50 protein-coding genes and 2 pseudogenes (1 of these 52 running past the window's edge) are annotated in these 57671 nt (G+C 41.4%); 27 read left to right on the top strand and 25 right to left on the bottom strand.

Translation table 11 applies throughout. The features are described from left to right. Positions 1-935, top strand: the 3' portion of a protein-coding gene (gene dacB, locus HWQ43_RS30250) for a D-alanyl-D-alanine carboxypeptidase/D-alanyl-D-alanine-endopeptidase (protein WP_292740525.1). Its footprint begins 535 nt before the window's first position; only the last 935 of its 1470 coding nucleotides appear in the window; its start codon lies off the left edge, out of view; it ends in the stop codon at positions 933-935. Between the two features lie 29 nt (positions 936-964). Further along, complete coding sequence (locus HWQ43_RS30245; RefSeq protein ID WP_292740523.1) at positions 965-1873, top strand: LD-carboxypeptidase; 909 nt, start codon at positions 965-967, stop codon at positions 1871-1873. A 26-nt stretch (positions 1874-1899) separates the two neighbouring features. Here the strand turns inward: HWQ43_RS30245 and HWQ43_RS30240 are convergent, their stop codons facing one another. Next, positions 1900-2400 carry a class I SAM-dependent methyltransferase gene (locus HWQ43_RS30240; RefSeq protein WP_292740521.1) on the bottom strand — a complete coding sequence of 167 codons (501 nt, stop codon included), beginning with the start codon at positions 2398-2400 and terminating at the stop codon, positions 1900-1902. Positions 2401-2484: 84 nt separating this feature from the next. Between HWQ43_RS30240 and HWQ43_RS30235 the strand changes: the two genes are divergently transcribed. The 4 genes from HWQ43_RS30235 to HWQ43_RS30220 all read left to right on the top strand — a co-directional run bounded on the left by HWQ43_RS30235 (position 2485) and on the right by HWQ43_RS30220 (position 5997). Then, entirely contained in the window at positions 2485-3591 is a 1107-nt protein-coding gene (locus tag HWQ43_RS30235; protein ID WP_292740519.1) for a methyltransferase domain-containing protein, read from the top strand. A 32-nt stretch (positions 3592-3623) separates the two neighbouring features. Beyond that, positions 3624-3803 carry a hypothetical protein gene (locus HWQ43_RS30230; protein ID WP_292740517.1) on the top strand — a complete coding sequence of 60 codons (180 nt, stop codon included), beginning with the start codon at positions 3624-3626 and terminating at the stop codon, positions 3801-3803. Positions 3804-4005: 202 nt separating this feature from the next. Then, positions 4006-4659 carry a glycosyltransferase family A protein gene (locus tag HWQ43_RS30225; RefSeq protein ID WP_292740515.1) on the top strand — a complete coding sequence of 218 codons (654 nt, stop codon included), beginning with the start codon at positions 4006-4008 and terminating at the stop codon, positions 4657-4659. 18 nt (positions 4660-4677) lie between these two features. After that, a complete protein-coding gene (locus HWQ43_RS30220; protein WP_292740513.1) occupies positions 4678-5997 on the top strand; it encodes an ABC transporter substrate-binding protein in 1320 nt (439 codons plus the stop codon). 149 nt (positions 5998-6146) lie between these two features. Here the strand turns inward: HWQ43_RS30220 and HWQ43_RS30215 are convergent, their stop codons facing one another. Next, positions 6147-6884, bottom strand: a complete 738-nt coding sequence (locus HWQ43_RS30215) for a hypothetical protein (RefSeq protein WP_292740511.1) — start codon at positions 6882-6884, stop codon at positions 6147-6149. Between the two features lie 663 nt (positions 6885-7547). Between HWQ43_RS30215 and HWQ43_RS30210 the strand changes: the two genes are divergently transcribed. The 4 genes from HWQ43_RS30210 (at position 7548) to HWQ43_RS30195 (ending at position 12643) form a co-directional block, all read left to right on the top strand. Beyond that, positions 7548-8234 (top strand): PEP-CTERM sorting domain-containing protein, encoded by a 687-nt coding sequence (locus HWQ43_RS30210; RefSeq protein WP_292740509.1) that lies wholly within the window; start codon positions 7548-7550, stop codon positions 8232-8234. Between the two features lie 359 nt (positions 8235-8593). Beyond that, positions 8594-9655, top strand: coding sequence for a uroporphyrinogen decarboxylase (gene hemE / locus HWQ43_RS30205; protein WP_292740507.1), 1062 nt, complete (start codon positions 8594-8596; stop codon positions 9653-9655). Between the two features lie 181 nt (positions 9656-9836). Next, a complete protein-coding gene (locus HWQ43_RS30200; RefSeq protein WP_292740505.1) occupies positions 9837-10796 on the top strand; it encodes an NAD(P)-dependent oxidoreductase in 960 nt (319 codons plus the stop codon). A gap of 248 nt (positions 10797-11044) precedes the next feature. After that, complete coding sequence (locus HWQ43_RS30195) at positions 11045-12643, top strand: B12-binding domain-containing radical SAM protein (RefSeq protein ID WP_292740503.1); 1599 nt, start codon at positions 11045-11047, stop codon at positions 12641-12643. Positions 12644-12825: 182 nt separating this feature from the next. On the opposite strand, the gene HWQ43_RS30190 is transcribed toward HWQ43_RS30195, so the two are convergent. From HWQ43_RS30190 to HWQ43_RS30165, 6 genes are all read right to left on the bottom strand, one after another. Then, a complete protein-coding gene (locus HWQ43_RS30190; protein ID WP_292740501.1) occupies positions 12826-13668 on the bottom strand; it encodes a 2-isopropylmalate synthase in 843 nt (280 codons plus the stop codon). 105 nt (positions 13669-13773) lie between these two features. Beyond that, complete coding sequence (locus tag HWQ43_RS30185; RefSeq protein ID WP_292740499.1) at positions 13774-13887, bottom strand: type II toxin-antitoxin system RelE/ParE family toxin; 114 nt, start codon at positions 13885-13887, stop codon at positions 13774-13776. A 51-nt stretch (positions 13888-13938) separates the two neighbouring features. After that, positions 13939-15999 carry a ribonuclease catalytic domain-containing protein gene (locus HWQ43_RS30180; protein WP_292740497.1) on the bottom strand — a complete coding sequence of 687 codons (2061 nt, stop codon included), beginning with the start codon at positions 15997-15999 and terminating at the stop codon, positions 13939-13941. Positions 16000-16104: 105 nt separating this feature from the next. Next, positions 16105-16320: a 30S ribosomal protein S18 gene (gene rpsR / locus HWQ43_RS30175; RefSeq protein WP_012411240.1), complete on the bottom strand. Its 216-nt coding sequence runs from the start codon at positions 16318-16320 to the stop codon at positions 16105-16107. A 5-nt stretch (positions 16321-16325) separates the two neighbouring features. Beyond that, positions 16326-16520, bottom strand: a complete 195-nt coding sequence (gene rpmG, locus HWQ43_RS30170; RefSeq protein ID WP_012411241.1) for a 50S ribosomal protein L33 — start codon at positions 16518-16520, stop codon at positions 16326-16328. A gap of 44 nt (positions 16521-16564) precedes the next feature. Then, a complete protein-coding gene (locus tag HWQ43_RS30165; RefSeq protein ID WP_292740495.1) occupies positions 16565-17122 on the bottom strand; it encodes an RDD family protein in 558 nt (185 codons plus the stop codon). A 310-nt stretch (positions 17123-17432) separates the two neighbouring features. On the opposite strand from HWQ43_RS30165, the gene HWQ43_RS30160 reads away from it, so the two are divergent. Further along, a complete protein-coding gene (locus tag HWQ43_RS30160) occupies positions 17433-18059 on the top strand; it encodes a PEP-CTERM sorting domain-containing protein (RefSeq protein WP_292740493.1) in 627 nt (208 codons plus the stop codon). 23 nt (positions 18060-18082) lie between these two features. Then, positions 18083-19324 carry a gephyrin-like molybdotransferase Glp gene (glp, locus tag HWQ43_RS30155; RefSeq protein WP_292740491.1) on the top strand — a complete coding sequence of 414 codons (1242 nt, stop codon included), beginning with the start codon at positions 18083-18085 and terminating at the stop codon, positions 19322-19324. Positions 19325-19618: 294 nt separating this feature from the next. On the opposite strand, the gene HWQ43_RS30150 is transcribed toward glp, so the two are convergent. After that, a complete protein-coding gene (locus HWQ43_RS30150) occupies positions 19619-20851 on the bottom strand; it encodes a cysteine desulfurase-like protein (protein ID WP_292740489.1) in 1233 nt (410 codons plus the stop codon). 632 nt (positions 20852-21483) lie between these two features. Between HWQ43_RS30150 and HWQ43_RS30145 the strand changes: the two genes are divergently transcribed. Continuing rightward, the gene (locus tag HWQ43_RS30145; RefSeq protein WP_292740488.1) at positions 21484-21705 is read left to right on the top strand and encodes a DUF4327 family protein; all 222 of its coding nucleotides are present in this window, start codon (positions 21484-21486) and stop codon (positions 21703-21705) included. 539 nt (positions 21706-22244) lie between these two features. Here HWQ43_RS30145 and HWQ43_RS30140 read toward each other — a convergent pair. Next, positions 22245-22496, bottom strand: a complete 252-nt coding sequence (locus HWQ43_RS30140) for a hypothetical protein (RefSeq protein WP_292740486.1) — start codon at positions 22494-22496, stop codon at positions 22245-22247. Between the two features lie 475 nt (positions 22497-22971). On the opposite strand from HWQ43_RS30140, the pseudogene HWQ43_RS30135 reads away from it, so the two are divergent. The 10 genes and pseudogenes from HWQ43_RS30135 to HWQ43_RS30090 all read left to right on the top strand — a co-directional run. Then, positions 22972-24624 (top strand): annotated as a pseudogene (locus HWQ43_RS30135) (PAS domain S-box protein); the annotation flags it as partial. Then, on the top strand, positions 24604-25818 hold the full coding sequence (locus HWQ43_RS30130; RefSeq protein ID WP_292740581.1) for an ATP-binding protein: 1215 nt from the start codon (positions 24604-24606) through the stop codon (positions 25816-25818). The pseudogene HWQ43_RS30135 and the gene HWQ43_RS30130, both read left to right, overlap by 21 nt. A gap of 146 nt (positions 25819-25964) precedes the next feature. Continuing rightward, positions 25965-26348: a sulfur transferase domain-containing protein gene (locus HWQ43_RS30125; protein ID WP_292740484.1), complete on the top strand. Its 384-nt coding sequence runs from the start codon at positions 25965-25967 to the stop codon at positions 26346-26348. Positions 26349-26693: 345 nt separating this feature from the next. After that, a complete protein-coding gene (locus HWQ43_RS30120) occupies positions 26694-29105 on the top strand; it encodes a sucrose synthase (protein ID WP_292740482.1) in 2412 nt (803 codons plus the stop codon). A 315-nt stretch (positions 29106-29420) separates the two neighbouring features. Next, positions 29421-32390 (top strand): beta-phosphoglucomutase, encoded by a 2970-nt coding sequence (pgmB, locus tag HWQ43_RS30115; protein WP_292740579.1) that lies wholly within the window; start codon positions 29421-29423, stop codon positions 32388-32390. A 243-nt stretch (positions 32391-32633) separates the two neighbouring features. Next, positions 32634-33983, top strand: coding sequence for an ATP-binding protein (locus HWQ43_RS30110; protein WP_292740480.1), 1350 nt, complete (start codon positions 32634-32636; stop codon positions 33981-33983). A gap of 183 nt (positions 33984-34166) precedes the next feature. After that, entirely contained in the window at positions 34167-34604 is a 438-nt protein-coding gene (locus HWQ43_RS30105; RefSeq protein WP_292740478.1) for an Rrf2 family transcriptional regulator, read from the top strand. Positions 34605-34691: 87 nt separating this feature from the next. Continuing rightward, the gene (locus HWQ43_RS30100) at positions 34692-35084 is read left to right on the top strand and encodes a pentapeptide repeat-containing protein (protein ID WP_292740476.1); all 393 of its coding nucleotides are present in this window, start codon (positions 34692-34694) and stop codon (positions 35082-35084) included. A gap of 96 nt (positions 35085-35180) precedes the next feature. Then, entirely contained in the window at positions 35181-35669 is a 489-nt protein-coding gene (locus HWQ43_RS30095; RefSeq protein ID WP_292740474.1) for a DUF2243 domain-containing protein, read from the top strand. A gap of 105 nt (positions 35670-35774) precedes the next feature. After that, on the top strand, positions 35775-36380 hold the full coding sequence (locus HWQ43_RS30090; RefSeq protein ID WP_292740472.1) for a DUF4129 domain-containing protein: 606 nt from the start codon (positions 35775-35777) through the stop codon (positions 36378-36380). A 46-nt stretch (positions 36381-36426) separates the two neighbouring features. Here HWQ43_RS30090 and HWQ43_RS30085 read toward each other — a convergent pair whose 3' ends face one another. Together HWQ43_RS30085 and HWQ43_RS30080 are read right to left on the bottom strand one after the other, a co-directional pair. Then, the gene (locus tag HWQ43_RS30085; RefSeq protein WP_292740470.1) at positions 36427-37734 is read right to left on the bottom strand and encodes an aspartate aminotransferase family protein; all 1308 of its coding nucleotides are present in this window, start codon (positions 37732-37734) and stop codon (positions 36427-36429) included. Between the two features lie 373 nt (positions 37735-38107). After that, positions 38108-38731, bottom strand: coding sequence for a Uma2 family endonuclease (locus tag HWQ43_RS30080; RefSeq protein ID WP_292740468.1), 624 nt, complete (start codon positions 38729-38731; stop codon positions 38108-38110). A 327-nt stretch (positions 38732-39058) separates the two neighbouring features. On the opposite strand from HWQ43_RS30080, the gene HWQ43_RS30075 reads away from it, so the two are divergent. Continuing rightward, positions 39059-40075, top strand: a complete 1017-nt coding sequence (locus tag HWQ43_RS30075) for a TrkA family potassium uptake protein (RefSeq protein WP_292740466.1) — start codon at positions 39059-39061, stop codon at positions 40073-40075. 70 nt (positions 40076-40145) lie between these two features. Here the strand turns inward: HWQ43_RS30075 and HWQ43_RS30070 are convergent, their stop codons facing one another. The 3 genes from HWQ43_RS30070 to lysA form a co-directional block, all read right to left on the bottom strand. Beyond that, entirely contained in the window at positions 40146-40895 is a 750-nt protein-coding gene (locus HWQ43_RS30070) for an isoprenyl transferase (protein WP_292740464.1), read from the bottom strand. Continuing rightward, a complete protein-coding gene (gene cdaA / locus HWQ43_RS30065; protein WP_292740462.1) occupies positions 40892-41815 on the bottom strand; it encodes a diadenylate cyclase CdaA in 924 nt (307 codons plus the stop codon). Before cdaA ends, HWQ43_RS30070 begins: the two co-directional genes overlap by 4 nt. Positions 41816-41938: 123 nt before the next feature. Beyond that, complete coding sequence (gene lysA / locus HWQ43_RS30060; protein ID WP_292740460.1) at positions 41939-43336, bottom strand: diaminopimelate decarboxylase; 1398 nt, start codon at positions 43334-43336, stop codon at positions 41939-41941. Positions 43337-43428: 92 nt separating this feature from the next. On the opposite strand from lysA, the gene rimI reads away from it, so the two are divergent. Further along, on the top strand, positions 43429-43980 hold the full coding sequence (gene rimI, locus HWQ43_RS30055) for a ribosomal protein S18-alanine N-acetyltransferase (protein WP_292740458.1): 552 nt from the start codon (positions 43429-43431) through the stop codon (positions 43978-43980). A 419-nt stretch (positions 43981-44399) separates the two neighbouring features. After that, on the top strand, positions 44400-46868 hold the full coding sequence (locus HWQ43_RS30050) for an ATP-dependent Clp protease ATP-binding subunit (RefSeq protein ID WP_292740456.1): 2469 nt from the start codon (positions 44400-44402) through the stop codon (positions 46866-46868). A 93-nt stretch (positions 46869-46961) separates the two neighbouring features. Here HWQ43_RS30050 and HWQ43_RS30045 read toward each other — a convergent pair whose 3' ends face one another. The 4 genes from HWQ43_RS30045 to HWQ43_RS30030 form a co-directional block, all read right to left on the bottom strand. Next, entirely contained in the window at positions 46962-48350 is a 1389-nt protein-coding gene (locus HWQ43_RS30045) for an ATP-binding protein (RefSeq protein WP_292740455.1), read from the bottom strand. A gap of 175 nt (positions 48351-48525) precedes the next feature. Beyond that, entirely contained in the window at positions 48526-49503 is a 978-nt protein-coding gene (locus tag HWQ43_RS30040) for a Bpu10I family restriction endonuclease (RefSeq protein WP_292740453.1), read from the bottom strand. Then, positions 49476-50717 (bottom strand): DNA cytosine methyltransferase, encoded by a 1242-nt coding sequence (locus HWQ43_RS30035; protein WP_292740451.1) that lies wholly within the window; start codon positions 50715-50717, stop codon positions 49476-49478. Before HWQ43_RS30035 ends, HWQ43_RS30040 begins: the two co-directional genes overlap by 28 nt. Positions 50718-51084: 367 nt before the next feature. Next, positions 51085-51651 carry a hypothetical protein gene (locus HWQ43_RS30030; RefSeq protein ID WP_292740449.1) on the bottom strand — a complete coding sequence of 189 codons (567 nt, stop codon included), beginning with the start codon at positions 51649-51651 and terminating at the stop codon, positions 51085-51087. A gap of 171 nt (positions 51652-51822) precedes the next feature. Here HWQ43_RS30030 and HWQ43_RS30025 point away from each other — a divergent pair. Next, a pseudogene (locus HWQ43_RS30025) lies at positions 51823-51960 on the top strand (Uma2 family endonuclease); the annotation flags it as partial. 70 nt (positions 51961-52030) lie between these two features. Here the strand turns inward: HWQ43_RS30025 and HWQ43_RS30020 are convergent. The 6 genes from HWQ43_RS30020 to HWQ43_RS29995 all read right to left on the bottom strand — a co-directional run bounded on the left by HWQ43_RS30020 (position 52031) and on the right by HWQ43_RS29995 (position 56951). After that, positions 52031-52777, bottom strand: coding sequence for a creatininase family protein (locus HWQ43_RS30020; protein WP_292740447.1), 747 nt, complete (start codon positions 52775-52777; stop codon positions 52031-52033). Positions 52778-53154: 377 nt separating this feature from the next. Continuing rightward, positions 53155-53415, bottom strand: coding sequence for a cupin domain-containing protein (locus tag HWQ43_RS30015; RefSeq protein ID WP_292740445.1), 261 nt, complete (start codon positions 53413-53415; stop codon positions 53155-53157). Between the two features lie 35 nt (positions 53416-53450). After that, a complete protein-coding gene (locus HWQ43_RS30010) occupies positions 53451-53810 on the bottom strand; it encodes a Mo-dependent nitrogenase C-terminal domain-containing protein (RefSeq protein ID WP_292740443.1) in 360 nt (119 codons plus the stop codon). Positions 53811-54498: 688 nt separating this feature from the next. Next, entirely contained in the window at positions 54499-55959 is a 1461-nt protein-coding gene (locus tag HWQ43_RS30005; RefSeq protein WP_292740442.1) for a YARHG domain-containing protein, read from the bottom strand. A gap of 48 nt (positions 55960-56007) precedes the next feature. Next, the gene (locus HWQ43_RS30000) at positions 56008-56556 is read right to left on the bottom strand and encodes a GIY-YIG nuclease family protein (RefSeq protein ID WP_292740441.1); all 549 of its coding nucleotides are present in this window, start codon (positions 56554-56556) and stop codon (positions 56008-56010) included. Between the two features lie 65 nt (positions 56557-56621). Continuing rightward, positions 56622-56951 (bottom strand): hypothetical protein, encoded by a 330-nt coding sequence (locus HWQ43_RS29995; RefSeq protein ID WP_292740440.1) that lies wholly within the window; start codon positions 56949-56951, stop codon positions 56622-56624. Positions 56952-57671: the final 720 nt, after the last annotated feature.

The raw sequence follows: 57671 nt of genomic DNA, 5'->3' as shown, positions 1-57671 counted from the left end.
CAAGTGATGGCGTACCAGTCAGCAGCTTTATTCTGAATAAAAATATTTTTAGCTTCAAACTTGTACCACAGGCTGTAGGTAAATCTTTGCAAGTGCTGTGGATTGATGCTGGCGAAGCAAAACAGTGGCGGATAATTAATCAGTCAATAACCGTCCCTCAAAATCAACCGAGCTATGTCAATGTTACCCGCGAATTATCAGGAACAGTATTACGAATTCAAGGACAACTGGCAACGAATTCTGAAGAATCTTTAATAGATTTGCCTGTAGTTGACCCTAATTATTACTTCTTACGACGTTTCCGTACTGCTTTAGCAACAGAAAAAATTACATTGGGACAGACATTAGTAGTAAATGGTGGTGTGAATCAACAGGAAATAGCATTTGTAGAGTCGCCACCTTTAGCTGAATTATTAACAGAAACTAATTTAAATAGTAATAATCTTTATGCTGAAGCACTACTGAGAGCATTAGCTGTGAAAAAAACCAGACTGAAAAATCAGACTAGTGCTGATGTCGGTTTAGAAGTTGTCAAAGCAAGTTTAACTAAATTGGGAGTCGATCCAGCTAATTACATATTAGTGGATGGTTCAGGTTTATCACGTCGTGACTTAGTGACACCAGAAGCTTTTGTCCAAACTCTGCGGGGAATGGCAAAAACCCCAACTGCATATATATATCGTGCATCTTTACCCGTGGCTGGTAAAAGTGGAACTCTGAAAGGCCGCTTTCAAAATACACCTGCTGAGGGCATTGTGCAAGCAAAAACAGGTACGTTAACGGGTGTAATTTCTCTATCTGGATATATGAATGCGCCGAAATATGAGCCGCTAGTTTTTAGTATTATCGTGAATCAGTCGGATCAGTCTGCAACAGTTATACGGCAGGCAATTGATGAGGTTGTTGTATTGTTGACACAGTTGCAGCATTGTTAATATTATACTTTTGACTCATAACTTTTTTCATGCCAGCCAAAATCTTACCACCGCCCCTAAAACCTGGAGACTTACTACGAGTAATTGCCCCGAGTGGTGCTTTGCGAGAATTCGAGGAATTTAAACAGAGTCTAGAAATTTGGCGATCGCGTGGTTATCAATTAAAAGTCAGTCCCCAGATAGATGACAAATGGGGTTATCTAGCCGGAACAGACGAAAATCGTCGTCAACAGCTAGCAGCAGCATGGCAAGATCCTGATTGTCGTGGTATTCTCTGTGCAAGAGGTGGTTTTGGCAGCACCCGCATCTTAGAAAATTGGAATTGGCCAAACTCAGGGTCGCCCAAGTGGCTCATAGGCTTTTCTGATATCACAGCTTTATTATGGAGCCTTTATACAGCAGGAATTTCCGGCGTTCACGGTCCTGTAATGACAACTTTGGCAGATGAGCAAGATTGGTCAATTAAGCGATTATTCGATTGGGTAGAAGGTATTTCGTTTACCCCTCTCAAAGGTCGCGGTTGGGGTGGTGGTGTGGTTCATGGTACTTTATTACCAGGTAATCTCACGGTGGCTACTCACCTTTTGGGTACACCAATCCTGCCACATCTGGATGGTGTAATTCTGGCGCTGGAAGATGTTACGGAAGCACCTTATCGCATCGATAGGATGCTAACACAGTGGCGTTTGAGTGGTGCTTTGTCACAAGTCTGCGGTATTGCTTTGGGGGGTTTTACTCGCTGTGAAGCGCCGCCAACTATATCTAGTTTTAGTGTAGAAGAAGTATTGCGCGATCGCTTGGGCGATTTGGGGATTCCCATTGTCTCCGATTTGCCTTTTGGCCATGATAATCCCAATGCAGCCTTACCAGTGGGTGTAGAGGTAACTTTAGATGGAGATGCGGGAATATTAGCGATCGCGCATCCCCATCTAAGTTAAAATCAGATCCGCTTCTGGTCAAACAGTCATAATCCACCCACAGAATAATGTTCTAAATACTTTGGTAAATTCCAATTAATTTTCGGATCTGGCTGATGTTTTACTGGTTCAACATTTCCTCGCCAAGCAGCGCCCATAATTTGCATAGTTTGGCAAATGATTGTATTCCAACCTTTTTCCTTTAAGTAGTCTAAACCTTGTGCTACATCAGGGGAAGTTAAATCATGGAACAAAATTAAAGCATCCTCCTCTGCCAATGGTTCACAAACAATCGTATCATTGAGCAAAGCAGGTCCTTCATGATCGCCATCAATGAAAATCAATGACCACTTGTGTTGTAATTCTTTAGCTAACTCTTCTACCCTTTGTGGGCTATAACCAGCTACTAAATTAACTGATTCAAGAACATTAGCAAGTCGTAGGGAATTACTTACACTTTCATAAACATCTTCTCTGGCTAAAAAAGGATCAATTACATCTAATTCCACGCCACCTAATGCCAGATAACACGCAGACCAACCCCGCAAGCGATGTAATTATAAATAAAATCAAAAATAGCTTATAATAGCCAAGTCATCCTCCTGATTATAAAACTTTAAGTTATTAATTACATGCCAAAAAAATATATACCCAATGCTTTTTTAAAAGTAGAAGATTCACAACTATATGCAATTTTTGCGTGGAGTCAGCGAACCGCAGAAATTATTCCATCAAAATCATGGTTGACGATACTGGAAATATTTATTCACGAACATTCATTAGAGACGGCTTACCAAATATTTCAAAAAAATAAATTAGAACCCATAGCAGAGAAAGTTATTCAGGAGATAAAAAAATATGAGCAGCTTCTTCAAAACGCCTTAGTTTTTTTAGCAGATGGTAGCCTGACAATTTTTGGTAAAGGCTTTCGGAGTTTTATCGAAAAAGAAATGCAATATGAACTTGGTTTATTAAGTAGAGAAACTTACCAAATATTGCCACAATTATTTTCCCAATATCAATTAGAAGATGACTTAGAATCTATTAAAAATATAGAAGACTTTCGTAAATTAGTAGAACATATAGAAAGTCTTGGTTTACTATCCCCTGCTACAGGTTCGATAGATTGGGGTGATTTGAAAAAAACAGTTCCAATTTGTCAAGCATTTGGATTGACAAGAGGTACACCCGTCGATAGATACTACCTCAGCAAATTTCTGAAAGAAATTCAAACCCAAATTGGTGGCAATATCTTAGAAATAGGAGGAACACCAAAAGACAAAGATTTTTATCAAATTAATCCAGGTGCATCATATCAGATTCTCAACTTAGAAGCAGGCCCAGGAGTAGATATAGTTGGGGATGCTCATGATGTATCCATTATTAAACCAGAATCTTTTGATTCAGCGATCATTTTTAACGTCTTAGAACATTGTTATGCCCCCTGGATAGTGGTGGAAAATATTCACACTTGGCTAAAACCTGGTGGGAAATGTTTTGCAATGGTACCAACTGCGATTAGAATTCATGCTACTCCCGTTGACTATTGGCGTCCTTTACCTGATGCTTTCGCCTGGATGTTTAGAAACTTCTTACAGCAGAAGTTGTATGTCTATGGGAACCCTACCACTGTCATAGCTAGTTATCATGGAATAGCCGTAGAAGAACTAACATCTGAAGAACTAGACGCTTACCATCCAGATTATCCCGTCGCAACTTGTATTTTGGCTGAAAAGTAAATCTAAAAGTATGAGGAGAAATTAAATTATTTATGAAAATTAAATTATTTATGAAAATTGCTCTTGTCGCTTGGGGGTATATTCCTGAACCTCCCTTGCCACATTCTGTTTTAACTGTGATACAAGAATACAAACATTTTACCGCTACAATTAGCGAGATGATTGATAAAAACCAATATTCTCGTCCACAAATTTTAGAATATGTTCGATAAAACTTTGATTATAGCCGGATAATTTATCATTATAATGATATCATGCACTATTTTATAAACTTACACAACTAAGGAGTAATTTTTCAGACTGTTAATAATTTAATTCTGTTCAACACAGCTTAAGAATTTACTCCTCAATAATTAAAAATTCCTCTTTTGTTAGTGGGATTATTATGCGAACAATTACGATGATGATTTAAAGATGGAAACTGTAGTTTTTGATTTCAATCATGAAGTGTCAATTATCCTCTGTACCTATAATCGGGCAAAATATCTAAACAATTGCATTGATAGTGTTATTGGTCAAAGTTTTAAAGATTGGGAACTGATTATAGTTGATGATGGCAGCCAAGATAATACTTTTGAAATTGTCAATTCTTATATTCAAAAATTTCAAAACATCCGGTATTTGAAACATCAAAATAGGAAGCTATGGTATGCTAAAAATGTTGGAATACAGGCATCTTTTGGCAAATACATAACATTCTTAGATAGCGATGATGCGTACAAAATAAATCATCTGGATGCGCGAATCGAATATATGAGAGCTAATCCAGAAATTGATTTGATTGAAGGTGGATTCGCAGCCGAAGAAGAGATTTTGGTTGCAGATTATTTTCAACCAGGTAAAAAAATTAATCTCCGAGAATGTGTTTTAGGCCCAACATTTTTTGGGAAGAGACAGGTATTTTTTGAGGTGAAAGGGTTTAATCATATTGCTTATGGAGAGGATACAGACTTTTGGTATCGGGCAGTAAAAATCTTCAGAACCGAAAAAATAACCGAACCTCAAACTTATATTTACACAAGAGCAGAAACTAGTATTACTAAAAGTGTTTTGGAGAATATTTCTTAATCTGATTAACTATCTGGTATGAAGATGATTCTTTTTCTATCCCAAATAAGCCATTATTCTCGCCGAGTCACCGCTTCTGTTTGGCAGATTTTACTTCTAGGGATTGTACTAAGTTCGTTCCTAATATTTTTATCTGGTTGTCAGGGGCTAGCACAGAAGAATGATGGAGTAATTCATTTAACCCTATGGCAAGCAATCAATCCCCCTGCTAATCGGGATGTGTTTGAAAAACTGGTAGACAAATTTAATCAGACTCATACTGAGGTGCAGGTAGAATCTGTCTTTTTAGCTCAACCCCACTTGCCAAAAATATTAACAGCTGTTGTGGGTAATGTGCCTCCAGATATCCTGGCATTCTATCCGCAAATTACAGGTCAGTTAGCAGATTTAAGGGCAATTATACCTTTAGAAGATTGGTTGGACAAATTGCCCATAAAGTCAGAAATCACCCCTAACCTACTTGAAGAATTGCAATTAGACGGTCATCTTTGGTCAGCTCCATTATATACAAGCAACATAGGTATTTTTTATAGACCTAAGCTTTTTGAAGCTGCGGGAATTACGCAAACGCCTAAGACTTGGGAAGAATTGAGAGAAGTTGCCAAAAAACTAACCATAGACCGTAATGGCGACAACCGACCAGAACAGTACGGAATTCTACTGCCTTTAGGGAAGGGAGAATGGACTGTTTTTAGCTGGTTTCCTTTTTTATTAAGCGCTGGCGGAGAAGTACTGACAAATAACCGACCGAATTTAACGAATCCTGGAGCGCTGAAAGCTTTACAATTCTGGCAGCAGCTATTAGAAGATGGTTCAGCAATGCTTTCTTCTCCAGAACGGGGTTATGAAGAGGATGCCTTTATAGCGGGTCGCGTTGCTATGCAAATTACTGGCCCTTGGACTTATATCACGAAATCTAATGTTGATTACAGCGCATTTCCTATACCTACAAATGTTTCTCAAGCTACGGTTACAGGTGGTGGAAATCTTTATGTGATGAAAACTACACTAGCTAGAGAGCAAGCTGCACTCAAGTTTTTAGAATATGTTTTGAGTGAGGAATTCCAAAAAGAATGGAGTATCGGCACCGGTTTTTTACCAGTTAATCTTAAAGCTGCACAAAGTGAAGCTTATCAGCAATTCCTCAACCAAAAATCTTGGTTAAAAGTGTTTATGGAACAAATTCCTCTAGCTGGCGCTCGACCGATTCTTGCTGGATATAGCCGTCTTTCTGACAGTCTTGGTCGAGCTATCGAGGCTATATTGTTGGGTGAATCTCCCGACAAAGCTCTCAAAATAGCACAAGAGCGTTTAGAAACTATTTGGGATAGCAATTAAATGGGACTGAGTAACTCGTTGTATCCTTTAAAGTGTAGTGGCTTGAGTACATAATTAATTATTAGCATTGGGTAATTCAAAATACTCACTAAATGGAGAATACGCTGGCAAGTCATAAACATTAAGGCGATGTAATATATCGATAAAAGTTAGGAATAAACTCCAGCTTTGCGATGTAAATTCCTTTTTAATGTACACAAACCAATTGCTGGTATTGCTCCTAAAATCGCTGCTGTCAGCCCTTGTCCGCTCCAATATAGTATGGGAGTACGGTAGGTTTCTGGAATCAAATTTTGCACAAGAAAAAGCAACCAAACCAAAATAGTAATCCAGAAAAAAGAGATTGAGGGTACAAAATTCCACCACCAAATGCCTGCTGTATATCGCCTCAACACCAGCCATTGGCAAATCCCTAGCCAAATTCCAGAAATTATATATGCGATCGCAGACAAAAATCCGAAAATCAAAGTATCTTCAGAAGATGATGAGGCAATGGTTGAAATGTAGTTAATCCAGGCTGTAGAAACACCGTTGGCAATCAGCCAACCTACACTAGTAGCAAATAGCCACTGCCAACTCGGTAAATATCGGTAAAGGACAAGAGCTTGGTCAGCAGCGAAAATCACGGCAAATACAACGTTACTAAGACTTCTAACCAAAATGCTCCATGTTTGTGGTTGATTAGCAATGTTAGGTGAGAGACTTTGGAGAATAATTTTCTCTAAAGCGATACTAGCAACGCCACCCACAACCCATCCGATGATGGTCATTAAGGTAAACTGAATAAAGAACCTCTGTCGCTGCGATCGCGGAATCAAAAACTTTCCTGGGTTAGGCTCGTTATTAGCAGATGTAAGATGATCGGGACTGTTAGAGTCAGTTTGCATAAGAAGTTAGGAGAGTGAGGGAATAGGAGATCACGGAGATCACGGAGATAGGGGAGCAGGGGGAGAATTAACTAATGCCCTGTTTGGCCAATCCTCAATTAAATATTGATTCTTGTTTTACTCTATTTCTTAATTACCAGTCCCTATTTTCCATTCCCCACTCGCCACTCGCGACTTCCCCAAGGCGAGAATATTATGTCAATAATAACAGTCTATTCTCAATAGAATCTCATTAACCTATTCTTATTGCTAAAGATTTAGGGGTAGCCTATCATAGACATCGCCTTGAGTCTGGGAAACTAAACCAAACGATAAATAGTGATTTTTTGTTAGTTCTTAACCTTGGTTGCGAGCAAGAGTAATTTAGATGCGTTTGCCCTGCCCATTACAATTGCACAAGAACCTTCACTTAATCTTTAAAGAAAAATTAGTATATACACCGTATCTTTTGCGAGTTATAAAAATCAAAATAGGATTACAAAGCATCAAGATAAACTTACATCTTCAATCTGGTTTTACCCAACAAGACTCATACATAAAGACCTAATAATCTTTGTGATTTTCTTCTAATTTGTTGGAGTAAGGAAACCAGCTTTTCAGAGCTAGGTTTAAAGAAAAGTTCAGTCTTAATTCTCTTTGTGTCCTTCAAGGTTTATTACTAGAATGCTGCAAAAAATCTCCTTGGCTTTACTCGGAATGACTGCTGTGGTCATGAGTACGAATCCAGCTAGTGCCGTAACTCTACAAGTCAATAGTGGCCCGTTTTCTAGCTACGCTGATGCCAAAACTGTCACCTTTGACGATGGCACAGCAAATGATCCTAATGGATTTGTTACTTACTCTAATATTACTAGTAACATTGTTCAAGGTAGCGTATCTAGTCAATATGCCTCACCTTATGGAGATAACACCAAATTTCTCACAATTGCTCCAGTAGGTAGTAATGTTGCAGGCGACAGTGGTTTGGTCAATATTAACTTCAAACAAGCTGTTAATTACTTCGGTTTTTATGGAGGTTCATTGGATAGTTACAACTATGTTGACATTTACAAAGGTAATCAGTTGTTAAAGACTTTTAGTGGTGCAGATGTGCCAACTGCTATAGCTAATGGTAGTTGGACTAGCTCTGAAGCTAATATGTTTATCAATCTTGTAGCTGATACAGGAGAAACTTTTGACCGAGTTGTGATGCGCTCAGATGGTGTTGCCTTTGAAACAGATAATCACGCCTATAGACTAGCCCAAAGCGTTCCCGAGCCTAGTGCGATGTTAGGTGTGGTAGCAATAGGTGCTTGTGGTATGATGTCGCTCTTCAAACGCTCACAACAGAAAGTGGCAGTGAAAGGATAAATTTATCAGCATAGCTGTTAAAAACCCTTAAAAATGTGTCTCTACGCAAGCGTAGAGACACATTTTTTATTTTTCATGGAGTTTTCCTCATACATTCCTTTGATACAGAAGTGAGACGTGCATTTCTACATGGGACTCAAAGCAATGATTTCATGGGATAAGCAAAAAAAACAATAACTTGTGGCACTTGCTGGCATTAATACTGTAGTCAAGCCAACCGATCGCTCATATCCAATAATCAAAATATTATAAAATATTACTATTATGCCCTGCTATTCACCTTTTCCTGAAAACCTGCTGGAAAAGCGTAATCCCAGAATGATAAGCTAAACAGTGGCATAAATAGGATGAAGTAATAAATGGGTGTTTATTCAACGACTCCTCATCTCTTACGGGCTGCTCGTGGTGAAGTAGTAGATCGTCCCCCTGTATGGATGATGCGACAAGCGGGACGGTATATGAAAGCATATCGAGACTTAAGAGAGAAGTATCCTTCGTTTCGCGATCGCTCCGAAATTCCAGAAGTAGCAATTGAAGTTTCCTTGCAACCCTGGAAGGCCTTCCAACCAGATGGAGTAATTTTATTTTCTGATATTGTCACCCCCTTACCTGGTTTGGGCATTGACATGGACATCGCCGAAGGTAAAGGGCCAATCATTCACTCACCCCTCCGCACTCAAGAACAAATCGATGCTCTGCATCCTTTAGAACCAGAAGCAGCTCTACCATTTATCAAGACAATATTGCAAGCGCTGCGTTCGGAAGTAGGCGATAAATCAACGGTGCTGGGCTTTGTGGGTGCGCCGTGGACATTAGCAGCTTATGCAGTAGAGGGAAAAGGTTCTAAAACCTATTCCATCATCAAAAACATGGCATTTTCAGATCCGACGATATTGCATCAACTGTTAGCTAAATTAGCAGATGCGATCGCCATCTATGCCCGCTACCAAATTGACTGTGGCGCTCAAGTTGTGCAAATGTTCGATTCTTGGGCGGGTCAATTGAGTCCTCAAGATTATGATACTTTTGCTCTCCCCTATCAGCAGCGAGTTTTCCAGCAAGTCAAGCAAACCCATCCCGATACACCTTTGATTTTGCTAGTTAGCGGTAGTGCGGGTGTGTTGGAAAGAATGGGACAATCTGGTGCTGATATTGTCAGTGTAGACTGGGCAGTTGATATGGCAGACGCAAGAGCCAGATTGGGTAAACAAGTAAAAGTTCAAGGAAATCTTGACCCAGGCGTGTTATTCGGCTCTAAACAGTTTATCCGCGATCGCATCCTTGATACCGTTCGCAAAGCTGGCAACTGGGGTCATATTCTCAATCTCGGTCACGGTGTCTTACCAGAAACTCCCGAAGAAAATGTCGCTTTCTTCTTTGAAACGGCAAAGGAATTGAATCTTGCAGGAGTTAAGAGTTAGGAGTTATGAGTTATGAGTTATGAGTTAGGAGTTATGAGTTAGTAGTTATCAGTTGCGAAGTGCAAAGTTATTTTTAACTCCTCACTTCTCACTCCTAACTTGATTTTTAACTCCTGATTCGGAACTTTTAACTTTATTCTTAACTCTTTAGTTTTAACTCCTAAATTTTGAAAAACTCTTTATGAGCCAGAAGCGGATTTTAGTGACTGGTGCAAGTGGTTGTGTAGGTCATTATTTAACAGAAGCCTTAATTAAAGAAACAAATCACGAACTGTATCTATTAGTTAGGAACCCAAGCAAGCTACAAGTTGATACCAAGGCACGTTCAGGCATCAACGTTTTACAAGGTGATATGCAAAATATTCGCCAGTTTGGCAATTTGCTATCCACAATTGATACAGCGGTACTTACAGCCACAGCTTGGGGTGGCGATCGGACATTTGATATTAATGTCGTCAAGACAATAGAATTACTCGAACTGCTAGATCCCGAACGTTGCCAGCAGGTAATTTATTTTTCGACAGCTAGTGTTTTGGATCGCTACAATCAACCATTGAAAGAAGCCGGGGAAATTGGGACAGATTATATCCGTTCTAAATATGAGTGCTTAGAGAAAAAAGAAAAATTAGCGATCGCACCCAAAATTACCACAGTTTTTCCGACTGTAGTATTGGGCGGTGATGCGAATAAACCCTACTCTGCTGTCACATCTGGTATTACAGAAGTGACGAAATATATTAATGTAATCCGTTTTTTGGAAGCAGATGGCAGTTTTCACTTTATCCACGCACAAGATATTGCCACTGTAGTGCGATATTTAATCGATCATCCTGCCAAAAACGATCAACCACGTCGGCTGGTTTTAGCTCAAGCACCATTAACTGCTAATCAAGCAGTGAAACAAGTTTGTGCTTATTTTGGCAAAAAGATTTACTTTCGCATTCCCATATCTATAGCATTAGCTAATTTGATTATTGTTCTGTTTCGCATTCGGATGGCCGCTTGGGATCGGTTTTGCATGAACTATCGGCATTTTACATACGAAAAATTCATCAATCCCGATAGTTTCGGCTTGCCAAATTATTGTGCAACCATGAGTGATGTTTTGAAAATTAGTGGTGTTGAAAAGGCTAACAATTGATTATAATTTGTGGCTTTTGACAACGTTTGGAAAATATTAGCAGAAAATTATCCTCATCTCGTAGAGAGCGACTGGGGTCATTAGGTATGAGTGAAGAATGGAAAATTACCTCTTTCCTCTCTGCTCTCCAGTCCCTTGATTTGAGTTAAAAATATCAATGGTAAAATAAAACAACTTTAATAAAAAGTCAATAACTCTTTATTTTCGTTAGAGTGGGATAACAATCAAAGTGTGAGGATTGATACTACATGCGAATCTTGTTAGTGTATCCAATATTTCCCAAAACCTTTTGGTCTTATGAAAAAATCTTGGAGTTAGTCGATCGCAAGGTTTTATTACCACCTCTGGGTTTAGTAACAGTAGCCGCGATTTTGCCCCAAGAATGGGAATTCAAGCTGGTCGATCGCAACATCCGCCCTGCAACAGAAGCAGAATGGGCATGGGCAGATATAGTAATTCTCTCTGCGATGATTGTCCAGAAACAAGATTTACTTGAGCAAATCCAGGAAGCAAAAAAACGTGGCAAGCTAGTTGCAGTTGGCGGTCCCTACCCCACCTCTGTACCTCATGAAGTTGAAAATGTTGGCGCAGATTTTCTGATTCTGGATGAAGGGGAAATCACGCTGCCCATGTTTATTGAGGCAATAAAAAGGGGAGACACTTCTGGCACTTTCCGCGCCACAGAAAAACCTGATGTCACCAGCACACCAATACCCCGCTTTGATTTATTAGAATTGAACGCTTATGACATGATGTCGGTACAGTTTTCGCGCGGGTGTCCTTTCCAGTGCGAATTTTGTGACATTATTGTTCTCTACGGGCGCAAACCGCGCACCAAAACGCCAGCCCAACTCTTAGCAGAGTTAGATTGCCTCTATGAATTGGGTTGGCGGCGGGGTGTGTTCATGGTGGATGACAACTTCATTGGCAACAAGCGAAATGTGAAATTGTTGCTGAAAGAGTTAAAAGTCTGGATGGCAGAACACAAATATCCCTTCCGATTTGACACTGAAGCTTCAATTGACTTAGCCCAAGACTCAGAAATGTTGGAGTTGATGGTTGAGTCTGGTTTCTCGGCGGTATTTTTGGGAATCGAAACGCCGGATGAGGATAGTTTGCAAATGACCAAGAAGTTTCAAAATACTCGCAGTTCTCTAACTGAGGCAGTTGAAACTATCATCAAAGCGGGATTGCGCCCAATGGCTGGGTTTATCATCGGCTTTGATGGCGAAAAAGCCGGCGCAGGCGATCGCATCGTCCGTTTTGCGGAACAAGCAGCAATTCCCTCAACTACCTTTGCCATGTTGCAAGCGTTACCTAATACTGCGCTTTGGCATCGTCTGAAAAAAGAAGGACGATTACGGGAAAATCAAGATGGAAACATCAACCAAACAACATTGATGAACTTCCTACCCACCCGTCCTCTAGAAGAACTTGCACGAGAATATATTGAAGCATTCTGTACTTTATACGACCCAGTACAGTACTTAGATCGCACCTATCGCTGCTTCTTGATGATGGGTTTGCCGAGTTGGAAAGCCCCAGCAAAAATGCCAGAGTGGGTAGTTATAAAAGCGTTGCTGATTGTAATTTGGCGACAAGGAATCAAACGGGAAACCCGTTGGAAATTCTGGCATCATTTGTTCAGCATTCTCAAGCGTAACCCTGGAGTTATTGAACATTACATCGCAGCTTGCGCCCACAACGAGCATTTTCTAGAGTATCGCCAAATTGTCCGCGATCAAATTGAAAGTCAGCTAGCTGAGTATTTAGCACAAGGTGCAGAAACGCCTTATGTGCTAGTTAAGGAAAAAGCTGAGGAAAAAGCTGAAGCAGTAGTTAGTTAAGGGTGGTAAATTGCAAACCGCAAATCCCCGATTTATCAAAGAAATCGGGGATTTTGTTCTAATACCATTTCTTTGTGAGGCTGCGCCAAACCCTTTTAACCTCTTCTTTCTTTCTTTGTGTCCTTCTCTAACGAGACGCTGCGCGTAGCTTGCTTCCCCGAAGGGGTATGCGGTTCGTTTTTTTATTTTGCTTTTCCAATTCCAGTTATTTGAAAAATTAACTCTGCCGCTTTACTCATTAGCGAAGTGTTAATCTCAAGTTGATAATTCCCCTCTTTTAAAACCTCTATCACAACTTTACTGAAATCTGCGTTACCTTTCCTCGCACCCAAACCATTAATTGCACATTCAATTTGCCTCACGCCACAACTTAAAGCAATGAGTGAATTATCTACCGCCATACCCAAATCATCATGACAGTGTACTGAAACTACAACTTCGTTAATATTGGGTACTCGATTAAAAATCATTTGCAGAAGTTGCGAAAACTCTTCTGGCGATGCCAAACCTAAGCTATCAGGAATACTAACAGTAGTAGAACCACTCTTAATTGCAGTTTCAATAGATTTACACAAAAAATCTGGCTCACTTCTAGGAGCATCAAAAGCGCTCCATTCTACATCATCACAGTAATTGCGTGCCAGAGAAACACTCTCTTTGATTGTTGCTAATACTTCTTCTTTGGTTAATTTAGACTGATTTTTCAGATTTACCGGAGTATAAGTGTGAATTCTAGCTCTGATTGCTGGTCTAATTGCTTCAGCAAGAGTGATTATTTCATTTGAATTTGAACTAGCTAGTCCACAAATAGTAGAATTTTTAATTATTTTAGAAATATTAAAGACTTCATCAAAATCTTTTTGAGAACTTGCTGGATAACCAACTTCAATAATATCTACTCCCATTTCTTCGAGCAATTGGGAGATGATGATTTTTTGTTGTAAATTCATCTTTACACCAGGCGTCAATTCTCCATCACGCATGGTGGTATCAAAAATAATTATTTTTTGATTATTGTCTGACATATTGGCTAGAGATAGCGATCGCTTACATCAAATGCAATATTAAGGAATATCCTCACTTAAGAAAACTGTCTCTAAATCCCGATAACCGCTGACAATACGTACAACTTACACACCGCCATCAATAGGGCGATAAAATATTAAATAATCTTCTACTGGAAAACTCCGTAAACCGCGGGCAAAATTATCGAAACTTTGCCCCATATTAGGAAAATCAGCCAATGATAATACTAGGCGATTATTACTAATGACAAATGACAAATGACGAATTAGTTAATTCGCCGCTGTCTGAGCTTCTTGATAAATTATTTCTTGAAACTGGATCATATCTTTTTGCGGATCGGCGTGGCTAACTTTCACCACTATCTGTTCGCCCAAGTTCACAGAACGTTTGAAAGCCATTGGCAACTGCAAGCCCAAATCTTCTAACAAAATTAGGGCTAAGTTGCTGTCTTCTCGCAGCCACATCAACACTGTCACATCCCAAGTTTCCTCTGGATGACGGCGTAAATACTCTAGAGCATAATATCTATTAGTTTGTCGTTCCACCATCGTCACTTCTTGGGTGATACTGGTGACAGTCATCATCACTTCTTTAAGTTGATCTGCGGAAAATGGCAGAACTTCACCCCGCAAATGGGCTTTAATTTGAAAGTGGGTGAGTAAGTCACTGTAGCGGCGGATGGGAGAGGTTGCTTGGGTGTAAGTATCCAAGCCCAAACCAGCATGACGCAAAGGCGTAATGCTCATTTCACTCTTGGGCATACAGCGACGCATAGCGCAAGCGCGAACGAATCCGGCTGGAAGTAGAAGCAATTCCTCATCTGGAGGTAATTCTGGTTGCGGTTGACCGCGAAAGGGCAAAGGGATGTTATGAGTTTTACCATAACGGGCCGCAACTTCACCGGCAACAATCATCATTTCTGCTACCAGTTGCCGCGATGGGGAATCGTCTAAAATATCAATGTGGATCTCCTCACCTTTGACTTTGATCGTCGCTTCGGGCATGGTGATGCTAATTGCCCCTTGGGCGTAACGCCAAGCTTTACGCCGCTGTGCCCAAGTGGCGATCGCAGCTATTTCTGGTTCTGCTTGTACCCGCAATTGCAGCATTTCATCTACATCTTCGTAGGTGAGGCGATAAGTCGGCTTAATAAAGCTGGTATGAATGCTGTAATCTTCTACTCCCCCAGTTGTACCCAAAATAATCCCGAAACTCAGGGCGCAACAAACTTTTCCCTGGATCAGACTCATTGGCCCAGTTGCCAACACCTCTGGAAACATGGGAATCATTCCCGTCGGTAAATAGACTGTACTACCGCGCTTTCTGGCTTCCAAATCTAATTCATCTTCCGGTACTAACCATCTTGTGGGATCGGCGATATGCACCCACAACCGTTCCCGTCCATCGGGCAGTACTTCCCAACTTAGACCATCGTCGATCTCTGTGGTAGTTTCATCATCAATGGTGTAAACCTTCAGGTGAGTCAGATCAAGGCGGTTTGCATCTGAGTCAATCGGCGGGAAATCCAAACGCTGTTGCGCCACTTCTAATACCTTATGAGGAAATTGAATCGGAATTGAAGAACGACGCAGGAACAAGTTTTCATAAGGACTCCAGCAACCCAAATCTACCAATAGTTGAAAGGCTCCTTGGGGTGTTGTGGGCCGTCCCAGCATGGTCATAGTTTCTAATACTGGAGCGCTGGGCGGATAAGCGCGAGCCAAGGAGTCATAATTAACCCCCGTCCGCACCGTGTCAGCTATTAGCGCTGCATATTTTTCTAGTCCTTCTAAGCGCTGGCGATCGTGGCGCTGCCACTCTACTGCTTCACCTTTGAGCGCCTGCTCTACACGAGTTAAAAATTCCTGCTGTCCTTTAGCTTTTAGTGCCTCTACTTCCAGTTGGTGCTTGCGTTCTGCCACTTGAGCAGCAGTTCTCGGCTCGTAAGCGTCTCCTTTTTGCTTGAAATAAAGTTTGTCGTCTGATAACAAGCAATAGGCGGCGTAACGAGGAGGCGCGGCTGATTCTGAAAATAGCAGATTCGCCATTTGGTCTGGGGTAACTGTTTCCCCATCTTCAACCAGTAATTCCCAAGCCACTTCTAAACTAGATGGGTCTAAATAAGGCTTGATCTGCTCCAAAAAGCTGGCAATCTCAGAAGCCTTGTAAGTCTGTCCGGTAACTGTATAGGTTATTTGTCTAGGCGCGAGGCTGTGGGATTGACCACGTTCGTCTACCACAAACCAGCGGGTTTTACCGTCTGGACGTTCTACGATGCCCAGACGGCGATCGCCTTGAACCCTAAATTCAACTAGCGTCCCCTTCTCCACAACTCTCGCACTCTAATTTGGTGAACAGTTTAAATAGTTTTAAGTTAGGAGTTAGGAGTTAGGAGTTTTGATTCTTAACTCATCACTCATAACTCATTACTCTTTTTAGCCTTCCGCATTGATAAATGGCAACAAAGCCACAATCCGCGATCGTTTAATTGCTAATGTCAACTCTCGCTGTTGCTGAGACGTAAGCCCGGTAATCCGACGTGGCAGTATCTTTCCCCGCTCGGTGACAAACTTACGCAATAAATCAACATCTTTATAATCGATTGGTTCTCCTGGCTTGATCGGAGAAAGGCGACGACGGAAATAACTCATCTTTTTTACTTAATTTCCTTGTGAACGGTATGTTTGTTGCAGTGGGTGCAGAACTTTTTCAGTTCTAGCCTGTTGGTGGTGTTGCGGCGATTCTTAGTACTGGTATAACGTGAAACACCAGCAGAACGCTTATCTGAATTTGTCCGGCACTCAGTACACTCTAGTGTGATAATAATGCGGGCACCTTTACTCTTAGCCATAATCTTACAAACAGTGAAGCCTGAAGAGAAATTAACACAAATGACTATCTTCTCACATTCCGCCGCATATTTTCAACTAATCTTTTAATTTTTATATCGAGCGAGTAGCCACGACGCGACGAAACGATGAAAGTTCCACAATAGCGATCGTGTAAAGCCTGCCGCATCTGGGTATCAGAGAAGGCAGTCCCACAATCAATTGCTAGGGGAATTACTAGCAGTATAGCAGTGGGATTAGCTCTAATATTGCTCAGGGCAATTGACACTAATAAAGCACCCAAACCGATAATCGCCTCTCGCTTCACCAGTGAGAGCAAATCGGGGATTCTGCCCACTACTTCTCCATCTTCGACTTCCAACACCTTTAAATCGAACGCCCAACGCCCTAAACTTTGCCCTTGATTGTTATATGGCACCAGCACCCGCGAAACTAGCCAAAGTATGACAAAAACTAAGATTTCCACAAATTGAATCCCGATATCGCCGCCTCCCAGCAGGGAACTGACTAACCAGACACCAAGGAAATCAAGTCCTAATGCCATACCTCGTCGCCCAATCTCAGCTTTGGGATAGTGTTTTTGGGGAAGTCGTTCGATAGTCATACACAATAGGTATTTTTATTTAGGGGTTGGGAAATAACGATCGCTCCTGTTTTTAATATTAAGATGATGACTTGGCTAGTTGCTGCGCTGTAAAGGAACAAAAACCAGCCAACAAAAATTTGTACAACTACCAACTGTACAACTCAAAAATAGGATTAAGCAGCTATGGCAGTTTTCATACCCTGCTGGTACTTGGTTGGCATCTCATAGAGTAGCCGCTACACGTCATGAATGCAACATACAGTAGGGTTGTACATCTGTATTGTATTGTTGTAGAAACTTCATTTTAATTAATTTGGAAGTTGTATCTATGACACATCTGTTTACTAAAACAGCTATTAGTCTGGTGACGACTACTGCTTTAACGTTAGCGATCGCCATAAACACGAACCACCTAGCTCATGCTGCTGAGTTCAAATTTAACTGGACAGGAGACACTGGTTATTTAGCTCAAGGTTCATTTAACTACGATACAACAACTGCTCCCAGCGTCATTTCTGAAACAGGCTTGGGAGCTACGAAGAACTTGCAATCTCTCTCAATTTCCTTCTTTGATCCCTTGAGTAATCTCATAAATAGTTTCACTCCGGTGCTTAGTGGGATATCTAACTACGGCTTTTTGAGATTCAACTTTGATAGCACTACCGAGCAAATCTTTGGCCCTTTTGATGTTGGCAAGGATGATGAGCTTCCTGGCGACACATGGCTTAATAATAATCTCGCACTCATAGACGAAGGTTTTAGTGATGAGGTTCTAGCGAAAGAATTTGGTTTTAACAATAGAGATACGGCAGGCACAAAGCAAATACTAGATTTAAGTAACAATTCGGTTCAGGTATCCAAAGTCCCCGAAGGAAGCATAATTATCGGTTTACTAGCAGTGTGTAGCTTGGGACTTACCACTTATAGAAATCTAGACAAAGCTACCCAAGAATAAAAGAAAAGTCGGAGGCGATCGCTATGTTATCAGTCAGCGATGCACAAGCAATTATTTTAAATTTGGTGCAGCCGTTGGATCTTCAACGGGATACAGAAGTTGTAAATTTATTGACAGCAGATAGTCGCATTTTGGCAATACCTGTCACCAGTCCGCTAGATTTTCCCCATTGGGATAATTCGGCAATGGACGGCTACGCAGTTCGTTATGAAGATGTACAGCACTCTAGCACCGAACAACCAGCCATTTTGAAAATTGTTGAAGAGATTCCGGCTGGGTATCAGCCGAAGTCTACGATTCAACCAGGGCAAGCCGCACGGATTTTCACAGGTGCGGTAATCCCAGCAGGTGCGGATACTGTAGTTATGCAAGAGAAGACACGCCGTGAGGAAAACCGCGTGTTTATCCTGGATGTGCCAAAACCGCAAGGATTTGTCAGACGCAAAGCATCTTTTTATCAAGCTGGAACACAACTACTACCAGCAGGAATTAAGTTAAATGCCTCAGAAATTGCTGTCTTAGCAGCTGCACAGTGCCCGCAATTAAGTGTTTACCGCCGTCCGCGTGTGGCAATTTTTTCCACAGGTGATGAGTTGGTGACAGTCGATCAACCGTTGCAACCAGGGCAAATTGTGGATTCTAATCAGTATGCGCTGGCAGCTTTAGTGAGGCAAAGTGGTGCAGAACCGTTAATTTTAGGCATTGTGAAAGATGATCCAGTTGCTCTGGAGAAAGTCATTGCCCACGCCATTGCGATCGCTGATATAGTTCTTTCTTCTGGTGGCGTCTCAGTGGGAGATTATGACTATGTGGACAAAATTCTAGAGTCACTAGAAGCAAAAATCCACATTCAGGCTGTACAGATAAGTCCAGGAAAACCCCTTACCGTCGCCACTTTCCCAACTCAAAATTCAGCACTATACTTTGGTTTACCAGGAAACCCTGCTGCTGTGTTGGTGACATTTTGGCGGTTTGTGCTACCAGCAGTCAAGAAACTTTCGGGAATTACTGAAGGTTGGGAACCACTATTTTTGAAAGTGCGATCGCATGATGAATTGCGATCGGATGGCAAACGTGAAACTTACCTTTGGGGTAAATTGCATTTAATTGATGGAGTTTATGAATTTCACAAAGCTGGTGGTAGTCACAGTTCCGGCAATTTAATTAATTTAGCTCAAACCAATGCCTTAGCTGTTCTACCTGTGGGTCAAACAGTAATTTTGCCACAAGAAGAAGTGCAAGTTTTACAGCTTAGTAACAGGTAATGGGGAGTAGGGAGTCAGGAGTGAGGAGACAAGGAGACAAGCTAACTTTTCACGTTATGTGGAAAAGCGCACGAAAAACCTAACCCCCTAACCCCCTTCCCGACACGGGAAGGGGGAAAATTCAAAGTCTCTCTCCTTTTAGGAGAGAGATTTAGAGAGAGGTTTTCCAGATACCGTGAAAAGTCAGGGAGACAAGGAGGAATTATTGAACAAGTCTCTCCCTTGTCTTTTCTCCATGCCCAATCCCCAATCCCCAATCCCCAATCCCCAATCCCCAATCCCCAATCCCCAATCTTAAAATATCTGCTCAAAAGCCTCAATTAGGCTGTTAACTTCCTCAAGGGTGTTGTAATGCACCATACTCACCCGGACTATTCCACCTTGGGATGCTAAACCAAGGTATTCAATGAGCCGTTTAGCATAAAAGTCCCCGTAGCGAATTCCTATATAATGTTGGTCAATTTTTGCTGGAATGGTTGAGCTATTAATTCCATCGACGACAAAAGATATAGTTGGTACACGGAATTGACGGTCAGCCTTTGCTTGACCAATCACTCGCACATTAGCCTTGCTGTTGAGGTAATTTAGGAGGCGATCGCTAATATGTTCTTCATGTATGCTAATTAAATCAAACGCTTGCACCATTTGATTTCTCAAATCAGGTGCAGTTTCATTTCCGTAGTGCAATTGTGCTAATTCACTTAAATAATCACATAAACCTAACATTCCATAACTTAATTCAAAATTGACATTTCCTAACTGAAATTTATAAGGTATGTCTGTCTGGTCAATAAAATAATGGTTAAGACCAGGCAATCTTAATAAATGTTCTTCTTTTCCATAAAGTAAGGCATGGTGAGGCCCATAGACTTTATAACAACTCAAAGTATAAAAATCAACATCTAAATCTTGGACATCAACTAATCTATGAGGTGCATAAGCTACACCATCTACACAAATCATAGCGTTGCGATCGTGTACAAATGCAGCAATTTCTTTGATCGGGTTGATGGTTCCCAGAACATTAGAAGCATGAGTCAAGGCTACCAGTTTTGTGCGCTGACTCATCAATGGTTCTAAATCTGCTAAATGAAGTTCCAAAGTATCTGGACGAACTTGCCACACTTTAACCTTCATTCCTTGTTTTTCAAGAGCTACCCAAGCACCAATATTGGCCTCATGGTCACAATTAGTAACAATAACCTCATCACCAGGTATAAAGGTTTGACCCAGAGACATTGAGAGAACTTTCAACATCATTGTAGTAGATGGGCCCATAACGACTTCTTTAGAAGAATTGGCATTAATGAAAGTAGCCATTCCCCTAATTGCTAAAGCCAATCGTTCTCCAGCAAGTTGAGAAACCCCATAAGAAGCTCCCAACTGGACATCAGAACTTAGGAGAAATTCGCTAATTCTATCTACTACTTTTTTCAAGGTTTGTGACCCACCAGCATTATCAAAAAAAGTCCATTCACCAGCTAGAGCCGGAAAATATTGACGAACTTTATCAAGATTCAAGAGCATAGTATAAGTTTTATAGAGAATGTTCTTTACCCTAGCCTACCTTCTGACAAGTCGCCCAGAGAACATCTATATTCTCTTTTGATGTTTGCATCTGATTGTGACAGCCTTCTTGCTCTAGACATCTGGTGAAAAAGTATGTAGAAAGATGTAGCACTGCTATGTCTCTACAAGCGTTCTAGATCGTGCATATTATTTAATATCGTGCATATTATTTAATTTCTGGAGATGTCTTCCGCAAAAACCTATCTAAAGAGGGTATACTTAAACCCATAAAGAGTATTTTACTATTTGTAACTATACAAGTTACACCCCTCCCCAAACCTCACTCCACTTGCTTTTATAGCAGGAACGCTAAGAGCGAACAAGTGAGTCCGGTCGATCAAGGTAGTGGCAACCCTTACAAAAGGGAGAGTGGTTGGGTATTTCTGTATCTCACGTTGGCGTAGCCTCTATCTTTGACAAGCTGTTGGCGTTCGTAGAGAAGTTGAAATATTCTGTATTTAACTTCCAGCAACTATTAATGTCTTGATTCTTCACAATTTTCGCCAATTTTATTTGATAACTTTAAGGGAGAGTCAAAGCAACTATTGTTTTGAGTCTTAATTCCTTGATTGAAAATAAAGGAACGACTTATGAATACTACGGTTAAATATGACATCAAGGTTATCCAGGAAGAAGCACTTCAACTTGTTAAAAAGAGACTTGTTAACCGTCAGCAGCCAATTTATACCCTCTGTAAATATATTCCTCATCGTGAATGGATTAATTTTGAACTTGAGCTAGAAAAAAACGAATTTCTACTCAGAGATAGAATTATCGATTTACTGAATCATGAATCTTGGGAAGATGATTGAGGCTGCATCCCAATAAAATCAAAATTACAAATTTATTTTTCAACATTAAAAACTCTCGAATTAATCGGGAGTTATAAACAAGAGATTATTAAAGTAAGCAATAAATCTTTATGGATTGCTGAGGTGCTTGAAAAGATAAGGGAACCATCGCTAGCGTAGCAATAATTCTCTGTTAAGCAAGTTACCACAATCAAAACAAGCTGTGTGAAGAAAAGTAAACAAGGCTCAAACTCTTTTTCTTCCTTCTTTATCCCAACAATAATTATTGACACCGAACTCCTTAAAAGCCAATACAGATCAGTTAAGAAAAATTGTAACTCTGCATGGGAATGGCTAATTATGGCTTGCTCCTCTAGTTGGACATAGCCTAACCTCAGAAGCAACCTCACCTCTTTGGCTGTGGGTTTGAGAAAGTTTTCTGTCTTCTTTTTGATCTGTCTCAGTTAATACCTGATCCTTGGGCTACAATCTCACATTTTTAGCAATTAATTACTGGAATAAAGAAAAATAATTATACTAAACGATTTCAGTAAATTGGATTAGTTAGATAACTCTTCTAACCCAATCCATTCGGTAATCGATTGCCATTGGCTTGCGTAGACAATAGTACTCCTACGTTTTTCTTGTTGAGGCTTTCTAGGTAGTTTACCCAGGACAACATCAGCGAATGAACTGGATTCATTCCAATTATAAATAGGCATTTCCTGCCAGCAGTGGCGACAAAACCAGTAAGTCTCTGCACCGCGTATATGTTCTAAAAGTAGGCTTGAGCAGCAAGGGCAGTAATTCATATTTTTCTCAAATCCTGTTCATAAAAGTGTTATTGCAAATCAGGGCAGCTACTTGAGAAGCCCGTAGATATTTAAAAGAAACTGTCTATATTTTGACTATAGTATTTAAATATGAGAAACTTGTGAGGATAGTTAAAATACTTAATTATTTAGCAAAACTTATACACATTTCTTAAGTAATGCTTTCCGGCTGATTTAGCCGTTTTTTCACAAAATCCTCAAATTATCTTCAGATAAATTCCAGGAAGATCACTATAATTGACAAATTAACCATAAGATTCAACGAGCAACTGCTTAAATTAGCTAGCTTAAATCATGTTATTAATCATTCTCTATGATCGATTAGCCCTGATAGTTTTTTAGTCGAAGCTATTGTCTTGATGAATCAGAAAATATTCAGCCAATTGAGATAGAGCAAGTCCGTAGCCAAAGTCAAAATAATTTAAAATTATGGGTTGAGGCACAATCGGCTCAAATGATGCAAGTTAATCAGGAACTTCAGCAAGCCCTCGAAGAACTCCAGGTTGTGAAAGAAAAACTGCACCAAGCTTACGAGGAGTTAGAGCAACGAGTGACAGAACGGACAGCAGAACTTGTGATGTCTAACGTGCTGTTGCAACAAGAAATTATTGAACGCCAAAGCGCAGAAACTGCATTACGGCAGAGCGAAAACCTCTATCGCCAACTCGTAGAGAGCCAAACTGACATAATTATCCGCATTGATTTGCAGGGGCAGATTACCTTTGCCAATGTCGCAGCTTGTCAAACCTTCGGCTGGAAACAAGATGAGTTTCGTGGTCAGTCATTTTTACAGTTTCTTCATCCAGATGACTTGCCTCAAGTGATGGAAAGTATCACAGCTTTAGGATCTTCATATTATACCTTGACTAGTTGTGAGCGATGTGCATTGACAGCCAACGGTCTTCGCTACTTTCAATGGAATGCGATCGCAATTCAGAATGACAAAGGAGAGGTTGTTGAAATACAACAGGTAGGCAGAGATATTACCGAACAGCAAGCCGCGCTACATGACCGCCAACTTGCCGAAGCAGCACTACGCCAAAGTGAGGAGAAATTTCGCACTTTTTCGGAAAATACCCACGCAATGATCTGGATTGGTAGCGCAGATTCATTCTACCCTTTGTACATTAGTCCTGCTTATGAGAAGATTTGGGGTCGATCTTCCCAAGGTTTATTTGAGCAACCAACATCTTGGGTAGACACAGTTCATCCAGACGATCGCGATCGCGCTACCCAATCAATCGAGCAACTGCTTAGTGGTAGTAAATCCATTTCAGCAGAATATCGGATTTTGCGACCTGATGGATCGATCCGCTGGATTTGGAATCGGGGCTTTGCTGTCTATGATGAGCAAGGAAAAGTTAGCTACTATGGTGGCATTGCCGAAGATATCACCGAGCGCAAGCTGGCTGAAGAATCGCTGCGAGAAAGTGAAGCGCGATTGAGTTTAGCTACCGAAGCTGTCCAAATAGGGATATGGGATCGCAACCTGATCGCCAATACTTGTGTTTGGTCTGCCAGTATGGGGCTACTTTATGGTCTGCCGAGCAATACCTTGTGTCCAACTGTTGAAGACTATTTCAATTTAATCCATCCAGCAGACCGCGAATCTGTAGCTGCGAGTATAGCTCGGATGATTGAGGAAGGAAAGGGATCTACAGAATATCGAATTGTCTGGCCCGACGGCAGCCTACACTGGTTAAACTGCAAAGGTCAAGTCTACTATAACGAAGTCGGTCAGCCGATCCGGATCATCGGTACAAATCGGGATATCACTGAGCGCAAGCTGGCGGAACAAAAAATCTCCGAACAAGCTGCTCTACTTGATATCGCTACCGACGCCATATTAGTTCGAGATTTCCAGTCTCAAATCTTATTCTGGAATAAAGGTGCAGAGCGGATGTACGGTTGGCTTTCTACAGAGGTTATTGGCAAAGACCTCCACTAGATTTTATACCCAGGTGGAACTCACCAGCAATTGAAAGAACCACTAAAAAGCGTAATTGAAAGTGGCTCGTGGCAAGGTGAGTTACATAAAGTTACAAAATCCGGTCAGAAGATTATTGTGGAAAGCCGTTGGACATTGATGCGCGATTCTGCAGGAGATCCCAAATCCATCCTGACAGTTGACACTGACATCACCCAAAAGAAACAACTCGAAGAGCAGTTTTTTCGCACCCAGCGATTGGAAAGCCTTGGTACCCTTGCAGGTGGTATTGCTCATGACTTGAACAATATATTGACACCAATTTTGGCAGCGGCTCAATTATTACAAGGAAAATGTTTCCAAGACGAGGAGCTTTCTAGGCAATTGCTGACACTGATAGAAAGCAACGCTAAACGCGGAGCAGCTTTAGTGAAGCAAGTCTTATCCTTTGCGCGAGGATATAAAGGAGAGCCGACAATTATCCAAGTCCAGTATCTGATTTCAGAAATTATCCAAATTGCTAAACAGACATTTCCCAAATCTATTGAATTTTCTACCGTTATCCCAGAAGGGATTTGGGCGATCGCTGGGGACACTACACAACTGCATCAAGTGTTAACGAATCTGTTAGTAAATGCCCGCGATGCTTTACCAGATGGTGGCAATATCAATATTTCTGTGGAAAATAAGTTTATTGATGAAGCTTATACCAGAATGAATCTTGATGCCAAGGTTGGGCATTATATTGTGATTACCGTTGCCGATAATGGAATTGGGATACCACCAGAAATATTAGATAGAATTTTTGAGCCATTTTTCACCACCAAAGAGGTCAACACAGGTACGGGGCTTGGACTTTCAACAGTGCTGGGCATTATGAGAAGCCATGATGGTTTTATTAAAGTGTCTAGCAATGTTGGTAGAGGCAGCAAATTTGACCTATTTTTACCAGCTGTGGAAGCAACCCCAGTATTCAAGATAGAAGACCTGGATGTGCTTCCAGGACAGGGAGAATTGATTTTAGTTGTAGATGATGAAGCCCAAATTCGGGAGATAGCCACAATCATCCTAGAAAATCATAACTATAAGATACTAACTGCCAGTAACGGCATTGAGGCGATCGCACTTTACGCCCAACACAAGCATCAAATAAATGCCGTATTGATGGATCTAATGATGCCAGAAATGGATGGCATCACTGCTATTCGCACCTTGCGAAAAATGAGCAATCAGCTGCAAATTATTGCCTGTAGCGGGCTGAACTCAATGGATGTGTTTACTCAAGCTGCTGATGTGAATGTGCAAGTAATTTTATCAAAACCCTATACGGCCAGAGAATTATTGAACACTTTACACCATCTATTTAGAGGGTAGTAAAGATAAAAGGAGCAGGGGAGAAGTTGCAGTAACTTTTCCCCTCTGCTTCTTCTGCCCAATGTCCAATCCCTCACAAGATCCTCAGATTGTTTTCCTAAATTTAGAGTGTAGGCAAGTTTGGCAAAATAGGGTTAATCCGGCTGATGAATATTGTTAGGAAGATTAATGATGAGTTATCGATCGCTGGGCAAATTACACTAAATCAGCTGCAACAAATAGCTGATGAGGGTTATAAGTCTGTACTGAACCTACGTTTGGCTAACGAAACAGGCTTACTCGCTAATGAGCAGGAAAAGACTGAGCTTTTGGGATTGTATTATGTTAATCTCCAAACTCAAGCGGAAAATATTAATCATCAAGGTATGATCGAGATATATCAGCTCATCACTAAGCTACCCAAACCGACTCTGATGCATTGCGATAATTCAATTCGTTCAGCTGCAATAGTATTTTTGTATATCGCCATCAAACAGGGTATAGGCTTTGAAAAAGCACTACAAAAAGTTATTAGTTTAGGCTTGACATAAGACTAGTACCGCAAGGCGGAATTAAAAATTAAAATAAATTAATTTTTAATTGTTAATTATGGGGTGATGCTCTACTAGCGATCGCTCCAATTTTGCTTTAGTACTTAATTGGGAATAGTGTTTTATACCTGATTGAGAAAGAAACTTGTTCAATAATTCTCCCTTGTCCGCCTTCCTTCAATCCCTCATCCCATAAATTTGAAGTTCTCACAGCTTTTCATCCCAGAGCTAGACGCGAATATTTTTATAGTCATTTATTATCGTTTGGGGAATATACCTCAACAAACCGAAGACTGGAAAGAAAAATGAGGTTGTTGCCTAGCTAAATTTCTGGAATTCGTCATCATGTATGAATTAGTTCAAGCTCTCTCCAACGGTGATGAAAAAACTGCTCTACATCAGTTGATTTATGCGTTGAGTGCTTCAGGTAAGCATTACTTTCTAAGAAATGAGATTTTGCAAGCTTTTGCCGATTACTGTCATCAATCCCAAAAGCCAGCCTATTTTTACTACTCTTCTTCTGTTGGCAAACTAATACAATACACCCACGAAATAATTCTCGAAGAGGAAAGTACGTGGTTCGTAATTCGACCGAAGATTGCCAATCAAGAAGTTTGGCAACTGACAGCCGATTTTAGCAGGTTCGAGCAGATGACGCCTCAAGCGCTGTTAGATGTGAGAGATCGTCTAGTCAACCGCTACCAACCCCATATCCTCGAAATCGACCTCCACCCCTTCTATGAGAGTTCTCCAAGAATCGACGACGCTAGAAATATTGGTCAAGGTTTAGCCTTCCTCAACCGTTATCTGTGCAGTCAATTGTTGACTAACCCCCAATATTGGGTAGAAATGTTATTTAAAGCATTACATGGGCTGCAATGCAACGGTATTCGCCTATTGTTGAGCGATCGCATTCCTTCTGGTATTCAGTTAGCCAAACAAATTAAGCTAGCGCTCAAATTGCTGAGTGAGCGATCGCCTGATGAACCGTATGAAAAATTTAGCTTTGACCTCCAAGAACTCGGCTTTGAGCCAGGTTGGGGCAACACTGCGGCGCGAGTCTCTGAAACTTTAGAACTTCTCGACCGACTCATTTACTCCCCAGAACCCGGCATCTTAGAAACATTTGTAGCTCGCGTCCCCGCTGTCTTTCGCGTCGTCCTTGTTTCCGTCCACGGCTGGGTGGGACAGGAGGATGTTTTGGGAAGAGATGAAACACTCGGTCAAGTTATCTACGTCCTCGAACAAGCTCGTAGCTTAGAAAACGAGCTGCGCGAACAAATCAAACTCGCTGGACTCGACCAGTTAGGTATTAAACCCCATCTGATTATTCTGACTCGATTAATCCCTAACTGTGAAGGCACATTTTGTAACCTGCCCTTAGAAAAAGTCCAAGATACCGAAAATGCTTGGATATTGCGCGTTCCTTTTGGTGAATTCAATCCAGAAATTACCAATAATTGGATTTCTAAATTTGAGATTTGGCCTTATTTAGAACAGTTTGCTGTAGATGCAGAAAGAGAATTACTAGCTCATTTTAAAGGCAAGCCTAATCTAGTTGTTGGCAATTACAGTGATGGTAATTTAGTAGCTTTTCTCCTATCTCGACGGATGAAAGTCACCCAGTGCAATATTGCCCATTCCTTGGAAAAACCTAAATATCTATTTAGCAATTTGTATTGGCAAGATTTAGAAGATAAATACCACTTCTCGGCACAATTCACCGCCGATTTGATTAGCATGAATGCAGCCGACTTCATTATTACATCGTCCTATCAAGAAATTGTTGGCACACCCGACACCATAGGTCAATACGAGTCGTACAAGTGGTTTACGATGCCGCAGTTATATCATGTTGTTGATGGGATTGATTTATTTAGTCCTAAATTCAACTTAGTACCACCGGGGGTAAATGAAAATATTTTCTTTCCCTATAGCCAAAAAGAAAAGCGAGATTCTAACCTTTGCACACAAGTTCACGACTTACTATTTAGCCGCGAAGACTCTCAAATAATTGGTCAGTTAGAGCGGCCTAATAAGCGAGCAATATTTGCCGTTGATACTGTCACATCAATCAATAATCTCACTGGTTTAGCTGAATGCTTTGGTAAAAGTCAGGCTTTGCAAGAGCATTGCAATCTGATTTTCTTAACTAGTAAACTTCGTCCAGATGAAGCTACAAACTCAGAAGAAGCAGAAGAAATCCAAAAACTTCACGACATTATCGATCAATATCATCTCTATGGCAAGATTCGCTGGGTAGGGATGCGTATCCCTAGTAGGGAACTCGGCGAAGCCTACCGAGTAGTTGCAGATTCTCAAGGAATTTATATTCATTTTGCCCACTTTGAATCCTTTGGACGGAGTATTTTGGAAGCCATGATTTCCGGCTTACCTACTTTCACTACCCAATTTGGCGGCTCTTTAGAAATTCTTGAGAACCAAGAAAATGAGTTTAATGTTAATCCTACAGACTTAGAAGGAACGACAACGAAAATTTTAGACTTTCTTGCAAAATGTGATGCTCGTGCTGAATACTGGCAAGAAGTTTCAGAATGGATGAGTCAGCGAATTCATCACAAATATAATTGGCATTTACATAGCAATCAATTACTACTGCTTGCTAAAATGTTTAGTTTTTGGAACTTTGTTGCTCCCGAAAATAACGAAGCTAGAGATCGCTACATGGAAACCTTATTTCATCTCATTTATAAACCCAGAGTCGAAAAGATTTTGGAAAAGCATAAGGGGGGATGAGGGAGTGGGGAGCGGAGGAGCAGGGGAGTAGGGGAGCAGAGGAGCAAGGGAGAGTTAGAAATGGATTCATCCACCTCGGAACTGGATTCATCCACCCCGGAACTGGATTCATCCACCTCAGAACTCCGTTCATCCACCTCGGAACTGGATTCATCCACCTCAGAACTCCGTTCATCCACCTCAGAACTCCGTTCATCCACCTCAGAACTCCGTTCATCCACCTCGGAACTGGATTCATCCACCTCGGAACTGGATTCATCCACCTCGGAACTCCGTTCATCTAGCTCAAAGACTCAACATCCCCACTCACAACTTATGCAAACAAAAGGTCGTTCTCGCCATTTTATTTACACAGACTGGATATTAATCGAAACCCAGTTTGACCCTGAGCAATTGCACTCTAAAGAAACCGTCTTTACGATCGGCAATGGATACCTGGGAACAAGAGGCAGTTTTGAGGAAGGTTATCCTCATGCATTGCCAGCTACTTTTATCCACGGTGTCTACGATGATGTGCCTGTAGTTTACACTGAACTGGTAAATTGCCCTGACTGGCTACCCTTGATAGTGATTGTAAACGGCGATCGCTTCCGTCTCGATCAAGGTGAGATATTGCGCTACGATCGCCAACTTGATTTAAGCCAAGGATTACTAATCCGAGCCGTGCGTTGGCGCTCTCCCAGTGGCGATACCATAGACATCAGCTTTGAACGCTTTGCTAGTCTTGCAGATCCCCATGTGTTGGCGTTACGCTGCCATCTAACCCCAGTAGATTTTGAGGGGTTAATCGAAATTCAAGCTAGTATCAATGGCTATCCAGAAAATCAGGGTTTAAATCACTGGGAAGGACTAGATCAGGGCAAAATCGACCAAGGAATTTGGTTACAACGCCGCACCCGCAGTTCCCGAATTGAACTCGGTATGGCAGCTAAGGTGACAATATTAGGCAGTGAAGCATCTTTGCAAGTCAGTACTGCACCTGGTTATCCGACTTTAAGCACGACCTTCTTGGCTAAAGTGCAACAGACCGTAACGGTGGATAAGATTGTGACAGTTTTTACCTCACGGGAGATTGACACACCAGTGACAACTGCTCAAGAAAAACTCGCGCACCTGCCCGATTACACAACATTACTAAAAGCCAATGAACAGGCATGGGATGAGGTTTGGCAGCAAAGTGACATCCTCATTGAAGGAGATAGCACAGCTACTTTTGCTGTTCGCTACAATCTGTTTCAACTGCTGATTGCTGCGCCACGGCATGATGACAAGGTGAGCATTCCTGCTAAAACCCTTTCTGGGTTTGGCTATCGCGGTCATATCTTTTGGGATACAGAAATTTTTATGCAGCCGTTGTTTCTGTTTACCCAACCAGCGATCGCCCGCAATTTACTCAATTACCGTTGGCACACCTTACCAGGAGCTAGACGCAAGGCAGCCCATTACGGCTATCAAGGAGCAATGTTTGCCTGGGAAAGTGCTGTTACTGGAGATGAAGTGACACCACGTTGGGCTATCGGCAATGATTTTTATGGTGAAGACGTGCGGATTTGGTGCCGCGATCGCGAAATTCATATTAATGCAGATATCCCCTACGCAGTCTGGAACTACTGGCAAGCTACTGGTGATGATGACTGGATGCAAAAGTGTGGCGCAGAGATTATCTTAGATGCGGCGATATTTTGGGGTAGTCGAGTCGAATTCAATCCTGAGCGCGAACGGTATGAAATTCGGGGAGTAATCGGAGCAGATGAATACCATGAATTCGTCCACAACAACGCCTTTACAAACCGGATGGCGCAATGGCATCTAGAGAAAGCGATCGCAGTCTATGATTGGTTGGCTCACAAATTCCCCGAACAAACTACCGAACTAGAACAGAAACTAAAGCTCACCCCAGAGGAACGATTGCACTGGCAAGATATCATCGCTAAAATCTTGTTTCTCTACGATCCATCAACAGAACTAATCGAGCAGTTCGAGGGATTTTTCCAATCGGAAGATATCGATTTAGCAGATTACGAACCACGCGATCGCTCCATGCAAGCCATCTTAGGTGTCAATCAAATCAATAAATATCAAGTAATCAAGCAACCAGATATATTAATGCTCCTATATTTAATGCGGGAATCAGCAGATTTTCCCTATAACGAAAAAGCATTGCAGACAAACTGGGACTATTACGCACCCCGCACTGATATTACTTATGGTTCGTCCCTTGGCCCAGCAGTTCAGGCTATCTTAGCTTCCGACTTGGGCAAATCAACCGAAGCTTACCAACAATTTATGCGAGCCTTAATGGTTGATCTTGAAGATAACCGAGGAAACACCAACGATGGAATTCACGGCGCTAGTGCAGGTGGCATTTGGCAAGCTGTAATTTTTGGATTCGGTGGCATCCAGCTAACCGAAAATGGCCCCGTAGCCAATCCCCATCTTCCCCCTGGCTGGAAGCGCCTGAAGTTTAAACTGCACTGGCGTGGGGAATGGCATGACTTCGATTTGCATGAGGAATTGGGGGCAGGGGAGCGGGGGAGCGGGGGAGAAGTTGCAGTAAGTTTTTCCCCTCCGCCTCTGCCTCTTGTTTCCCATGAACCCTCGCCCATGCCCAACATCCAAGGATTTATCTTTGATTTAGATGGTGTGCTTACAGATACAGCAGAACTCCATTATCTAGCTTGGAAAAAGCTAGCAGATGAAGAGGGTATACCGTTTAATCGGGAGGCTAACGAAGCGTTGCGGGGTGTATCTCGTCGTGCTTCCCTGATGTTGATTATTGCGGATAGACCGTATTCGGAAGCACAAATAGAGGAGATGATGGAGCGTAAAAATCGCTACTATGTGGAATTTATCCAAAATATGACACCCCAGGATTTATTGCCAGGTGCGATCGCCTTGTTGGATGAACTGCGGCAAGCTGGGATTAAGATCGGTATTGGTTCAGCGAGTAAAAATGCCCGCCCAGTGCTAGAGCGATTGGGCATTGCCGGCAAAGTAGATGCGATCGCAGACGGTTACAGTGTACAAGAACCCAAGCCAGCCCCCGACCTATTTCTGTACGCAGCCAAGCAGCTAGGAATCGAACCAGAGCAATCTATAGTTGTAGAAGATGCCGCAGCAGGTGTTGAAGCTGCTCTAGCTGCTGGTATGTGGGCATTAGGACTCGGCCCTGTTGAACGAGTTGGAGCCGCTCATATTGTTTTACCCAGCCTAGAAGGTATTACATGGGCAGACCTACGAGAGCAATTGAGTAACTATTTCCAGACAAAAACAGTGAACAAATGAGAACCGCTTGATTACTTACAGCAGATTTGAAGGAAGATAAAGTACATAACGATTCGTCTTAAAGCCAGTTATAAAACGTGTTTTACTTCTGAATTCTGCTGTATTCAGTCCTAATCTCCCCAAAGAACTGAAACTACCTAAAACTACACTGAAATTACTGATAACTGCTAAACTCCAAAAGCTAAGATCGTCTAAATAGGGAATCTAAAATAAAACCCGACTTTAGCAATTAGGAGCAAGAGCGTGAATTTGGACGATTTAGCTTTGCAGATAGAGAATATGCGTAAGCGCGTCGCCCTCTTGCAACGCCAGAGTGAACAGCAAAAAGCACAGGCAGATATTGAACTCGTCACCGCAGTATTCAAAGAAGTTTACCTAACTTTGGAAGAACTCCTACTAGTGAATAAAGATTTAAAGCAACAGAATGAAGAATTATCCAATACTCAACAGGCCTTGTTAGCACAACGTCAACGCTACCAAGAACTATTTGAGGAAGTACCAGACGCTTATTTTGTGACTGATACAAAAGGGATAATTCAGGAAGCTAACTCAGCCGCCACCACTCTGCTTAACATTTCTAAAAGTTCATTGTTGGGCCACTCCATAGGGATTTTTATACTTGAGAAAGAAATAATTGCTTTTCATTTGAAACTAACTCATCTGCGCGATCGCGCCCAATTCCCAGACTGGAAAATGCAAGAGTGGGAAGTAAACCTGCGACCACGTGACAAAACATCTACTATGGCTGCGGTTAAGGTGGTTGCTATCCGTAATCAATATAGTGAGTTAGTTGGTCTGCGCTGGCTATTGCGGGATATTAGCGAAAGCAAGCGAACCCAAGCCAAGCTGCAATGGGCAGAAGAGGCGATGCGACAAGCGCTTGCCAAAGAAAGGGAATTTAGCGAACTTAAATCCCGCTTGCTCACCATCACTTCCCATGAGTTTCGCACCCCTTTGGCTACCATCCACTCTTCTGCGGAACTACTAGAACATTATCGCCACCTCTGGAGCCAAGAGCGACAAGAAACGCACTTGCGTCGTATTCAAACATCAGTTATGCATATAACCCAGTTGTTGAATGATGTCTTAGTGGTGAGTCAGGATGAAACAGGCAAGTTAGAGTTTAATCCAACACCTATAAATTTGGTGGAATTTTGCTGCGATTTATTAGAAGAATTACAACAGAGCGATCGCTCACAACATGCGATCGTTTTTAGCAGTGAGTGCCAATCTACAAGAGCTAATTTAGACGCCAAACTACTACGGCAAATCTTGAGTAATTTATTCTCGAATTGTCTAAAATATTCTCCCATTGGTAGTACAGTTAGGTTTTCTCTAACCACTAGCAACGAGCAAGCTATATTTCAGACTCAAGACTCTGGTATTGGCATTCCCCCTTCTGACATTGAACACATCTTTGAACCCTTCCATCGCGCTAGTAATACAGCCAATATTCCAGGAATGGGATTGGGAATGTCCATCGTCAAGCAGGCTGTAGATTTACATGGCGGCGAGATTACAGTCGAAAGTGCGATCGATGCGGGAACTACCTTTACAGTCATTCTCCCATTTTCAAGAAATTTCCATGTATAGCTAATCAATCACTTTTATTTATTGGATTTAAAAAAAAAAGTAATTGCTTGTATGCTAGAAGGTCTTTAAAGTAGAGTAAGCCGGTCAACAATAGGTTGATTGTAAAGTTTTTCTTCGCAGTAGCTTAGGGAAACAAACTCAAAAACTTTGTATCTTTAAATATGAGCTTAAAATATTACGCCTGTGGTAATCTCTAACAAATCAGAATACGCACTTCTAGCCCTGTTAGAGTTGGCAACCTGCTACCCTAACGGTGAAGCCCTACAAATTCGAGAGATAGCGGCATTGCAAGACATCCCGAACCGCTATTTAGAACAACTCCTAGCAACATTAAGACGTGGAGGTTTAATTAAGAGTATACGCGGAGCCAAAGGTGGCTATGTTCTGGCACGAGATCCCGGAAAGATTACAGTTTTGGATGCTTTTAGCTGCATGGAAGGGTCAGATATTGTTGTCTCTCCCTGTGAGCCGACTCCCAACACGGTAGAAGGTGAGCTAATTCAGGAAGTTTGGCAAGAAGCACGTCAGGCTGCTAACTCCGTTTTGGAAAAATATACCCTCCAAGACCTTTGTGAACGAAGATCGAGCCGAGAAGAAAAGGAACTAATGTATTACATTTAGGAAGGATGACCAAATAATTACTAATTCGTAATTCGTAATTAAAAAGGGTACGTGAAAGTAATAACGAGCAACCTGTGACGCTGTTATATGCCTGAAGTCAATTTTCAACAGCCTATAAATAGTGCCGCTACTCTCGTGGAGAGTTATGCAGCAGGAAAACGGAACTTTAGTAAAGCAGAACTGGGTAATGCCGATTTGCAAGGCATTAACTTGAAAGGATCTGACCTGAGTTATGCTGACTTGAGTGAAGCTAACCTGAGTAGCGCTAATTTGAGGGGGACTGATTTGAGCTTTGCCGATCTGGGTCAAGCCAATCTGAAGGATGCCGATCTTAGGGGAGCATTGTTGATGTCAGCAAATCTCCGCCAAGCCGCTCTCAAAGGAGCAAACTTCGAAAAAGCAGACTACGATCGCAACACCCATTTTCCTCAAGATTTCGACTCAGTGAAAGCGGGTATGCAGATTAAATTTGAAGATTGATTAATTTAAGTTAAACATGGTACTTGCCTCAAGATAGAAGATATTTCTCTCAAAAGAGTTGTATTTTGGTAAAAAAGCCTATCTATGAGGTTGACAATGGAGGCGAAAAGTGAAACCCTCAACCGACGCGCACCACTAATTACTGCTGGAATTTTTCTTGGTGTGGGTCTTGGAGGGTTTATTGATGGAATTTTACTGCATCAAATCCTCCAGTGGCATCACATGCTCAGTAACATTAGACCTCTGACAAACAGGGCGAATATAGATTTGAACATGGTATGGGATGGGTTCTTTCATACCTTAAATTGGGTATTCACCGTGGCAGGACTTGTGTTACTATGGCGTGCTGGAAGACGTGATGATGTTCCTTGGTCATCACAAACCTTTATCGGATCGATACTGATTGGGACTGGGTTGTTCGACTTGGTTGAAGGTTTAATTGACCACCAAATTCTCGGTGTCCATCATGTGAAATCAGGTCCAAATGAGTTAGCTTGGGACTTAGGATTTCTTGCGTTAGGTGCGCTACTTGTCGCCATCGGCTGGCTAATGATAAAAAAAGAGTCAACAGTCATTAGTCATTAGTCATGGGGCACAAGAGGCAGAGGGGCAGGGGGCAGAGGGGAAAATTCTTCTCCCTTGCTCCCTTGCTCCCCTGCCCCCCTGCTTTTCCACTCCCCACTCTCCCCTATGACAGATACTTTTGAAAAAACTAGCTGGAGTTGGCATTTATCTCAATTCCAACAACAAGCGGGTGAATGGTGGGAATACCAGTTTTACCGCTTTGAACAAGCTCTACCAGAATTGCCTACTGGATGGTCAATTAGCCCAAGGCTTAGTGAATTGCTGAAATTCCTGTTTTGGCTGGTATTGGGATTATTTATAGCCTGGGTGGGTTGGCGATTATGGCGAGAATTCAGCCCTTATGTTTATTCTTGGCTAAATAGAAGTGGCAATATCACTGATTTTCGCGTCAAAAATCGCTCTAATGATTCATCTATTGCTCTTTTGTTGGAGCGATCGCAAGAATTCTACCGTCAAGGTAACTACCGTGAAGCTTGCCGTTGTGTTTATTTAGCGATGTTACAGCAGTTGCATCAAAAAGCGATCGCACCCCACAAACTTAGCCGTACCGATGGAGAATATCTGCAATTGCTGCGATCGTCTGTGACTCCCATACAGCCTTATGAAACTTTAATTACCACTCACGAGCAATTATGTTTTGGTAATGCCGAGATTTTGCCAGATAATTATGAGCAGTGTCGGCAAGCTTATCGAGAAATTTCCCCGGAATGAAAAAGGATAGCACATCTGTGCTACCCTAATTTATTTTCCAGATTGCCTACTTTGTGGCAGTTGCGTAGACGCTCTGCGTCTTTTCGTTAGACATCACTTTTTCCAAAGTTTCCAAGGCAGTATTTACTTCTGCTTCTGTGACAATTAGCGGTGGCACAAATCGAACTACTTTTGGCCCGGCGGGTACGAGTAATAGACCCTCTTTGATAGCAGCATTGACGACATCGGCTGCGGTTAGTTGGATATCGGCTCGCAACTCTAAACCGTTGATTAAACCCCAACCCCGAACTTCGCCAATGTGCTGAGGATATTTTGCTGCGATCGCTTTTAATCCAGATCGCAACTGTTCACCCCTGTCTTGCACATTCTGCAAAATATTTTCTCGTTCCAATGTCTGGCAAACACTGAGTGCTACGCCACACACAAAAGGATTACCACCAAAGGTGCTAGCGTGTTCTCCTGGTTGAAAAACGTCGCAGAATTTCTTGCTCATCATTGCACCAATGGGGATACCGCCACCTAAGCCTTTGGCACTGGTGAAAATATCCGGTTCAACGCCGAGATGTTCGTAAGCCCATAATTTGCCACTGCGTCCCATACCAACTTGCACTTCATCAAAAATCAATAAAATGCCAGTTTCATCGCAAATCTGCCGGAGCTTTTTGAAATAGGCAACATCTCCTGGACGCACACCGCCTTCTCCTTGCAATGGCTCAATCAGAATTGCCGCTACCCGGTAATCGCCTTCATCCAACTCACTAATCGCCACTTCCACAGCGTTAATATCGTTGTAATTTACGTAGTGGAACCCAGGAACCAAGGGATCAAAATACTTTTGATACTTCGGTTGTCCCGTAGCGGTAATGGTCGCCAAAGTCCGTCCGTGGAAACTGGCATTGGCGGTTAAAATAATTGGTTTGTCAATTTCTAATACTGTGTGGGCATATTTCCGCGCCAGTTTAATTGCGGCTTCGTTAGCTTCCGCTCCAGAGTTGCAGAAAAATACGCGATCGGCACAGGAATGATCGACAAGCCATTTTGCCAATTCACCTTGTTCAGGGATGTAGTACAAATTAGAGACATGGTGCAGTTTCTGGATTTGGCGTGTCACCGCTTCTACCATCACTGGGTGGGCGTGTCCTAAAGTACAAGTGGCAATTCCCGCTACAAAGTCCAGATATTCGCGCCCCTGTGTATCCCAAACCCGGCATCCAGCACCCCGTTCTAGGGCTAAGGGAAACCGACCATAGGTAGACATGACAGCTTCATTAAAGCTATCTGCATCAAAGGGACTATATGCTGACCCTGAATCTGGGGGGATGGTGGCTTGGTCAACGAGAGTTTGTAGGCTCACTACCGCTCCTCCTGAAAGTTTTTCATTATATAGTTATTTACTAGTTTCCTAGAAATCCCTAAAAAATACTTTTTATTTAGCACAGATCGTACTTCTTCTTAGGCTAACGCTTATGTCACCTCAAACGCTTGGCAGTGGTGAAAAAAATTTTGTACTCAACGCTTGAGCAAGAGTATGAGCAACAGGCAATTTCCATAGACGCAGCCCGTCCAAATCTTGGGTAGCATGTAGGGGTTTTCTCACTGATGTCTAAGCCTGACTCGTCAAATACTAGCCTACGATTTTGATGGTACTAGGGCAAATGACGAAATTACCTTTGCTGTGTCTGGGAAAACTGTAACATTGTTCAACTTTGAGCTTTTTAAAATGCCGTTTAAATATTACCAGCATTAAAAATATGCTCTGCGGTTAAATTCAATTCTGGGAAAGTGGGTGAGATAATTTGATCGCTTCCACGAAACAGATAGAGTTGGTATTCGCCCTCAACTAGTGAATAAATCGATATTGTCGGTTGTTTGGGGTTGCCAATAAATCGCTTGCCTCCCAGTGCTGCGTAGTCTATAATCCAGTATTCCGGGATGCCGATTTCTTCATAACGACCCAATTTCGTGAAATAATCATCTCTCCAGTTTGTACTTACAACCTCAACTACCAAAGGGATTGACTCTGCTTGAGTAAGAGTAGATTCTTTTTTCCACAAAGGTTCATTTGCTAGATTGGGGCGGTTTAACAACAGCACATCTGGTAAATAAGCGGATTCACTTTCAGATGGTTTAACCAATGCTGTTTTGGGGCAGCCATAAGGTAGTTTTAGTCGGGTATATTCTAAAATAAATCTCTCGATTAAAAATAAAATAATCTCCTCATGATCGCCTGTAGGTGGTGGCATCTCGATTACTACTCCATCGTGTAATTCGTAGCGTTTATTTGAGTTGTCGGGGTATTTAGCGATAAATTCTTCAAATGTAACTAGTTTTCTTTGTAGGGCTTGAGTCATCGATTAATCCTCAATGCGAAACTTATGAGCTGAAAAGAAGAAACAATCTAAGTAGTCATGAGTTATTTAAATAACTTGTAATTAAATAAGTATGAATAATTAAAGGTTTGTAGTAAGCGGCTTCAGCCCTTGCTAAGAGACAATTTAATTAATTTTACATGGCGTAACTTAGTTTGATTTATTCTTGCCCACTTACTTAGATTAAATATACTAAAAAGGACGAATATTAAAAAGTTACTAGAAAACTAGAAATATTGGGTTAAAAGTACTATTTTTACGTCATTCTCAACACTTGAGCAAAAATATCAACGTATCCAAAAGGAGTTAATGGCTGGGGCGATCGCTCTCGGCGGTGTTTTCCTAATTGGCACTTTGTGGTACGCACTAGTTGAGGGCTGGGCGTGGGAAGATGCAGCTTACATGACAGTGATCACTCTTGCGACTGTGGGATATGGAGAGACACACCCACTAGGTAGCCGAGGAAGATTGTTTACCATTGCCTTGATTTTGTTGGGTGTAGTTAACATCGGTTACATTGTCAACAGATTTACAGAAGCGATCATTCAAGGCTACTTTCAAGAAGGAATTCGGCTACAGCAACAGAGGCGGTTAATGGAATCCCTAACAGAACACTACATTATTTGTGGATTTAGCCGCACCGGTCGTCAAATTGCCAAGGAATTTCGGGCAGAAGACGCACCTTTTGTAGTGATTGATGCTGACATGGAATCTGTACAAAGGGCGCAGGCAGAAGGTTATACGGCATATCAAGGTGACGCGACATTAGATGACACACTTTTGAAAGTTGGTATTGAACGGGCGGTTTGTATCGTTGCAGCCCTTCCTTCTGATGCTGAAAACTTATACATCGTATTGTCAGCTAAAACACTGAATTCGGGAATTCGGGTGATTGCACGGGCAAGTACAGAAGAAGCTTTGCAGAAGTTACGACGCGGTGGCGCAGATGAAGTGATATCCCCCTATATCACTGGTGGGAAGCGCATGGCTGCTGCGGCACTTAGACCCCAGGTATTGGACTTTGTAGATGGGATTTTGACAGGTGCAGACCGCCAGTTGTATATGGAAGAATTTTTACTCGACCCGGCTTTTTGCCCCTTTGTGGGTCAAAGTTTGCAAAAGGCGAGATTGCGATCGCAGTCTGGAGCATTGGTTCTTGCAATTCGCCGCGTTGATGGGACTTTAATCGGTGGTCCCACTGGCGATACAATTTTAATGCCGGGAGATCGGCTAATTGGTATGGGTACAGCAGAGCAGTTGCGTAGCCTGAATCAAATTCTCGGCCCAATGAATTCCAAGAAACTGCGACGACCGAAAAATACTTGATTATATTTTCTTTAATTACTATTTTATACTAATTAGCTATGGTCTTATAAGTATAACTGCGCAAGCAAATTTAGACTTTCCCAAATCGCCGCTCCCTTTGCTGGTAGGCACACAAGGCACGATGAAATTCGGCACGGTCAAAATCAGGCCAGAGAGCATCGGTAATATAAATTTCTCCATAAGCCATTTGCCAGAGCAGGAAATTTGAGAGGCGCATTTCTCCACTGGTACGAATTAACAAATCTGGGTCAGTAATTCCGGCTGTATACAAGTGGCTCTCAAAGACCTGTTCATTAATTTCATCGGGTTGTAGCAGACCTTGCTGGACTTGTTTGGCGATCGCCTGACAAGCTTGTAAAATTTCCTGCCGTCCGCCATAATTAGTTGCTACCGAAAACCGGATACCACGATTATTCTTAGTTGCTTCCATTGAACGGGAAATTTCTTGTTGGAGCGATCGCGGCAGGTCTTGCAAATTCCCTACAAACTTAATTTGAACATTCTCTTCGACCATTTCCCGCAGTTCTTGGCGCAAAACTCTTTGAAACAGAGTCATCAAAAAATCTACTTCTTCCTGCGGTCTTTTCCAGTTCTCCGTTGAAAAAGCATAAGCTGTCAACGCCTGAATTCCCCAATCCTGACAACAACGAAGTAAATCCTTAAGAGCATCTACTCCTCGTTTATGACCCATAATTCGGGGTAGACCCTGACGTTTAGCCCATCGACCATTACCATCCATAATTACCGCAACGTGCTGCGGCAATAATTCTCGTTTTAAATCGGTAGGTAAATCTTGCAGTTTAGTTTGTTGTGCTGTCATTTTTTATCTCGAGAAGCGGTCGATGGTAATCTGAGTAAACGTGAAACTAGTGCTAGTGTCTTCCCACCTATCCGACGAACAAAACTCAACAGACCAGGAGCAACAGCTTCCCTATCCACGGTTGGAGACAAAAGAGCTTCTAATGACTCTTTCAGTTTCCTAATCGTCAGCGGTCTATTTAGGGTTCCCCGTTCCGCTAAGGAAATAGAACCTGTTTCTTCAGAGACAACGACACAAATGCAATTTTCGACCCGCTCAGTAATTCCCATTGCTGCTCGGTGGCGTGTTCCCAGCTGGCGTGAGGCTGTGCGTCCCGAAAGTGGTAAAATTATACCTGATGACACGATCCGTGAGCCACGAATCAATGTCGCTCCATCGTGTAACAAAGTTTTCGGCTGAAAAATTGTCTGGATCAGTTCTTTAGAAACTTCCGCATTTAGCTTTACTCCTGGCACAGAAAAATCTCGCTCATCAATTGGCCCCGTGGTTTCCACAATTAGTAAAGCTCCAATGCGGTTTTTTGACAATTCTTTAACAGCCTCAACAATTTCATCAATTACACTATCAGATTTGGGGATTGCCAGACGGTCGGGTTGAAACATCTGGCGGAATTCGCCACGCCCCAATTGCTCCAAAAACCGCCGAAACTCTAACTGTAGAGCAACTGCCATCGCCACAGCACAGCCAATCACCAACTTTTCTAGTACAAAACTTAGCAGAGGTAGTCCGAATCTGCCACTTAGTGCTGAGGCTAGCATTAAGATAATGAATCCCCGCACCATCCATAGTGTCCGGCGCTCACTAATAATAACTAGTATCATGTACGTCAGCGCCAGCACTAACACAATATCCAGAGTCCCAAGTAGCAAGGACTGTGACCACCCCAGGTTTGTCAGCCATTGCTTCCACCAATCTCTCATGACATCTGGATTAAACTTTTGCCTCTAATTTACAGTTGGTCATTAGTCATTAGTCATTTGTCATTTGTCCTTTGTCATTTGCAAATGACTAATGACTAATGACAAATGACTAATGACTAATGACTATTTCTTTAATCTTTCTGGTAGGCGATCTTGTCGAATTAAATCTTCATAAGTTTCACGTTGCAAAATTAAATTTGCTTCGCCATTCGCCACTACGACTGCTGCCGGTCGGGGCAAGCGGTTGTAGTTAGATGCCATACTGTAATTGTACGCACCAGTTCCCATAACTACGAGAATATCCCCTGGTTCAGTCTTTGGGAGTAGAGCATTTTTAATCAAAATATCTCCTGATTCACAATGTTTACCAGCAATTGTGACTGTTTGGCTTAGGGGAGAAGACATTTTATTGGCAATGACTGCCCGATAAACTGATTGGTAAGTAATCGGGCGGGGATTGTCAGACATTCCGCCATCAATTGCTACGTAGGTACGAATTTCTGGGATGACTTTGGATGAACCAATAGTATAGGCAGTAACGCAAGCTGTAGCAATTAGCGATCGCCCTGGTTCACTCAGTAATTTCGGCAAAGGCAGATTTTCGGCTGCACAAGCTGCTTGAATTACTTCACAAATCGCCTTCACCCACTCTTCAATACTAGGGGGATCGTCTGATTCTATGTACTTAATCCCTAAACCGCCACCAACATTTAACTCTGTAATATTTAAACCATACTTCCCGGCATCCCGCAGCCACTGCACCATAACAGCCGCCAAATCTTGATGCGGTTGGCGCTCAAAAATTTGGGAACCAATATGAGCGTGTACTCCTACGCAATTCAGGGCAGATTGTTGACTGACAAAGGCAAAAACTTCATCTAAATCGTTGGGATCAAAGCCAAATTTGCTATCTAAGTGTCCCGTGCGAATATATTCGTGCGTATGACACTCGATACCGGGAGTAAGCCGTAACATGATGCGGATTGATTGACCAGGTTGGGCAATTTCCACAAGGGTATGCAACTCATACCAGTTATCCGCCACAACGGTAACACCAGACTCGATCGCTAAAATTAATTCTTCACGAGATTTATTATTTCCGTGAAGGTAAATTTTATCGTGACTAACACCCGCTTGCAAGGCGGTGTAAAGTTCGCCGCCAGAAACGACATCGATTCCTAAACCTTCAGAGGCGGCGATCGCACAAACTGCTAAACAATTCCAAGCTTTTGAGGCGTACAATACTTGAGATTCACCCTTATAGTATTGCTTGAAAGCATCTCGGTATTGCTGACAAGCCGAACGCAGGGTTTCTTCATCTAAAATATATAAAGGTGAACCAAACTGCTCAACTAGGGTTGTGACATCACACCCACCAATTTCCAAGAGGTCATGATGATGAACTCTGGCAGTCAAGGGTAAAAGTTCTTGATTAGGCGATGGATTTGCCTTGGTGTCGTGCCTTTGAGGTAAATATTGACTTCCAGAATGTTGAACCCCAGTGGGGTGAGTCGATACCATAACTATAAAAGTTTTCCTTGTTCAAATTACGGGCTTTGAGTTCGTCTCCCGATTCCCAGTTTACAAAGGGTTTGTAACGTTATTCAATAAATGTGATTTCATTAGACTTAGAAATTAAATTACTGACATTAGAAAATCTCAGTGCTATTCTGGAACTCGATCAAGCCTGTTTTGGCGGACTTTGGACTCTGGACGGCTACAAACGAGAATTGGATAGTCCCAACAGCGATTTACTCGGTTTATTTTCTCCCTCCTCCAGCACAAGTTTGCTAGGAATGGGTTGCTTTTGGTCAATTTTAGACGAAGCTCACATTACAATTTTGGCGGTTCATCCTCAATATCACCGTCAAGGAATGGGTGCGGCTTTATTATATTCACTCATTAAGACAGCTTGCGATCGCAAAATGGAACGAGCTACCCTCGAAGTCCGAGCTTCCAACTTGGCGGCAATATCTTTATATCAAAAATTTGGCTTCAAAACAGCTGGGCGGCGGCGGCGTTACTACCAAGATAACGATGAGGATGCTTTAATCCTTTGGCTCCCAGATTTACAACACCGCAAATTTAAAGCAACTTTAGACCAATGGTATTCCATTGTCAGCGATCGCTTGGACAAATCCTCTTGGCACTTGCTTTTTAAGTAGTTGGGCATTATTAATTTTCATCTTTTGGGGCTTACGATCGGCTTCAGCAAAAAAATGCAACTTTATATCGCCTATTATTATTTAAATATTTTATCTATATAAATGATTTGATAAGCAAATATTATAGGAATTATATTTGCTTGCTCTAAAAAAAAATATATGTTAAATATAAATGTTTGGGATTGAGTCAAAAAACCCTTAATCTAAGCAGTCAGCTATTTGTAATAAATCCCAAAAACGCTGGTGAACTAAAGCTCCTCAGTACACTAGCCAGATAAAAGTAGCGAATAGTTAACAATAAGCCCATCAACCCAAGTCATAGCTTCAGGATGTCTATAATCTGTTATACAGGCATCCAAAAGCTTTGCCTGTGCTAAAATCAGCATACCGGCACGACCGCAGGTGATGGGAAAAATGCCATGTTTGAACGCTTCACAGAAAAAGCCATTAAGGTAATCATGCTGGCCCAAGAAGAGGCCCGCCGTTTAGGTCACAACTTTGTTGGAACCGAGCAGATCCTCCTGGGTCTGATTGGCGAAGGCACTGGTGTGGCTGCCAAGGTGCTGAAATCAATGGGCGTCAATCTCAAAGATGCCCGAATTGAAGTTGAAAAAATTATAGGACGGGGATCAGGCTTTGTTGCCGTGGAAATTCCGTTTACGCCACGGGCAAAGCGAGTTCTAGAACTCTCCTTGGAAGAAGCACGCCAACTGGGGCATAACTACATTGGTACCGAGCATCTGCTGTTGGGCCTAATCCGCGAAGGGGAAGGTGTCGCAGCCAGGGTGCTAGAAAACCTCGGTGTGGATCTATCTAAGGTAAGAACCCAAGTCATTCGGATGTTGGGAGAAACTGCCGAAGTTTCACCAGGCGGTTCATCCGGGCGCACAAAAACCCCGACTCTGGATGAATTTGGCTCAAACCTAACCCAGATGGCGATTGACAATAAGCTCGATCCAGTGGTGGGACGCGCCAAGGAAATTGAGCGGGTGATTCAGATATTGGGTCGCCGAACTAAAAATAACCCAGTGCTGATTGGGGAACCAGGGGTTGGTAAAACAGCGATCGCTGAAGGTTTAGCTTCACGCATTGCCACCAAAGATGTCCCTGACATCCTGGAAGATAAACGCGTCGTCACGTTGGATATTGGTTTGCTCGTAGCAGGAACCAAGTACCGGGGTGAATTTGAAGAACGCTTGAAAAAAATCATGGATGAAATCCGCTCTGCGGGTAATGTCATTCTCGTGATTGATGAGGTACATACCTTAATTGGTGCGGGTGCAGCCGAAGGTGCAATTGACGCAGCAAATATCCTCAAGCCAGCTTTGGCCAGAGGTGAGTTGCAGTGCATCGGAGCTACAACCCTAGACGAATACCGGAAGCACATCGAGCGAGATGCAGCACTAGAGCGGCGTTTCCAACCAGTGATGGTTGGCGAACCTACAGTTGATGAAACAATTGAAATTTTGTATGGTCTGCGCGAACGCTACGAGCAACACCATAAACTGAAAATCTCCGACGAAGCATTGGTAGCAGCGGCGAAGTTATCAGACCGTTACATTAGCGATCGCTACCTTCCAGATAAAGCCATCGACTTAGTTGATGAAGCTGGTTCTAGGGTGCGCTTGATTAACTCTCAACTGCCACCCGCAGCCAAAGAGTTAGATAAAGAACTGCGTCAGATATTAAAAGAAAAAGATGACGCGGTGCGCTCTCAAGACTTTGATAAAGCTGGAGAACTGCGCGATCGCGAAATGGAAATCAAAGCTGAAATCCGAGCGATCGCTCAAAGCAAGACCAATGCAACTGGCACAGAAGGTGAAGAACCTGTAGTTACAGAAGAAGACATTGCCCACATTGTCGCTTCTTGGACTGGGGTACCGGTGAACAAACTCACCGAATCTGAATCTGAAAAGCTGCTGCACATGGAAGACACCTTGCATCAGCGTTTAATTGGTCAAGACGAAGCTGTGAAGGCAGTTTCACGCGCAATTCGTCGCGCTCGTGTCGGTTTGAAGAATCCCAACCGACCCATAGCTAGCTTTGTCTTCTCTGGGCCTACTGGTGTAGGTAAAACCGAGTTGGCCAAATCCTTAGCTGCTTACTTCTTCGGTTCCGAAGAAGCGATGATCCGCTTAGATATGTCCGAATACATGGAGCGTCACACCGTCAGCAAGCTGATTGGTTCCCCTCCAGGTTATGTTGGTTATAACGAAGGTGGTCAGCTGACCGAAGCCGTGCGGCGGCGTCCTTACACCGTGGTGTTGTTCGACGAAATCGAAAAAGCCCACCCCGATGTCTTCAACATGCTGCTGCAAATTTTGGAAGACGGTCGGTTAACTGATGCCAAAGGTCGCACAGTAGACTTCAAGAACACCTTGCTGATTTTAACTTCCAATATTGGTTCTAAGGTAATTGAAAAAGGCGGTAGCGGTATCGGCTTTGAATTCTCCGAAGATGCCAGCGAGTCAACTTACAACCGGATTCGCTCTTTGGTGAACGAAGAATTGAAGCAGTACTTCCGTCCAGAGTTCCTCAACCGACTGGATGAAATTATCGTCTTCCGTCAGTTGAACAAGCCGGAAGTGACCCAAATCGCCGAAATTATGCTCAAGGAAGTATTTGGTCGTCTGACGGAAAAGGGTATCACCTTAGAAGTCACAGACCGCTTCAAGGATCGATTGATCACTGAAGGTTACAGTCCCAGCTACGGCGCAAGGCCATTACGTCGGGCAATTATGCGCCTGTTAGAAGATAGCCTAGCAGAAGAAATTCTGTCTGGTCGTATCAAAGATGGCGATACAGCCCTTGTTGATGTGGATGAAAATGGCATTGTCCAAGTTAGTTCTCAACAGCGCCGGGAATTGTTACCCCAAGGTGTTGAGTAAGATTTAGGGTTTGGGATTTAAATCTCAAATAAAAATTAGAAAACGGTAGAGTATTTATTACTCTACCGTTTTTTGTGTTATTTGATAATTTGTTTATCGAACTTTACGCCAAGCCGAAGTAACAGTTTTAGTTCCTGGTACTAGTTCAATCAGACCCTGCTCTCTAAGTCTATTAAAAGCCGCTTTGATAGTACTTTCAGAATCTACACTGGCGATTTGTCGTGCAATTTTGTTAGTTATATTTTCATGATGATTTAAGTATTCCATAATTGTTGATTCAATGGAAGCAAGGGGTTCATGTCGAATATAGACAATTACTGAGTTTTCTTGTTCAAGAATAACAGGAACCTTAAGTCTTAAACGAGTCATCGCATCAAAAGCTGTGTTTAAACCCTCACCTACGTCTTTATTGGGTGCTTCAGGAAATCTGTTAATAAGACGTACTATTACACCATTCCTTGCAAACTGTTCTTTCAAAATGTTATCTATTGTGATATGTCCGGGTAATCTACCGGGACTTTCAACTTCTACACGATTATCAAAGATGCGAATTTGCACGTCTTTTAAAATGCTATAGTCCCTATGAAGCACTGCATTAGTAATAATTTCATGTAAAACCTCATCAGGATATTCGATATGTTGTAACCTTCCTGCTTCCAATTTTGGGATTTCTTCAACTATATTCTTTGTCTTCTTTACTGCCTCAATAATTTGATCATACAAGCAGCCTTCAATGGTTATCGGATCAAAAGCCAAATTCTCCCTCCGACCTTCTTCATCAGCAGTCTTGTATCTATAGACTTTAACTCCGCATCTTTTCGGTAGTAAAGCTTGTGGTTCCTCAGAGAAAAGAAGAACACCAGCAACAGTTGGCTTTCCATTAATAATCAACTGTTGTTTTTTTAACCACTGTTCTGGCTCTGCTGACGGTATAACGCGAAGCATAAAACTAAGAATAGGAAGAGAGTTTGTAATAACTTCCATATCAGCCTTGACTGTAGATGTCTCGAAAGAATCTATACCCTTGTCAAGCCTGAGCCGTGCAAGTTTTTCCTCTGTATCTTGTGGTAGATTTTGTGCTCCAAGTCGCAAATATGGAATAGGCTTGTCTAAAGCTTTAACGATTTCTCGACTTTTATTAATGTCTACTTGAAGAACTAACCCAATACAATCATTACAGGACAAGAAAGTATAGCTATAGTACTGACCTAGTGGAAAGAGTTCTTGAAAAACTTGCAAATGAGCATTTGCATCTTCTTGATCAGCAAAACCACGCCAAGTACGTTGATTTTTCCCATCAATTTCAGTTTCATCAATTCCAATATAAACTTCACCACCACTAGCATTTGCAAATGCAGATATAGAGCGAGTTAGTTTGGCTGGTTTTATATCTATTGATTTCAAGTCTAAAAAGTGGCTTTCCTCAGATAATAGAATTTGACTAACCTGTTCACGATTAATCTTCTCAACTTGAATTGACATAATAATTTTTTTGTTAAGGCTTTAGTATAAAGTAATAATTATACTACAACTCAACAGTTGCTATGTTGAATTAAACTACTTGATTATGGGTATATAGTAGTTCCTGATATGGTAAAGTATGTTTTCAAAGCTACTAACCTTGGTAACAAAGATTTGGGTGTACTAAAGTCAGTAGCTACTCGTTAATTAGCCACCCACGCTCTATGCCGTTTTCAATTCCGCCAGTCCAGTCCATTTTCAGATGCTTCCGCACTTTATGAAATAGATGTTGAACGACAACTGGATTAATTGAATTTTTAACATATTTTTCTTCATACCTAAATTCTCGGTCAGTGTTTTTCTGCTGACGTAGTACGTAAATCTGGTCAACCTTGTACTTGCGAAGATTGACATCACTGATCAACTTAATCCACTCCATAAGTACAACATATAAACTGTTTGGATTCCTTGCCTTTAAGTCCTCTGCTGCTCGTGATGAACCTTCGAGCATAGTTTTATCAAGATATGTCTTACATTCAATTGCAACAACTGGAATATCGAAAATGTGCGTTTCGGTGTTTCCTGTAACTGTAACTTCAGAGTAGTTTTCCGGTTCCTCTTTAAGAAGTGAGAGTATTTCACCAGGATTTTCATCTTTCTCCGGTGGGGTTGCTGCTTCAAATGAGACTTGAATAGTGGCTCCAATTACAAAGTCATGATCTTTCTTTTTAATACGTGCATACGGTCGCTTCAGCATCTCAGAGTATTTTGGCGGCACAAAGAAAATATCTTTGAATGTATGTGATTTGCCGATAAGAGCATTTTCTCCAAAGTCTCTTACTAAATCTTTAAACAGATAATAGAGAAATTCCTCCAGCACGCTAGAGTGAAGGTTTGACTGAGAATCAAACTTCTCAGCATAGTGCTGCTGGTCTAAAAAATCCTTATATTTTGATAGAAGTTCTACCCTAGTAACAATAATTGCGTCATCTTGAGCAGTAGGTGTTGATGTCGGCCCAACTAATTCGAGATTACCTGAACGCCACTTATCATACTCAGTTCTAATCTCACTGAGATATTTTTTACTGTCAACATCTCTGTATTTTGTGCGGTGATTCTCCTTTTGTTCAAGATTAGAGCCGTGAACTAAAGGGTTCCTATCGCTTTTGGGCATAGCTCTAATTTCTCTTGAAGATGAAGTGCGATCGCTTTAGCAAGAATAGGTGGTACAGCATTACCTACCTGATTGTACTGGCAAAGAAACTTCTCGTCGAATCTCTCTTCTCGATGTAATAAGTTGTGAGATACAACAGTCTTCTTTCCTAGAAAACGATAAGTGTCAGGAAAAGATTGGATACGTGCCCCTTCACGGGCTGTCAAATTACGATGCTGGAAAGGATGAAGAAAATTAGCGTAAAACGAAGCGGCTATTGTATGTGATGGTTTATATGGATTTAAACGTCGGTTATTCTGGTCATAACTTATCTCAGATAACTCACCATTTCCACTACGGCGTCTAGCCCCATGTTCTTTTGGTGCATCTGAACTCGATTCACCCCATTTAATATGTTTAAAACGTTCTACAAGTCTCTGAGAATGATCCATTGCAACATGATTGTAAAGTGTTTGACTGCCATTTCTGATCCAGCTTTGATACTTATTGAGAGGTTCTGAAATATAAGGTTGTTCCTCTTCACCTTCATGTGCATTCAGTGGTGGTAAATCTGATATAGCATCCCACAAGCTTATGGCAGGAAGTAAACCCATGCAGGCAAATATTGATAATTGGGAGCTATTTATATGCAATAAATCTAAGGAGTGTGTTTTTGGAGGAGTACCTAATTCTTTTCCTCTTTTATTTCCAACAATAAAAATACGCTCCCTAATTTGTGGCACACCATATTCAGCAGCATTTAATAACCATACTTCTACAAAATATCCGAGATTTTCAAAAGTTTCTTTAATGATATCTGTTACCTTTCTACCTTCAATATTTTTGCGCGAAAGTAAACCTTTAACATTCTCCATTACAAAAGCTTTAGGTTGGAGAAAACATATCCACTCAGCAAAGTTAATGAATAGACTATTTCTAGGGTCTTTAGGATCTTTTTGTGCTGGCCCGGCAATACTAAAACCTTGACATGGAGGCCCACCAATAACAATATCCGGCTTGAAATGACAGATATCTTTAACGCTACTTGCAGTGTTTAAATCACGGATATCCTGTTGAATAACTGTCATATTAGGGCGGTTATGGCGCAATGTATCACAAGCCCAGGCATCAATCTCAACGGATAAAGGAACAGAGAAACCTGGCATCTCGAAACCTAGACCAAAGCCGCCAGCCCCAGCAAACAAATCAATAGTGATAGGTTGTGCTGTTAGCATAGACTCTTAATGTGGTTACTCATCTGGTTTACCTTCTAAACACTCTAGAATGATACCCTTATACCGCTTTGTCAACCTGCTACACAGTTATTCTGGTCAAGGTATCTGGATATAAGTAATTTTTAGTATTTTTAAGGGCAGTATCTTCAATCAATTGGCTGATTCTGAATCATATCTAAAGTGTCTTTAAAATGGGAGAATATAAAAAATCATTAGGAGGAATCACTCGTAATGATTGTGATAGTTACTGAGTGGACTATTGGCAAATATCACCGTATGATTGACACTAGCATTTTGAGCGATCGCAAAGTTGAAGTACTCAAAGGATAAATTGTCGAAATCTCACCCAAAGGAGAACAGGTTAAGCTTAATTCATCAGATAAAAACAGAAAATTTCTGTTATTTTACCTTTTTCAAAAGAAAAATTTAAACCTCCAGGGCTGGGTTCTTCAACTATGTAATTTAAATTGGTAACTTTACCATCTTGAGATATTTCAGTTTTTCCATAGGTTCTAATCACTTTTGATTGTCTGTCACCTACTTTTAGTCCATCTATGGTGGAATATTTAGAGCTAGTTGCTTTGATTTGATAAACAGTAAAGTTACTTGGTTTAGCACCTTCATCTAAATCAACTGTGATGCCTGCATATTTCAGAGTACGAACTTTTCCAATAGCAGGTATAAAGCCATTTTCTGCTTTTACGGGTTTACCTAAAATTTTCCTGACTTGTGCCTCGGACATAGAAAGTTTCACTCCACCTATTCCTAGACGTTCAAGAGTTATTCCTGTTGATTGATTATTGGTATTCTGAGAAATTTGATAGTTAGTGGTGGTAGCGTTTACTTGACTATGGGTGTAACTAGTCAAGGGAATAACAAAAGTAGCGATGCCTACGGCGATCTGCGCCAACACTAACGAAATTTCTCTTAACATAATTGCATACTCGACTATTTTATAGTTACTAAGCTCTCATTTCAGCCTGTGTATCAGTTTTATCACATGCTTTCTGGCATGTCTTTAGCTTTAATTGACTGATTCAGAATCAGACCTGAAGTGTCTTTAAAATGGGAAAATATAAATAATCATTGGGAGGGATCAATCGTCATGAGTGTGATAGTTGCTAAGTGGAAGATTGACGAATATCACCGGATGATTGACGCTGGCATTTTGAGCGATCGCAAAGTAGAACTACTCAAAGGAGAAATTGTTGAAATCTTCGCGGAAGGAGAACCTCACGCTTATAACCATTCTCAAGATATTTTATGCAGAGACACGATTTTACCCGCATCTCTACAATGTCTTTTCATGAGTTTTATTCTGCGTTCACAAATTCCAAATATCCATTGCTAAGTTCTTTCACTGCCAAATCATAAAATTGCTTACCATGTTCAGGCGTTGCTAAAGCCGGATTTGATCCCATACGTCCATCTGGATAACGCCCTCGAAAGTCAGCAGCGCTATAAATCCGATGTCCGCTTGCAACTTCTGGTGAAAGAGGTGCTTGCTTAATTGCCTCTGGATAAACATACTGTGTGAGTGCAACTTCACTTGGCGTTGCATGAGAACCTTCTTGATCCCCATATAATTCTTTAGCTAGCTTATATACAGAACCGCACATAAACCAGTTTGCCACTTGACATTGCACATATTGAGCATTAGGAATCTGCAAATCTTCTAAATGCGCGTAAGTTTCTGAAAAAGCAGCTTTGAGGGTAGCGATATTACCGCCATGTCCGTTAATAAAGTAGAACTTGCTAAAACCAGCTTTGGCTAAACAAGTTACATAATCTCGCACTACTTGAATTAAAGTGCTGGGACGCAGACTGATTGAGCCAGGAAAAGCAGTATGGTGCAATGCCATCCCCACATTGATTGTAGGGCCGACGATCGCTTGAGTTGCATCACCTACACCAGCTGCGATCGCTTCTGCACAAATAGCATCAGTACCAATTAACCCCGTTGGCCCATGTTGTTCTGTGGAACCAATAGGGAAAATAATACCCTTTGATTGCTGTAAATAAGCTTCGACTTCTTGCCAAGTACTTAAATGCAGTAACATTGTTTATGACTTTCCTCAATAAAATTGCGGTGGGAGCAAAGCTTTTGCTGCTAAACTCCCACTAACATGATTATGAACTCTCTGAATTTTCTGTGCTGGCGATCGCACAAGATCCCCAACTTCTTTTTGAGAAATCGAGGATCTTTGTCCACTGCAAAATTTGGAGATAATTATACTATCTATTTGTACGAATATTGTTTAGGGGATGCACTCGCAACGACTTTCGACAGAGATGGATATAAGCAATTTACCGATTCTGCCGCTTTATCCTACAATACTTGCTGTGAAACTCTCCATAATATAAATCAAAATTGATTTATGAAATTTTGCTTGTCTAGATAATCAACAAAATAAAGGGGATCAATTTTGATTTTTCGCTAATCAAAGTAATAATGCTTCTTTACATTCATTGTAATTTCCCATGTGCAGGATATACCAGCAGGAAAAATCACTAAATCGCCCTTACCCATTTGCACTGGCTGTCCACTATCAGGAGTAACAACTACTTCACCTTCCAAAAAGTAGCAAGTCTCTTGATAATCATAAGTCCAAGGGAATTTAGAAACTTCCTTTTTCCAAATTTCCCATTTAAAGACACCTAATTCTTTGAGATGTTCAAGTCTTAAGTTGATGCTCAATTATAATGTCCATATTGTGTTTTCTCTAGTTATATTCAGCAGTAAGATTGAATATCCTCTCCACACTGATCTACTAGATAACACAAAGCGCGAAAACGCAAGTAGACAAGTTCGTTATAAAGCGGATTCAGCTTGCACATTGGCGGAATATGAGCTATTTTGCGACCAAAAAGCATGATATCACGCTCGAATGGACACTGAGCAGGAATTAGTTTAGCAATAAATTTGGCTAATTTTCGATTCTGAATCTCAATTTTATCGAGCCATTGACGTAATGGTTGCAGTAAATCTAATTTAGGTTGAGCAGATTGCTTTTTACTACCTTTTTGATTTTTTTCTTCTAAAGGTTTAATAAAAGCAGGCAGAAAAATACGCTGATTCTGTGTTTTAAGCATAGTTTTAGGCAAGGTTTTCCTTGTGTAGATGAACTATTTACCGATTGAAAATGTTAACATGTAATATTTTTGGTCAATTTGCATTGTGCTTGTAGACTCAGAAGCAAAGTAAGCATAATGCAAACAATTTACATGCATCTTTGGTAAGGGAAATGGTTGAACTAATTGTTATTTAAGCCCACCAAATCATGAAGAACTGTCCCGTTAAATACAAAATAACAAAGAAAATATAAAAATGGCATTTCTTTAACTTATCGATTTCTAATCTTACAGATAGGAATCTTATATATTAAATATAAATGTCTAGTTCTGAAACTGACTAGTACCTAGAGATGTAGTTTATGGTAGATAAAGACAGTTTTGTTCTTACCCTATATACATTTCGCTAGGATTAGCCCCTAATATCTTTCGATTTTAGAATATTGAATATACATATAATTGTCTGATATCCTACACAAGCCAACCTAGATATTATCTAATAAGTAGCAATAAATCGATTGATAAGTCAAAACTAATATAAGGGACTTACACAAGAGCAAGGGGCACTTTTGCTGAGTAATTCTACAGGTTTTATAATAAGCTTTGTCCGGCTGCTCACTGTGAGATTTTGCCATTAGCACAACTTCTTCTAGAAAAGCATTGGCTATTTATTCTCCTCAGTCCTCACTCCCCAATTATGAAAAGCTTATTATTTAAAATATCTTAATCCAGTATTAACCTGATATTTGCTGATATATTCTACATTCTGTTGCTCTAATTTTGTCAGCAATTTAGGTGGAAATGTCTTTGGTGAATATATAGGACGATACCAGGGTTGGTTATTAAAGTAATTTTGCAATTCAACATTGTCAAAACGGCGACCATAACTGGCAAAAATCGAATTTCGCATAATATCGAGTTGAAAACCACTTTTACCATCTAAATCTGCATCAGTTACAAGTCTTTTAGAAAGCCAGAAATAATTGTTGAGAGTCGTGGGATCAACTGGCGGTATTGATTTAGTTGAGGAAGGTGATTGAGTTGGAACAGATGGGGTAGTTGGTGTCAATGTGGGAGTTTCTATCACTGGGCTTGTAACATTTGACGGTGTTTCTGAAGGTAATACTGTTTTATCTGCTGTAGGTTGAGAAGATTTTGGTAAAACCTGACTAATAATCACAGATGCACCAATTAACCCACCTGCAATCAAACTCCCCATGAGAATATTATTCTGACTATTACTATTTTGAGGGCTAGGCTGTGGTTTGACAGGCACTGTCTGAGGTGGCGGTGCAGAGACTACAGTTGGTTGAGTCAAGAGGGGTTGCGTCGGTGCAATTGGATTTGCTATGCTCTGCAAAGTGTCCAGCATTTCCCTGGCTGTGGGATAGCGATCGCGTGGATGATAAGCGATCGCCCGATCAATTACTCCTGCCATAATTGGGCTAACATGACTTGCGTACTGTCGCCACACAATTTCACCCGTCTGGGAATCCGTTTCTAGTTGTTGCGCCTGTTTACCAGTCAGCAAATAAATTACCGTCATTCCTAAACTGTATAAATCACTAGAATAAACTGGTCTACCTGCGGCTTGTTCGCTCGGCATATAGCCAGGTGTACCAATCACAATGGAACTGGTAGGATTACCTTGAGAATTTACTACTGTTCCCATTGACTCCCGCACAGCACCAAAATCAATCAGCACTGGTTTAGCATCCCGATGACGCACAATAATATTATCTGGCTTAATATCGCGGTGAACGATATGTTTAGAGTGAACGTAATCCAGGACAGGTAATAAATTCATGAACAATTCCTGGACAGCACCTTCACTAAATAGTCCCTGCTTCTGGACTTTTTCAGTTAAAGTATCGCCTTCAACCCATTCCTGAACTAAGTAAAATTCTCCACCTGAAGAGAAGTAGGCATATAATCCCGGAATTTGGTCATTTGCCCCACCAAGTTCTTCTAAAATAGCTGCTTCGCGTTGAAACCTCTCTTGCACTAACTGGTAAATTTGGGGATTATTGTGAATCGGTCTTAGCTGTTTAACCACACAAGGGCGCTTTGAAGGCATATAGCTGTCTTCAGCTAGATAGGTTTCACCAAACCCACCAGCGCCCAGTGTGCGGATAACTTGATAGCGATCGTTCAGCAGCTGTATTGTCATGGGAGATTACAAACGATATTCATAAGATAGTTTTCCCCAAAACTACCTTCATTTCAAATCTAGTAAACCTTCTTCTTTCAATTTAGGATTGAAGCGAATCTGCATTTGCAAACCACGCACTTCTAACAATTGCGTTGAAATTTCTGCTTCTACTCTCCGTGCCACGTTTTTAAGAACTTTTATTTGTGCTAATTCATCATTAGCTGGATTTTGATAACTTGCCTGTTCTTCAGGTGTCATTACAACTTTGACATCAATGGGATAAGTCCATTTTTCCTTTTGATCCCCATTTCCCCAAGGCACACTGCCATTTTCAGCAATCCAAGCATTTTCAGTATTTTCTAAAATTGTGCGACTAGGACGTTCAATAGTTTGAACTTTCACCCAATAGCATTGCTGTGGCTGACGAACTAAATGCTGCTTCAAGCTGAGATAAACATCACGAGAGTATCCTACAAATTGCAGTACCTTTTCTTGGTCAAAGATAGCATAGACCCCGATTTTACCTTGAAATTGTTCAGGTAATTGGCCGCGATCGTCTATATAGGGAATATATTCCAGAGTTGCCAAAGAAGAAAGATTTGTTTCAGAAGCCATAGATCAAATATCAAACTTACTATTTGCCTTAAAAATTGCGAATTAGAAAAAAACTATCTTTAAAATTATTCATTACTCAATTTTTGGAAAATTGCACAAAGGCGACTGGGCTTAAAAATCTTAGCACTGAACATGAAATTTGGTGGCACATTAATGATTACATACTCATCAGATTCATGATATTTTTCAAATTCTGCTGGCATTCCTTTAGTGGTAGTTAAGCTGTAAGGAACTGGTTGGAAAAGTAATTCTGTAAATTTAAGTCCCTCACACCCCAGCTGTTGGCAAATTTGATTCAAGAAAGTAACGCCTGTCAATAAATTGAATAGAGTTTCTTGAGCTTGTGCTTCAAGAGTGAAACTTCCATCAAAGTTCTGAACGATTTTAAGGGGCATTTTTCGTATTAATAGCTAGTTATTAACGACTAAGTGATGATAGAGGATAGGCAACAGAGTCATCCAAATATGCTGGACAACAAAGCCTACCTTTTTGTACAGATAAAGCTGGTTAAAAATAGCCACTTTATAGATCAGCCTATTGGATTATGGGACTTCTGTCAGCTACACGAAGAAGCTAGCATCGTTAAGAATCATGAAGATTTAGCAGATTTTTAGTGATAGTTAATTTCTCCCTAATGCTGTACGATACAACAAGTCTAATTATCTGAAAAATAATTAAGTTTCATCTGTCAACAAGGGTCATTTCGACAGTTTCTGGTAACGCAATTGCTATGTCTAAATTTATTTTTAGAAGGTAAAAGCCTTATCTAGTTGAGTTTTGGGATAATACCTAAATTTTTCCTTAGAGAGTGACAAGGCAACTCTAAGCTATGCAGGACAAAACTTTGAGAGGATGGTGAAGACAAAAAATAGGGAGTATTTTTGTGGCTCCCCTAGAAAAATATGTTTCCTGAATCTTACCAAAAAACCCTGCGTGTTTCTATGCCCTATCCCTTATGCAGCAAACTTTATAGGTAGCTTGTCACCCTCTGAGAAATTTTTCAATCAACCTGTATGTAGTAAATACTGCACAGTTAAAACTTGACGATTCTCATGATAAACAAAAAGCCCCAGGCTGTGGAGCGTGGGGCTTTTTGTTTGTATAAATGAGACCTG

The organism is Nostoc sp. JL31 (genome assembly GCF_017114965.1).
Classification (GTDB): domain Bacteria; phylum Cyanobacteriota; class Cyanobacteriia; order Cyanobacteriales; family Nostocaceae; genus Nostoc; species Nostoc punctiforme_A.
The sequence above is the reverse complement of the archived record's forward strand: the minus strand, read 5'-3'. Positions and strand labels throughout refer to the sequence as shown.

Excerpts from the sequence above, each read along its gene's own strand:
- HWQ43_RS29995 (WP_292740440.1), bottom strand. The coding sequence starts at position 56,951 with ATGCCCCTTAAAATCGTTCAGAACTTTGATGGAAGTTTCACTCTTGAA.
- HWQ43_RS30125 (WP_292740484.1), top strand. The coding sequence starts at position 25,965 with ATGAATATTGTTAGGAAGATTAATGATGAGTTATCGATCGCTGGGCAA.
- rpmG (WP_012411241.1), bottom strand. The coding sequence starts at position 16,520 with ATGGCTAAGAGTAAAGGTGCCCGCATTATTATCACACTAGAGTGTACT.
- HWQ43_RS30215 (WP_292740511.1), bottom strand. The coding sequence starts at position 6,884 with ATGCAAACTGACTCTAACAGTCCCGATCATCTTACATCTGCTAATAAC.
- HWQ43_RS30190 (WP_292740501.1), bottom strand. The coding sequence starts at position 13,668 with ATGTCAGACAATAATCAAAAAATAATTATTTTTGATACCACCATGCGT.
- rpsR (WP_012411240.1), bottom strand. The coding sequence starts at position 16,320 with ATGAGTTATTTCCGTCGTCGCCTTTCTCCGATCAAGCCAGGAGAACCA.
- HWQ43_RS30245 (WP_292740523.1), top strand. The coding sequence starts at position 965 with ATGCCAGCCAAAATCTTACCACCGCCCCTAAAACCTGGAGACTTACTA.
- pgmB (WP_292740579.1), top strand. The coding sequence starts at position 29,421 with ATGCAAACAAAAGGTCGTTCTCGCCATTTTATTTACACAGACTGGATA.
- HWQ43_RS30200 (WP_292740505.1), top strand. The coding sequence starts at position 9,837 with ATGAGCCAGAAGCGGATTTTAGTGACTGGTGCAAGTGGTTGTGTAGGT.
- HWQ43_RS30000 (WP_292740441.1), bottom strand. The coding sequence starts at position 56,556 with ATGGCTTCTGAAACAAATCTTTCTTCTTTGGCAACTCTGGAATATATT.
- HWQ43_RS30160 (WP_292740493.1), top strand. The coding sequence starts at position 17,433 with ATGACACATCTGTTTACTAAAACAGCTATTAGTCTGGTGACGACTACT.
- HWQ43_RS30130 (WP_292740581.1), top strand. The coding sequence starts at position 24,604 with ATGCGCGATTCTGCAGGAGATCCCAAATCCATCCTGACAGTTGACACT.
- HWQ43_RS30210 (WP_292740509.1), top strand. The coding sequence starts at position 7,548 with ATGCTGCAAAAAATCTCCTTGGCTTTACTCGGAATGACTGCTGTGGTC.
- HWQ43_RS30230 (WP_292740517.1), top strand. The coding sequence starts at position 3,624 with ATGAAAATTAAATTATTTATGAAAATTGCTCTTGTCGCTTGGGGGTAT.
- HWQ43_RS30145 (WP_292740488.1), top strand. The coding sequence starts at position 21,484 with ATGAATACTACGGTTAAATATGACATCAAGGTTATCCAGGAAGAAGCA.
- HWQ43_RS30040 (WP_292740453.1), bottom strand. The coding sequence starts at position 49,503 with ATGCCCAAAAGCGATAGGAACCCTTTAGTTCACGGCTCTAATCTTGAA.
- cdaA (WP_292740462.1), bottom strand. The coding sequence starts at position 41,815 with ATGAGAGATTGGTGGAAGCAATGGCTGACAAACCTGGGGTGGTCACAG.
- HWQ43_RS30020 (WP_292740447.1), bottom strand. The coding sequence starts at position 52,777 with ATGTTACTGCATTTAAGTACTTGGCAAGAAGTCGAAGCTTATTTACAG.
- HWQ43_RS30220 (WP_292740513.1), top strand. The coding sequence starts at position 4,678 with ATGAAGATGATTCTTTTTCTATCCCAAATAAGCCATTATTCTCGCCGA.
- HWQ43_RS30120 (WP_292740482.1), top strand. The coding sequence starts at position 26,694 with ATGTATGAATTAGTTCAAGCTCTCTCCAACGGTGATGAAAAAACTGCT.
- HWQ43_RS30090 (WP_292740472.1), top strand. The coding sequence starts at position 35,775 with ATGACAGATACTTTTGAAAAAACTAGCTGGAGTTGGCATTTATCTCAA.
- HWQ43_RS30100 (WP_292740476.1), top strand. The coding sequence starts at position 34,692 with ATGCCTGAAGTCAATTTTCAACAGCCTATAAATAGTGCCGCTACTCTC.
- HWQ43_RS30195 (WP_292740503.1), top strand. The coding sequence starts at position 11,045 with ATGCGAATCTTGTTAGTGTATCCAATATTTCCCAAAACCTTTTGGTCT.
- HWQ43_RS30010 (WP_292740443.1), bottom strand. The coding sequence starts at position 53,810 with ATGCTTAAAACACAGAATCAGCGTATTTTTCTGCCTGCTTTTATTAAA.
- HWQ43_RS30050 (WP_292740456.1), top strand. The coding sequence starts at position 44,400 with ATGTTTGAACGCTTCACAGAAAAAGCCATTAAGGTAATCATGCTGGCC.
- HWQ43_RS30030 (WP_292740449.1), bottom strand. The coding sequence starts at position 51,651 with ATGTTAAGAGAAATTTCGTTAGTGTTGGCGCAGATCGCCGTAGGCATC.
- HWQ43_RS30045 (WP_292740455.1), bottom strand. The coding sequence starts at position 48,350 with ATGTCAATTCAAGTTGAGAAGATTAATCGTGAACAGGTTAGTCAAATT.
- HWQ43_RS30165 (WP_292740495.1), bottom strand. The coding sequence starts at position 17,122 with ATGACTATCGAACGACTTCCCCAAAAACACTATCCCAAAGCTGAGATT.
- glp (WP_292740491.1), top strand. The coding sequence starts at position 18,083 with ATGTTATCAGTCAGCGATGCACAAGCAATTATTTTAAATTTGGTGCAG.
- HWQ43_RS30035 (WP_292740451.1), bottom strand. The coding sequence starts at position 50,717 with ATGCTAACAGCACAACCTATCACTATTGATTTGTTTGCTGGGGCTGGC.
- HWQ43_RS30140 (WP_292740486.1), bottom strand. The coding sequence starts at position 22,496 with ATGAATTACTGCCCTTGCTGCTCAAGCCTACTTTTAGAACATATACGC.
- HWQ43_RS30080 (WP_292740468.1), bottom strand. The coding sequence starts at position 38,731 with ATGACTCAAGCCCTACAAAGAAAACTAGTTACATTTGAAGAATTTATC.
- HWQ43_RS30070 (WP_292740464.1), bottom strand. The coding sequence starts at position 40,895 with ATGACAGCACAACAAACTAAACTGCAAGATTTACCTACCGATTTAAAA.
- lysA (WP_292740460.1), bottom strand. The coding sequence starts at position 43,336 with ATGGTATCGACTCACCCCACTGGGGTTCAACATTCTGGAAGTCAATAT.
- HWQ43_RS30075 (WP_292740466.1), top strand. The coding sequence starts at position 39,059 with ATGGCTGGGGCGATCGCTCTCGGCGGTGTTTTCCTAATTGGCACTTTG.
- HWQ43_RS30095 (WP_292740474.1), top strand. The coding sequence starts at position 35,181 with ATGGAGGCGAAAAGTGAAACCCTCAACCGACGCGCACCACTAATTACT.
- hemE (WP_292740507.1), top strand. The coding sequence starts at position 8,594 with ATGGGTGTTTATTCAACGACTCCTCATCTCTTACGGGCTGCTCGTGGT.
- HWQ43_RS30235 (WP_292740519.1), top strand. The coding sequence starts at position 2,485 with ATGCCAAAAAAATATATACCCAATGCTTTTTTAAAAGTAGAAGATTCA.
- HWQ43_RS30005 (WP_292740442.1), bottom strand. The coding sequence starts at position 55,959 with ATGACAATACAGCTGCTGAACGATCGCTATCAAGTTATCCGCACACTG.
- HWQ43_RS30150 (WP_292740489.1), bottom strand. The coding sequence starts at position 20,851 with ATGCTCTTGAATCTTGATAAAGTTCGTCAATATTTTCCGGCTCTAGCT.
- HWQ43_RS30225 (WP_292740515.1), top strand. The coding sequence starts at position 4,006 with ATGGAAACTGTAGTTTTTGATTTCAATCATGAAGTGTCAATTATCCTC.